This is a genomic window from Bradyrhizobium sp. Ken01 (assembly GCF_055807355.1).
In genome coordinates this window covers 55,143-109,740 of sequence record NZ_JBVVPC010000013.1, presented here as the reverse complement: position 1 = coordinate 109,740, position 54,598 = coordinate 55,143, and the positions used below count along the sequence as shown (strand labels likewise).

The 54,598-nt window shown below is 64.2% G+C and carries 58 protein-coding genes (2 of these 58 only partly in view); 25 read left to right on the top strand and 33 right to left on the bottom strand.

The window, feature by feature from the left end:
- A protein-coding gene (locus tag AC0L3S_RS15475) for a crotonase/enoyl-CoA hydratase family protein (protein WP_473279640.1) crosses the window boundary here: on the top strand, positions 1-71 show its 3' portion. Its footprint begins 820 nt before the window's first position; 71 of the gene's 891 nt are visible here — the last part of the coding sequence; the start codon falls outside the window, past its left edge; its stop codon occupies positions 69-71.
- 12 nt (positions 72-83) lie between these two features.
- Here the strand turns inward: AC0L3S_RS15475 and AC0L3S_RS15470 are convergent, their stop codons facing one another.
- The gene (locus AC0L3S_RS15470; protein ID WP_473279639.1) at positions 84-1,061 is read right to left on the bottom strand and encodes an NADPH:quinone oxidoreductase family protein; all 978 of its coding nucleotides are present in this window, start codon (positions 1,059-1,061) and stop codon (positions 84-86) included.
- Entirely contained in the window at positions 1,061-1,669 is a 609-nt protein-coding gene (locus tag AC0L3S_RS15465) for a DsbA family protein (protein ID WP_473279638.1), read from the bottom strand. The genes AC0L3S_RS15470 and AC0L3S_RS15465 overlap by 1 nt, the downstream gene beginning before the upstream one ends.
- Before the next feature lie 110 nt (positions 1,670-1,779).
- Between AC0L3S_RS15465 and AC0L3S_RS15460 the strand changes: the two genes are divergently transcribed.
- Both AC0L3S_RS15460 and AC0L3S_RS15455 read left to right on the top strand, forming a co-directional pair.
- Positions 1,780-2,802, top strand: coding sequence for a methionine synthase (locus tag AC0L3S_RS15460; RefSeq protein WP_473279637.1), 1,023 nt, complete (start codon positions 1,780-1,782; stop codon positions 2,800-2,802).
- A 4-nt stretch (positions 2,803-2,806) separates the two neighbouring features.
- Positions 2,807-3,034 (top strand): hypothetical protein, encoded by a 228-nt coding sequence (locus AC0L3S_RS15455; RefSeq protein ID WP_473279636.1) that lies wholly within the window; start codon positions 2,807-2,809, stop codon positions 3,032-3,034.
- Here the strand turns inward: AC0L3S_RS15455 and AC0L3S_RS15450 are convergent.
- The 3 genes from AC0L3S_RS15450 to AC0L3S_RS15440 form a co-directional block, all read right to left on the bottom strand.
- Entirely contained in the window at positions 3,031-3,648 is a 618-nt protein-coding gene (locus tag AC0L3S_RS15450; protein WP_473279635.1) for a hypothetical protein, read from the bottom strand. The genes AC0L3S_RS15455 and AC0L3S_RS15450 overlap by 4 nt on opposite strands.
- A gap of 107 nt (positions 3,649-3,755) precedes the next feature.
- Positions 3,756-4,283, bottom strand: a complete 528-nt coding sequence (gene gpt / locus AC0L3S_RS15445; RefSeq protein WP_007602504.1) for a xanthine phosphoribosyltransferase — start codon at positions 4,281-4,283, stop codon at positions 3,756-3,758.
- Positions 4,284-4,319: 36 nt separating this feature from the next.
- Positions 4,320-5,057 (bottom strand): competence/damage-inducible protein A, encoded by a 738-nt coding sequence (locus tag AC0L3S_RS15440; protein ID WP_063995835.1) that lies wholly within the window; start codon positions 5,055-5,057, stop codon positions 4,320-4,322.
- 277 nt (positions 5,058-5,334) lie between these two features.
- On the opposite strand from AC0L3S_RS15440, the gene AC0L3S_RS15435 reads away from it, so the two are divergent.
- The 5 genes from AC0L3S_RS15435 (at position 5,335) to AC0L3S_RS15415 (ending at position 10,387) form a co-directional block, all read left to right on the top strand.
- Positions 5,335-6,753: a circularly permuted type 2 ATP-grasp protein gene (locus AC0L3S_RS15435; protein WP_473258890.1), complete on the top strand. Its 1,419-nt coding sequence runs from the start codon at positions 5,335-5,337 to the stop codon at positions 6,751-6,753.
- Between the two features lie 4 nt (positions 6,754-6,757).
- Complete coding sequence (locus AC0L3S_RS15430; RefSeq protein ID WP_027567757.1) at positions 6,758-7,702, top strand: alpha-E domain-containing protein; 945 nt, start codon at positions 6,758-6,760, stop codon at positions 7,700-7,702.
- A 169-nt stretch (positions 7,703-7,871) separates the two neighbouring features.
- Positions 7,872-8,720 (top strand): transglutaminase family protein, encoded by an 849-nt coding sequence (locus AC0L3S_RS15425; RefSeq protein WP_473258893.1) that lies wholly within the window; start codon positions 7,872-7,874, stop codon positions 8,718-8,720.
- Positions 8,721-8,843: 123 nt separating this feature from the next.
- Positions 8,844-9,602: a proteasome-type protease gene (locus AC0L3S_RS15420; protein WP_473279634.1), complete on the top strand. Its 759-nt coding sequence runs from the start codon at positions 8,844-8,846 to the stop codon at positions 9,600-9,602.
- Between the two features lie 26 nt (positions 9,603-9,628).
- The gene (locus AC0L3S_RS15415; protein WP_007602492.1) at positions 9,629-10,387 is read left to right on the top strand and encodes an SDR family oxidoreductase; all 759 of its coding nucleotides are present in this window, start codon (positions 9,629-9,631) and stop codon (positions 10,385-10,387) included.
- 249 nt (positions 10,388-10,636) lie between these two features.
- On the opposite strand, the gene AC0L3S_RS15410 is transcribed toward AC0L3S_RS15415, so the two are convergent.
- Complete coding sequence (locus tag AC0L3S_RS15410) at positions 10,637-11,875, bottom strand: MFS transporter (RefSeq protein ID WP_473279695.1); 1,239 nt, start codon at positions 11,873-11,875, stop codon at positions 10,637-10,639.
- Between the two features lie 158 nt (positions 11,876-12,033).
- Between AC0L3S_RS15410 and AC0L3S_RS15405 the strand changes: the two genes are divergently transcribed.
- A complete protein-coding gene (locus AC0L3S_RS15405) occupies positions 12,034-13,284 on the top strand; it encodes a NupC/NupG family nucleoside CNT transporter (RefSeq protein ID WP_473279633.1) in 1,251 nt (416 codons plus the stop codon).
- Between the two features lie 111 nt (positions 13,285-13,395).
- Here AC0L3S_RS15405 and AC0L3S_RS15400 read toward each other — a convergent pair whose 3' ends face one another.
- Positions 13,396-14,484 (bottom strand): threonine aldolase family protein, encoded by a 1,089-nt coding sequence (locus AC0L3S_RS15400; protein WP_473279632.1) that lies wholly within the window; start codon positions 14,482-14,484, stop codon positions 13,396-13,398.
- A 27-nt stretch (positions 14,485-14,511) separates the two neighbouring features.
- Positions 14,512-15,432: an amino acid ABC transporter substrate-binding protein gene (locus AC0L3S_RS15395; RefSeq protein WP_473279631.1), complete on the bottom strand. Its 921-nt coding sequence runs from the start codon at positions 15,430-15,432 to the stop codon at positions 14,512-14,514.
- Between the two features lie 155 nt (positions 15,433-15,587).
- On the opposite strand from AC0L3S_RS15395, the gene AC0L3S_RS15390 reads away from it, so the two are divergent.
- Together AC0L3S_RS15390 and AC0L3S_RS15385 are read left to right on the top strand one after the other, a co-directional pair.
- Positions 15,588-16,508 (top strand): LysR substrate-binding domain-containing protein, encoded by a 921-nt coding sequence (locus AC0L3S_RS15390; protein WP_473279630.1) that lies wholly within the window; start codon positions 15,588-15,590, stop codon positions 16,506-16,508.
- Positions 16,509-16,629: 121 nt separating this feature from the next.
- Entirely contained in the window at positions 16,630-18,756 is a 2,127-nt protein-coding gene (locus tag AC0L3S_RS15385) for an O-linked N-acetylglucosamine transferase, SPINDLY family protein (protein ID WP_473279629.1), read from the top strand.
- 12 nt (positions 18,757-18,768) lie between these two features.
- Here the strand turns inward: AC0L3S_RS15385 and AC0L3S_RS15380 are convergent, their stop codons facing one another.
- Both AC0L3S_RS15380 and AC0L3S_RS15375 read right to left on the bottom strand, forming a co-directional pair.
- Positions 18,769-19,308, bottom strand: a complete 540-nt coding sequence (locus AC0L3S_RS15380) for a cupin domain-containing protein (RefSeq protein ID WP_473279628.1) — start codon at positions 19,306-19,308, stop codon at positions 18,769-18,771.
- A 151-nt stretch (positions 19,309-19,459) separates the two neighbouring features.
- A complete protein-coding gene (locus AC0L3S_RS15375; protein WP_007602477.1) occupies positions 19,460-19,747 on the bottom strand; it encodes an usg protein in 288 nt (95 codons plus the stop codon).
- 378 nt (positions 19,748-20,125) lie between these two features.
- On the opposite strand from AC0L3S_RS15375, the gene AC0L3S_RS15370 reads away from it, so the two are divergent.
- Positions 20,126-20,440 (top strand): co-chaperone GroES, encoded by a 315-nt coding sequence (locus AC0L3S_RS15370; RefSeq protein ID WP_007611913.1) that lies wholly within the window; start codon positions 20,126-20,128, stop codon positions 20,438-20,440.
- A 44-nt stretch (positions 20,441-20,484) separates the two neighbouring features.
- The gene (groL, locus tag AC0L3S_RS15365) at positions 20,485-22,125 is read left to right on the top strand and encodes a chaperonin GroEL (RefSeq protein WP_007602475.1); all 1,641 of its coding nucleotides are present in this window, start codon (positions 20,485-20,487) and stop codon (positions 22,123-22,125) included.
- 239 nt (positions 22,126-22,364) lie between these two features.
- Here groL and lepB read toward each other — a convergent pair whose 3' ends face one another.
- Complete coding sequence (lepB, locus tag AC0L3S_RS15360; RefSeq protein WP_473279627.1) at positions 22,365-23,111, bottom strand: signal peptidase I; 747 nt, start codon at positions 23,109-23,111, stop codon at positions 22,365-22,367.
- A gap of 107 nt (positions 23,112-23,218) precedes the next feature.
- Positions 23,219-24,052 carry a LysR family transcriptional regulator gene (locus AC0L3S_RS15355; RefSeq protein WP_473279626.1) on the bottom strand — a complete coding sequence of 278 codons (834 nt, stop codon included), beginning with the start codon at positions 24,050-24,052 and terminating at the stop codon, positions 23,219-23,221.
- Between the two features lie 132 nt (positions 24,053-24,184).
- On the opposite strand from AC0L3S_RS15355, the gene AC0L3S_RS15350 reads away from it, so the two are divergent.
- From AC0L3S_RS15350 to AC0L3S_RS15340, 3 genes are all read left to right on the top strand, one after another.
- A complete protein-coding gene (locus AC0L3S_RS15350; RefSeq protein ID WP_473279625.1) occupies positions 24,185-24,778 on the top strand; it encodes a cysteine hydrolase family protein in 594 nt (197 codons plus the stop codon).
- A gap of 13 nt (positions 24,779-24,791) precedes the next feature.
- The gene (locus tag AC0L3S_RS15345; protein ID WP_473279624.1) at positions 24,792-25,430 is read left to right on the top strand and encodes a glutathione binding-like protein; all 639 of its coding nucleotides are present in this window, start codon (positions 24,792-24,794) and stop codon (positions 25,428-25,430) included.
- A 111-nt stretch (positions 25,431-25,541) separates the two neighbouring features.
- A complete protein-coding gene (locus tag AC0L3S_RS15340) occupies positions 25,542-26,894 on the top strand; it encodes a caspase family protein (protein ID WP_473258921.1) in 1,353 nt (450 codons plus the stop codon).
- Positions 26,895-26,912: 18 nt separating this feature from the next.
- Here AC0L3S_RS15340 and AC0L3S_RS15335 read toward each other — a convergent pair whose 3' ends face one another.
- From AC0L3S_RS15335 to AC0L3S_RS15305, 7 genes are all read right to left on the bottom strand, one after another.
- Positions 26,913-28,349, bottom strand: a complete 1,437-nt coding sequence (locus tag AC0L3S_RS15335) for an NAD-dependent succinate-semialdehyde dehydrogenase (protein ID WP_473279623.1) — start codon at positions 28,347-28,349, stop codon at positions 26,913-26,915.
- Positions 28,350-28,360: 11 nt separating this feature from the next.
- Positions 28,361-29,020, bottom strand: coding sequence for an ATP-binding cassette domain-containing protein (locus AC0L3S_RS15330; protein WP_473279622.1), 660 nt, complete (start codon positions 29,018-29,020; stop codon positions 28,361-28,363).
- Positions 29,021-29,722: an ABC transporter ATP-binding protein gene (locus AC0L3S_RS15325; protein WP_473279621.1), complete on the bottom strand. Its 702-nt coding sequence runs from the start codon at positions 29,720-29,722 to the stop codon at positions 29,021-29,023.
- Entirely contained in the window at positions 29,719-30,462 is a 744-nt protein-coding gene (locus tag AC0L3S_RS15320) for an ABC transporter ATP-binding protein (RefSeq protein WP_473279620.1), read from the bottom strand. The genes AC0L3S_RS15325 and AC0L3S_RS15320 overlap by 4 nt, the downstream gene beginning before the upstream one ends.
- The gene (locus AC0L3S_RS15315) at positions 30,459-31,502 is read right to left on the bottom strand and encodes a branched-chain amino acid ABC transporter permease (RefSeq protein ID WP_473279619.1); all 1,044 of its coding nucleotides are present in this window, start codon (positions 31,500-31,502) and stop codon (positions 30,459-30,461) included. The genes AC0L3S_RS15320 and AC0L3S_RS15315 overlap by 4 nt, the downstream gene beginning before the upstream one ends.
- A 5-nt stretch (positions 31,503-31,507) precedes the next feature.
- Positions 31,508-32,428 carry a branched-chain amino acid ABC transporter permease gene (locus AC0L3S_RS15310; RefSeq protein WP_473279618.1) on the bottom strand — a complete coding sequence of 307 codons (921 nt, stop codon included), beginning with the start codon at positions 32,426-32,428 and terminating at the stop codon, positions 31,508-31,510.
- Positions 32,429-32,533: 105 nt separating this feature from the next.
- Positions 32,534-33,826, bottom strand: coding sequence for an ABC transporter substrate-binding protein (locus AC0L3S_RS15305; RefSeq protein ID WP_473279617.1), 1,293 nt, complete (start codon positions 33,824-33,826; stop codon positions 32,534-32,536).
- 136 nt (positions 33,827-33,962) lie between these two features.
- Here AC0L3S_RS15305 and AC0L3S_RS15300 point away from each other — a divergent pair, with 136 nt between their 5' ends.
- Both AC0L3S_RS15300 and AC0L3S_RS15295 read left to right on the top strand, forming a co-directional pair.
- Positions 33,963-34,796, top strand: coding sequence for a MurR/RpiR family transcriptional regulator (locus AC0L3S_RS15300; RefSeq protein WP_473258938.1), 834 nt, complete (start codon positions 33,963-33,965; stop codon positions 34,794-34,796).
- Between the two features lie 22 nt (positions 34,797-34,818).
- Positions 34,819-35,643, top strand: a complete 825-nt coding sequence (locus tag AC0L3S_RS15295) for an SDR family NAD(P)-dependent oxidoreductase (protein WP_473258941.1) — start codon at positions 34,819-34,821, stop codon at positions 35,641-35,643.
- 73 nt (positions 35,644-35,716) lie between these two features.
- Here AC0L3S_RS15295 and AC0L3S_RS15290 read toward each other — a convergent pair whose 3' ends face one another.
- The gene (locus AC0L3S_RS15290) at positions 35,717-36,790 is read right to left on the bottom strand and encodes a DUF2778 domain-containing protein (protein ID WP_473279616.1); all 1,074 of its coding nucleotides are present in this window, start codon (positions 36,788-36,790) and stop codon (positions 35,717-35,719) included.
- Between the two features lie 633 nt (positions 36,791-37,423).
- Here AC0L3S_RS15290 and AC0L3S_RS15285 point away from each other — a divergent pair.
- Both AC0L3S_RS15285 and AC0L3S_RS15280 read left to right on the top strand, forming a co-directional pair.
- On the top strand, positions 37,424-37,945 hold the full coding sequence (locus tag AC0L3S_RS15285; protein WP_473258946.1) for a FecR domain-containing protein: 522 nt from the start codon (positions 37,424-37,426) through the stop codon (positions 37,943-37,945).
- Positions 37,946-38,024: 79 nt separating this feature from the next.
- On the top strand, positions 38,025-39,911 hold the full coding sequence (locus AC0L3S_RS15280; protein WP_473279615.1) for a CHASE2 domain-containing protein: 1,887 nt from the start codon (positions 38,025-38,027) through the stop codon (positions 39,909-39,911).
- Between the two features lie 26 nt (positions 39,912-39,937).
- Here AC0L3S_RS15280 and AC0L3S_RS15275 read toward each other — a convergent pair whose 3' ends face one another.
- The 4 genes from AC0L3S_RS15275 to AC0L3S_RS15260 form a co-directional block, all read right to left on the bottom strand.
- Positions 39,938-41,437, bottom strand: coding sequence for a glycosyltransferase family 39 protein (locus tag AC0L3S_RS15275; RefSeq protein ID WP_473279614.1), 1,500 nt, complete (start codon positions 41,435-41,437; stop codon positions 39,938-39,940).
- A gap of 6 nt (positions 41,438-41,443) precedes the next feature.
- On the bottom strand, positions 41,444-42,577 hold the full coding sequence (locus tag AC0L3S_RS15270; RefSeq protein WP_473258953.1) for a glycosyltransferase family 2 protein: 1,134 nt from the start codon (positions 42,575-42,577) through the stop codon (positions 41,444-41,446).
- Between the two features lie 258 nt (positions 42,578-42,835).
- Positions 42,836-43,039, bottom strand: coding sequence for a hypothetical protein (locus tag AC0L3S_RS15265; protein ID WP_473258955.1), 204 nt, complete (start codon positions 43,037-43,039; stop codon positions 42,836-42,838).
- Positions 43,040-43,128: 89 nt separating this feature from the next.
- Positions 43,129-43,509, bottom strand: coding sequence for a hypothetical protein (locus AC0L3S_RS15260; protein ID WP_473279693.1), 381 nt, complete (start codon positions 43,507-43,509; stop codon positions 43,129-43,131).
- 116 nt (positions 43,510-43,625) lie between these two features.
- Between AC0L3S_RS15260 and AC0L3S_RS15255 the strand changes: the two genes are divergently transcribed.
- Together AC0L3S_RS15255 and AC0L3S_RS15250 are read left to right on the top strand one after the other, a co-directional pair.
- Positions 43,626-44,447: a DUF72 domain-containing protein gene (locus AC0L3S_RS15255; protein ID WP_473258957.1), complete on the top strand. Its 822-nt coding sequence runs from the start codon at positions 43,626-43,628 to the stop codon at positions 44,445-44,447.
- Between the two features lie 24 nt (positions 44,448-44,471).
- A complete protein-coding gene (locus tag AC0L3S_RS15250; RefSeq protein WP_473279613.1) occupies positions 44,472-44,933 on the top strand; it encodes a DUF488 domain-containing protein in 462 nt (153 codons plus the stop codon).
- Between the two features lie 50 nt (positions 44,934-44,983).
- On the opposite strand, the gene AC0L3S_RS15245 is transcribed toward AC0L3S_RS15250, so the two are convergent.
- From AC0L3S_RS15245 to AC0L3S_RS15220, 6 genes are all read right to left on the bottom strand, one after another.
- Positions 44,984-45,898 (bottom strand): PhzF family phenazine biosynthesis protein, encoded by a 915-nt coding sequence (locus AC0L3S_RS15245; RefSeq protein WP_473279612.1) that lies wholly within the window; start codon positions 45,896-45,898, stop codon positions 44,984-44,986.
- A 199-nt stretch (positions 45,899-46,097) separates the two neighbouring features.
- Complete coding sequence (locus AC0L3S_RS15240; protein WP_473279611.1) at positions 46,098-47,405, bottom strand: adenylate/guanylate cyclase domain-containing protein; 1,308 nt, start codon at positions 47,403-47,405, stop codon at positions 46,098-46,100.
- Between the two features lie 31 nt (positions 47,406-47,436).
- A complete protein-coding gene (locus AC0L3S_RS15235; RefSeq protein ID WP_007611973.1) occupies positions 47,437-48,600 on the bottom strand; it encodes an ABC transporter permease in 1,164 nt (387 codons plus the stop codon).
- Positions 48,597-49,529 carry an ABC transporter ATP-binding protein gene (locus tag AC0L3S_RS15230; protein WP_473279610.1) on the bottom strand — a complete coding sequence of 311 codons (933 nt, stop codon included), beginning with the start codon at positions 49,527-49,529 and terminating at the stop codon, positions 48,597-48,599. Before AC0L3S_RS15230 ends, AC0L3S_RS15235 begins: the two co-directional genes overlap by 4 nt.
- Positions 49,526-50,314 (bottom strand): HlyD family secretion protein, encoded by a 789-nt coding sequence (locus tag AC0L3S_RS15225; RefSeq protein ID WP_063995809.1) that lies wholly within the window; start codon positions 50,312-50,314, stop codon positions 49,526-49,528. The genes AC0L3S_RS15230 and AC0L3S_RS15225 overlap by 4 nt, the downstream gene beginning before the upstream one ends.
- Positions 50,311-51,006: a TetR/AcrR family transcriptional regulator gene (locus AC0L3S_RS15220; protein WP_473279609.1), complete on the bottom strand. Its 696-nt coding sequence runs from the start codon at positions 51,004-51,006 to the stop codon at positions 50,311-50,313. Before AC0L3S_RS15220 ends, AC0L3S_RS15225 begins: the two co-directional genes overlap by 4 nt.
- A 109-nt stretch (positions 51,007-51,115) precedes the next feature.
- Between AC0L3S_RS15220 and AC0L3S_RS15215 the strand changes: the two genes are divergently transcribed.
- From AC0L3S_RS15215 to AC0L3S_RS15205, 3 genes are read left to right on the top strand one after another with little or no spacing between them, the layout of a single operon-like run.
- Positions 51,116-51,451 (top strand): ArsR/SmtB family transcription factor, encoded by a 336-nt coding sequence (locus AC0L3S_RS15215; protein WP_473279691.1) that lies wholly within the window; start codon positions 51,116-51,118, stop codon positions 51,449-51,451.
- Positions 51,448-51,912 (top strand): SRPBCC family protein, encoded by a 465-nt coding sequence (locus AC0L3S_RS15210; RefSeq protein ID WP_007611987.1) that lies wholly within the window; start codon positions 51,448-51,450, stop codon positions 51,910-51,912. The genes AC0L3S_RS15215 and AC0L3S_RS15210 overlap by 4 nt, the downstream gene beginning before the upstream one ends.
- A gap of 12 nt (positions 51,913-51,924) precedes the next feature.
- Positions 51,925-52,338 (top strand): GFA family protein, encoded by a 414-nt coding sequence (locus AC0L3S_RS15205; RefSeq protein WP_473279608.1) that lies wholly within the window; start codon positions 51,925-51,927, stop codon positions 52,336-52,338.
- A 159-nt stretch (positions 52,339-52,497) separates the two neighbouring features.
- On the opposite strand, the gene AC0L3S_RS15200 is transcribed toward AC0L3S_RS15205, so the two are convergent.
- The 3 genes from AC0L3S_RS15200 to AC0L3S_RS15190 form a co-directional block, all read right to left on the bottom strand.
- Positions 52,498-52,908: a DUF2000 family protein gene (locus AC0L3S_RS15200; protein WP_473279607.1), complete on the bottom strand. Its 411-nt coding sequence runs from the start codon at positions 52,906-52,908 to the stop codon at positions 52,498-52,500.
- Positions 52,909-52,971: 63 nt separating this feature from the next.
- Positions 52,972-53,361 carry a DUF4189 domain-containing protein gene (locus AC0L3S_RS15195; protein WP_007611990.1) on the bottom strand — a complete coding sequence of 130 codons (390 nt, stop codon included), beginning with the start codon at positions 53,359-53,361 and terminating at the stop codon, positions 52,972-52,974.
- A gap of 162 nt (positions 53,362-53,523) precedes the next feature.
- On the bottom strand, positions 53,524-54,598 hold the 3' portion of the coding sequence (locus AC0L3S_RS15190; protein ID WP_473258978.1) for an NTP transferase domain-containing protein. It continues 530 nt past the right edge of the window; only the last 1,075 of its 1,605 coding nucleotides appear in the window; its start codon lies beyond the right edge, outside the window; it ends in the stop codon at positions 53,524-53,526.

Sequence of the window (54,598 nt, the reverse complement as noted above, 5' to 3'; positions counted from 1 at the left end):
AGTTCAAGGACAAGGTGTCGAGCGATATGCCCGACTATTTCCCGTGGTGGACGGAGCGGGAGTACAAGTGACCTTGTAGGCACTTAGTCCATCATCAACGCCACACGTCCGATCGCCTTGCGGTCGATCAGCAACCGCATCGCCTTCGCAACCTCCTCCAGCGGCAGGCGGTGCGAGACGTGGGGCCGCAGCTTGCCCTCCTCGGCCCATTGGAGCAGTGCCTTCAGCCTGACCTCGCCGAGCGCGGGATTTTTCCGTACCGCCTCACCGGCGCGCACGCCGAGCACGCTGGCACCCTTGATCAGCAGGAGATTGGTTTTCGCCGAGCCGATGCCGCCCGTGAAGCCGATCACCAGCAGCCGCGCGCCCCAGGCGATGCAACGCATCGAATTCTCGAACACTTCGCCGCCGACGGGATCGAACACGACGTCGGCACCGCGACCGTCGGTGATGCGCTTGACAGCATCACGAAACGGCTCGCGGTCGTAGCGCACGAGATGATCGGCGCCGCGCGCCTTGGCAATCGCGAGCTTTTCGTCGCTGGACGCGGTCGCGATCACGGTCGCGCCCAGCATCTTGCCAATCTCCACGGCGGCAAGGCCCACGCCCCCACCGGCACCATGCACCAGCAGCACCTCCCCCGGCTCGACCCGGCCGCGGTCGATCAGCGCGTGATAGGCGGTGCCGTGCCCGGCGAGATAGGTCGCGGCTTCCGCATAGTCGAACGTCGATGGCATCGGCGTGAGCTGCGACGGCATCACCAGTGCTTCATCGGCGAAGGCGCCGTGCCGCATCTTGACGATGACCTTGTCGCCGGCTGCGACGCCGCTCGCCCCTGCGCTGACCTCGGTCACGTCGCCGGCCGCCTCCATTCCCGGCGTGAACGGCAGCTCCGGCTTGAGCTGGTACTCGCCGGCCGCCATCAGCATGTCTGGAAAATTCAGGCCGGCGGCACGGATCGCGACGCGCACTTCGCCCGGCTTCAGCTCGCGCGACCGATGCTCTTCGAGCTGCAATTTTTCGGGCGCGCCGAGCGCGCGGCAGACGACAGCCCGCACCATCAGGCCGCGCTCGCCTTGTCGCGCAGCAGCGCCTCGCGGATCAACGGCAGGCGGTCATTGCCGAAATACATGTCGGTCTTGCCGACAAAGATCGTCGGCGAGCCAAAGCCGCCGCGAGCGACGACCTCTTCGGTGTTGGCCTTGAGTTGGTCCTTGATCCCCTGCCCGGAAATGCCGGCGAAGAATTTCTGCTCGTCGACGCCGACCTTCCTGCAGATCTCGGCGAGCACTGGATCCTGCGAGATGTCCTTGTCCTCGCCCCAATAGGCCTCGAACACCGCCGTGGCGAAAGGCACCGTTTCCTGTCCGAGCCAGATGCAGCCGCGCATCGCTTTGACGCTGTTCACCGGAAATACCGTCGGCGGCATCTTGATCGCGAGACCGGCCGAGCGCGACCAGTCGGCAAGGTCCTTTTTCATGTAGCGCGCCTTCAGCGGCACCGGTGTCTCACGCTGAGCATAGACACTTGGGTTGGCCGTATTGAAGATGCCGCCCACCAGGATCGGCCGCCAGATGATCTCCGCGCCAACCTCCCGGGCCAGCGGCTGGATGTTGTGGAAGGCGAGATAGGTCCAGGGGCTGGAACAGTCGAAGAAGAATTCGATCATGGCGTTTCCGGTCCGGCGCCGCCGGTTTCAAGGCGACTTTTGTTGTTCTGTACCTCGACGTTAAGACATGGCAGGAAGGGGCGCAATCACAACTCGCCGAGAGGGCCGCCATGCTGTTTCCAACCACGATCGCCGGCTCCTTGCCGAAGCCGGAATGGCTCGCCGAACCCAACATGCTCTGGGCGCCCTGGAAGTCGCAAGGCGACGAGCTCGTCCGCGCCAAGCGCGATGCGACGATGCTTGCCGTCAAAGTCCAGGAGGATGCCGGGATCGACATCGTCACCGAGGGCGAGCAGGCCCGGCAACATTTCGTCCACGGTTTCCTGGAGAAGATCGAGGGCATCGATTTCGCCCACAAGGTCGAGATGGGCATCCGCAAGGACCGCTACAAGGCGATGGTGCCGCAGGTCGTCGCCCCGCTCCGGCTGAAGAGCCGCGTCCACGCCGACGAGGCGCGCGTCGCCCGCGCGCACACCAAGAAGAAGCTGAAATTCACCCTGCCCGGTCCCATGACCATCATCGACACCATTGCGGATCGCTACTATGGCGACCGCGTCAAGATGGCCTTTGCGTTCGCCGAACTCCTGAACGAGGAAGCCAAGGCGCTCCAGGCCGACGGCGTCGATCTCGTGCAATTCGACGAGCCCGCGTTCAACGTCTACATGGACGAGGTCAACGACTGGGGTATCAAGGCGCTGGAGCGCGCCGCGCAAGGCCTGACCTGCGCCACCGCCGTGCATATCTGCTACGGCTACGGCATCAAGGCCAACACCGATTGGAAGGAAACGCTCGGCGCGCAATGGCGGCAGTACGAGCAGATCTTTCCCGCGATCGACGCCAGCCCGATCCAGCAGGTCGCGATCGAGTGCCGCAACTCGAAGGTGCCGCTCGACCTGCTCGCGCTGCTCAAGTCCAAGATCGTGCAGGCCGGCGTGATCGACGTCGCCAGCGACACGGTCGAGACCGCCGAGGATGTCGTGCAGGTGATCGACGCGGTGTCGAAATTCGTACCCAAGAGCAACATCATCGCCACCACCAATTGCGGCATGGCGCCGATGCGGCGCGAGATCGCCGAAGCCAAGCTGATGGCGCTTGGGGCCGGTGCCGCGCTGGCACGCGAGAAGCTGGGTTAAGGCGGTGGTCCGTCTGGCGTTCACCATTGCAGCGCTTGCAGCTTTCGCGCTGCCTGCGTATGCAGAGGATCGTTCCGTGCTTCTCAATTGCAAAGCAATCATGGAGCGTGCGTCGAAGGATGCGAATGCCGCGAGCGGAGCCGAGCTGACACGCTGCCGCCAAGTGATCCGCGAATGGGCGCTGCGCGATGCGCGCACGACAGTGGATGAAGACGGCAAGCCGCTGCGCTAGCTGCGCGCGGTCGGATGCAGCACAAGTTGATATCCAGCGATGATCGCGCGCAGCGTGGAAGGCGGCGTCAGCAACATCGGATGATCGAGAGCGCTCGGATGCGGGGCGTAGCCCGCGGGTGACCACGGCAGCGCCTTGCCCTGCGCGACGAGGAAGCAGTCATCGCCCTGTTGCACCATCGCGCCATCCGGCAATTCCGCGAGTGGCATCGGCAACGCATGCAGCCGTTTCTTGCCACGATCGAGCCGTTCCCGATGCAGTACGGCGTCCATTGCCTTGGCGCTGATGCCGCTGGCACCGTTGCCCGTCTCCCACGCAACGCGGAAGCGCTTGGCATCGTCGCGACGGCAGAAGAAGCAGGGACGGTGGCCTGCGGCAAAGGCCGTGGCCTCGTCGAGGAAGAAGAGCTCGGTCCAGCTCCGCCGCGCCATCACCGGCCGGCGCCAACCGCGGAATTCGCACAGGCAAACGATCCAGGCCGGCGACGACCAGCGCTTTTTCAACAGCGTCTTGGTCGCGGGATCATGGATGATGCCGCGGTTGCCGGTGAACAGGCCGCGGTGCGGCGTGGCAACGATCTCGCCGGTCGGCGTGACGCGGTTTTGCAGGGGCATGGTCGCCTCCGCCCGTCATTGCGCGGAGCGAAGCGACGAAGCAATCCAGACTGTTTCCGCGGACACATTTCTGGATTGCTTCGCTGCGCTCGCAATGACGGCGATGATCACGCCGCGCCGTCGCGGAGCGGCGGGTGGTAGGACAGCGCCGTGTCCCAGGGAAAGAAGATCCAGGTGTCCTGCGAGACTTCCGTGATGAAGGTGTCAACCAGCGGACGTCCCTTCGGCTTGGCGTAGACGGTGGCGAAATGCGCGTCGGGCAGCATCGCGCGCACCAGCTTGCCGGTCTTGCCGGTGTCGACGAGGTCGTCGACGATCAAAAGCCCCTTGCCGGTGCCGCCGCCAAGCTTCATCACGTCTTCGGAAATGCCCTTCAGCACTTTGAGGTCGCCCTGCTTGTCGTGGTCGTAGCTGGCGATGCAGACCGTATCGATCACGCGCACGCCGAGCTCGCGCGCCACGATCGCCGCCGGCACAAGGCCGCCGCGGGTGATCGCGATCACCGCATGAAACGGACCAACCTCATTGAGCCGCCAGGTCAGTGCCCGGCAATCCCGGTGGAACTGGTCCCACGAGACCGGAAAGGGGCGGCCCGCCCGTTCTTCCGCACTTAGTTCCGGTGCTTCACCAGCCATCCTCGTCTCCTGCTTCGCCTGCCGGCAGCTAGGTTGCTAGCGGGTGATGTTCAATCCCGCCAGCATTTCCTTCACCGCCGCCATTGCGGCTGCGAGCTTGTCCGCATCGCGCGAGCGCACCACCAGATTGGTGTTCGGCTTCTGCTCTTCATCCATGAAGGGATAGCTGCCGATGATGGTGTCGGGATGTTGGGCGGCAATCGCCCGCAGCGGGCCGCCGATGTCGCCCTCCCGCGCATTGGCGCGGACCGATTCGGAAAGCATGCGCACGCCCGATTTCAGCTTGGGCGAGACAATGTCCATCATCGCCTGCATGATCGAGGGCACGCCCGCCATGACGATGACATTGCCGATCTTGAAGCCGGGGGCGAGGATGGTCGCGCTCTGGATCAGCTCGGCACCATCGGGGATGCGGGCCATGCGCAGGCGGGCCTCGTTGAGGTCCTGCTCGCTCCAGCGCTCGCGGAAACGGGCGACCACCTCCGGGTGATGGTCGATGCCGACGCCGAACGCCTTGGCGACGCTGTCGGCGGTGATGTCGTCATGGGTCGGCCCGATGCCGCCTGTGGTGAAGACATAGGTGTAGCGATGCCGCAGTGCATCCAGCGCCGCAATGATGTCGGGCTCGTCGTCGGAGACGACCCGGACCTCCTTCAGGTCGATGCCGATATTGGTCAGGTATTCGGCGATGAAGCCGATGTTCTTGTCCTTGGTCCGGCCGGACAGGATTTCGTCCCCAATGACCAGAATGCCCGCCGTGACGATCTCGCTCATACCTCAAGTCCCTCACCTATCGGCCCGACTTTGCCGAGGTAACGCGTTGAAGTCACGCGGTTTTGCTGCCGAAATAAGCAGTCCTCAGCCATTTTTTCAGGCAAGCCGCCGGCCATCCCCGGCAAATGTCCTCTCCCCATGCTTATCGCGCTGGCCCGGCCCTTGCTACCGCATGAAAGTCATGCACTCTTGCCGCATGGCCAGGACGTTGCGGTCTTCACCAAGGCCTGGCGGCCTGTCGAATGGCGCAACGCCTTGCGGAGACAAGTCGGGATCTATGGCAGTCGCGTTTGATGAAATGAACATTCCCGGTGGGGACCTTCGCCCCGCCTATCAGGAGCTGGCGCGCTGGCTCAAGGAGACGCCTCCCGAGGCGCTCGAATATCGCCGCCAGGAGGCCGAGCTCCTGTTCCGCCGGATCGGCATCACCTTCGCCGTCTATGGCGAGGCCGAGTCCACCGAGCGCCTGATTCCCTTCGACGTGATCCCGCGGATCATGTCCGGCAAGGAATGGTCGCTGCTGGAGAAGGGCCTCAAGCAGCGCGTGCGCGCGCTCAACATGTTCCTGCGCGACATCTATCACGGCCGCGACATCCTCCGCGCCGAGATCGTGCCCGACGACCTCATCTTTCAGAACCCGGTCTTCCGTCCCGAGATGAACGGACAGCAGGTGCCGCACGACGTCTACGTGCACATCGCCGGTATCGACATCGTCAGGGTCGATTCCGAGGACTTCATCGTGCTGGAGGACAATGCGCGCACGCCCTCGGGCGTGTCCTACATGCTGGAAAACCGCGAGATCATGATGCGGCTGTTTCCGGACCTGTTCGCCCGTCACAGGGTGGCGCCGGTCGAACGCTATCCGGACGAGCTGCTATCGGCCTTGCGCTCGGTGGCGCCGCAAAGCGCCTCCGGCGAGCCGACCGTCGCGTTGCTCACGCCGGGCGTCTACAACTCGGCCTATTACGAGCACTCCTTCCTCGCCGACAAGCTCGGAATCGAGCTGGTCGAGGGCCGCGATCTCATCGTCAAGAACAACGAAGTGTTCATGCGGACGACCGAGGGCGTGAAACGGGTCGACGTCATCTACCGCCGCGTCGACGACGACTACCTCGATCCCCTCACCTTCCGCCCCGACTCCGCGCTCGGCGTGCCCGGGCTGATGTCGGCCTATGCGGCCGGCAACATCACGCTCGCCAACGCCGTCGGCACCGGCATCGCCGACGACAAGGCGATCTACTCCTACATGCCCGACATCGTAAAATTCTACCTGGGCGAGGAGCCGATCCTGAAGAACGTGCAGACCTGGCGCTGCCGCGAGCCGAAGGACCTCGCCTATGTGCTGGATAATTTGAGCGAACTCGTCGTGAAGGAGGTGCACGGCTCCGGCGGCTACGGCATGCTGATCGGACCTGCCGCGACCAAGGCGACAATCGAGGCCTTCCGCGAAAAGCTCAAGCGCGAGCCCGAAGGCTTCATTGCGCAGCCGACGCTGGCGCTCTCGACCTGCCCGACCTGCACGGCATCCGGCCTTGCGCCGCGCCACGTGGACCTGCGGCCGTTCGTGCTCACCGGCAGTAAGAGCACCACGATCGTGCCCGGCGGGTTGACACGCGTTGCCCTGAAGGAAGGCTCTCTGGTGGTGAATTCGAGCCAGGGCGGCGGCACCAAAGATACCTGGATCCTGGACGAGTAGAGAGATGCTGTCGCGTACCGCCGAAAACCTCTATTGGCTCGCCCGCTACGTCGAACGGGCCGAGTATCTCGCGCGCACCATCGATGCGACGCTACGCGTCACCGCGCTTCCCGCCGCCTATATCGGCAAAACCAACGAATGGGACTCGGCGCTTTTGACCGCCGGCGTCGCCGCGAGCTTCTATCAGCAGTATGAAGAAGCCAACGAGCACAACGTCGTCGATTATCTCTCGTTCTCGGCTGACAACCCGTCGTCGATCAGGAATTGCATCGAGGCCGCGCGGCTGAATTCGCGCTCGGTGCGCACAGCGCTGACGAGCGAGATGTGGGACACCATCAACTCGGCCTGGATCGAACTGCAGGAGGTCTGGAGCAGAGGGACCTCCACGCGCGAGGACCTCGCAAAATTCCTGCGCTTCGTGCAGGAGACCTCGCTGCGCTTCGACGGCTCGGCCTACCGGACCATGTTGCGCAACGACGCCTACTGGTTCTCGCGGATGGGCCTGCATCTCGAACGCGCCGACAACACCGCGCGCATTCTCGACGTGAAATACCATGTGCTGCTGCCCGAGGAGGAGCATGTCGGCGGCCCGCTCGATTTCTACCAGTGGACCTCTATCCTGCGCTCGGTTTCGGCGCTGACGGCCTATCACTGGGTCTATCGCGAGACGCTGAAACCCTGGCTGATCGCGGATTTGCTCATCCTCAACGATTCACTGCCGCGTTCGCTCGCAAGCTGCTACGGCAATCTCGTGCGCAATCTCGATCAGATCGGGGTCGCCTATGGCCGCCAGGGCCCGGCCCAGCGCCATGCCCGCGGCATCCGCAACCGGCTGGAACACAGCAATATGAACGACATTTTCCAGCATGGCGTGCATGAATTCATTCAGGAATTCATCTCGGACAATTCCAGGCTGGGCGAAATCATCACGAAGCAGTATTTGATCTGATGTCCCCCGGCTGATGAAAACGGGATATCGTCGTGGCCGGGCTTGTCCCGGCCATCCACGTTCTTGCTTTCGCGTGCGAAGAAGATCGTGGATGCCCGGGACAAGCCCGGGCATGACGAGCTTCTTCGCAGTAGGCAGTCGGGTCTAACCACTAACTTCACGGTCCACCATGCGCCTGCGAATCCTGCACACCACGACCTATCGCTACGAGCCGCAGGCCACGAGCGTGATCCAAATCCTGCGCATGACGCCCGGCAGCCATGACGGGCAATATGTGGCGGAGTGGCAGATCGACGTGTCCACCGACACCAAGCTCGACACCCACGAGGACGCGTTCGGCAACGTCACCCACGTGCTGTCCTGCGGACCGGTCGGCGATATCAAGATCACCGCCGAGGGGCTGATCGAGACCCACGACACCGGCGGCGTTCTGCGTGGCGCCGATGAACGCTTTCCGGCAGGGATGTTCTTGCGCGCCACCGACCTCACCACGGTCAATCCGGCGATGCATGCGGTCGCGCGCCAGCTGCGCAGCGAGGCCGAGAGCGACACGCTGGGCTTCCTGCATACGCTGATGACGCAAATCAGCGATCACATGACGTTCGACGAGGACCCGACCAACAGCGGCACGTCGGCGGCGGAAGCGTTCACGCTCAAGCGCGGCGTCTGCCAGGACTACGCGCACATCTTCATCGCCTGCGCCCGCAGCGGGGGCGTGCCGGCGCGCTTCGTCTCCGGCCACTTCCTGCGCTCCGACGGTACGGTGCAGCAGGACGCGGGCCATGCCTGGGCGGAGGCCCATGTCGACGGTCTCGGCTGGGTCGGCTTCGATCCCGCCAACAGCATCTGCGCCACCGACGCCCACGTCCGCGTCGCGATCGGGCTCGATTATCTCGGCGCAGCCCCCGTGCGCGGCACGCGCTATGGCGGCGGAGCGGAGACGCTGTCAGTGGCGGTCAAGGTCGAGCAGGCCGGCCGCGGCGGCCAGTCGCAATCGCAGTCCCAGCGGCAGAGCTGAACCGCGCCACGCAAGCCCCTCGCCCGCGCACTAGCTTCACCCTGCCGCCCCGCGGCAATCGGGGGTTGGAGCGGCCCTTGAAATTGGCTAGTAATTCCGCGCAAACGCGTTCGGGGACTGGAAATGACCTATTGTTGCGGAATTCTGGTTCGGGACGGTCTGGTGATGATCGCCGACACCCGCACCAATGCCGGCCTCGACAACGTCTCGACCTTCCGCAAGCTCCACATCTTCTCCAAGCCCGGCGACCGCATCATGGCGATCGCCAGCGCCGGCAACCTCGCCGTCAGCCAGTCGGTGCTCTCGACGCTGACCGAGGGCCTCGAAGACCCCAACACGGGTGAGATCGAGACGCTGATGAACGCGCCGACCATGTTCCAGGCCGCCCAGCGCATTGGCCGGGCGATCAGGGCCGTGCACGCGACCGAGGGCCCGGCGCTGAGGTCCGAGGACGTGTCGTTCGACGTCTCCTTCCTGTTCGGCGGCCAGATCAATGGCGCGCGCATGCGCCTGTTCATGGTCTACACCGCCGGCAATTTCATCGAATGCACCACCGACACACCCTATTTGCAGATCGGCGAGCACAAATACGGCAAGCCGGTGCTCGACCGCGCCATGCACTACGACGTCGAGCTCTACGAGGCGCTGAAGACCGGGCTGATCTCGATGGATTCGACCATGCGCTCGAATCTCGGCGTCGGCCTGCCGATCGACGTGCTGGTGGTGCGCGCCGACGCCTGCGAGGCCGATCTCAACCACCGCATCGAGGCGGGGGAGCCCTATTTCCACGATTTGCGCTCGCGCTGGTCGGCGGCCTTGCGCGCCGCGCATCAGAACATTCCGCGGCCGCCCTACAAGAACGAAAAAGAATCCAAAACCTGACAGCTCAAGAGAAAAGGCAGGAAACGATGAGTGAAGCGAAAAAGATCGCGGTGGTGACGGGCGCCGGCACCGGAGTCGGGCGCGCGGCTTCGCTGGCGCTGATGAACACAGGCTTCACCGTGGTGCTGGTCGGGCGCCGGCCGGACATGCTCGAGGAGACGGCCAAGCTCGGCCCCGCCGGAAAGAGCCTCTGCGTCACCGCCGACATGACCAAGCCGGACTCGATCGCCGCGCTGTTCGACAAGGTGAAGGCCACCTATGGCCGGCTCGACGTGCTCTTCAACAATGCCGGCATGGGCGCACCGCCGGTGAATTTCGAGGATCTCAGCCTCGAGCAGTGGCAGGCGGTGGTGAACACCAACCTCACCGGCCCGTTCCTGTGCACCCAGCACGCCTTCCGCATCATGAAGGACCAGAGCCCCCGCGGCGGCCGCATCATCAACAACGGCTCGATCTCGGCGCATGCGCCGCGGCCGTTCTCGGCGGCCTATACCTCGACCAAGCACGCCATCACCGGCCTCACCAAGGCGTCCAACCTCGACGGGCGCATGTACGACATCGCGGTCGGCCAGGTCGACATCGGCAACGCCGCAACGCCCATGACCGACCGCATGGTCAACGGTCCCGGCGTGCTGCAGCCCGACGGCACGTCGAAGCAGGAGCCGCGCATGGATGCGAAAGCGGTCGGCGATGCCGTCGCCTACATGGCCGGCCTGCCGCTCGATGCCAACGTGCTGACCATGACCGTCATGGCAACCAAGATGCCGTTCGTGGGACGGGGCTGAATCAAAAAACGTGAAAACAACCCCATGCACAGTAGGCGCCCTATTGATTCATCTACGGTATTTCCGCAGTGGTCATTGCGCGCAAAGCTCTCTCCCTCTCCCCGTTCTCCTACGGGGAGAGGGTTGGGGTGAGGGGCTGTTTCAGCAATCACGGTAGCAACTAGACTCGCGGAGAGTCCCCCTCACCCGGAATCCACGCTACGCGCGAATTCCGGCCTCTCCCCGCAAGCGGGGAGAGGCGAAGAGTCCCTACTCCAAGCTCTCCACCCGCCGCAGGCTGGGAAACAGCTTCATCCACAACAGCGCCACTGCAACCGTGCAGACGCCGCCCAGCACGGCAGCCGACATGGCGCCGAACAGTGCGGCGGCAACTCCGCTCTCGAACTGGCCGAGCTGGTTGGAGGCGTTGATGAAGAGGAAGTTCACCGCACCGACCCGGCCGCGCATCTCGTCGGGGGTCGCGAGCTGCACCAGCGAGAAGCGGATCACGACGCTGATCGTGTCGGCCGCGCCAAGAACGGCGAGCGCGAGCACCGACAGCCACATCCAGGACGACAAAGCGAACACGATCGTTGCGATGCCGAACACGATCACCGCCTGGAACATGCGCAGGCCCACATGCCGCGAGACGGCGTGACGGGCCAGCACCATGGTCATCAGCAGCGCGCCGACCGCGGGCGCGGCGCGCAGGATTCCGAGCCCCATCGGACCTGTCTGGAGGATGTCGCGGGCATAGATCGGCAACAGCGCGGTGACGCCGCCGAACAGCACCGCGAACAGATCGAGCGAGATGGTGCCGAGGATCGCCGGATTGCTGCGGATGAAGCGGACGCCGGCGAAAATATTGTCGGCGCCTGCCATATCCTTGGCGATCGCCTGCGGGCGCGGCCGGATGAAGCCGGTCAGGATCATCCCAAAGATCCAGAACAGCACCATCACGGTGTAGGCGAGATGTGGTGCGACTGCGTAGGCGAAGCCGCCGAGCGCCGGGCCGGTAATGGTCGCGACCTGCGCCGCACCGCTGGAGACGGCGGTGGCGCGCTGGAGCGAGCCCTGCGGCGCGATCGCCGGCAGCAGCGCCGCGGTGGTCGGGCTCTCGAACGCGCCGGCAATGCCGAGCACGAAGGTTGCCACGAAAATCTGAACTTCGCTGACCAAGCCGAGATAGGTGATGACGCCGAGATAGAGCGCGGTCGCGGCTTCCACGAGCTGGCAGAGCTGGACCACGCGCTTGCGCTCGTAGCGGTCGGCGGCATGGCCGGCGACGAATACCAGCAGCGCCGTGGGCAGGAATTGCACGAGGCCGACCATGCCGAGGTCGAAGGCCGAGCCGGTGAGATCGTAGATCTGCCAGCCGATCGCGACCGCCGCAATCTGGCTGGAGAAACGCGACAGGCTGCGCGAGAGCAGAAAGAACAGGAAGGCGCGATGGGAGAGGAGCGCGCGGGCACTGACCGGCGGGTTTCCCGATATTGGCTGGTCTGGCATCGCCTGTTCGGTCACGCTCGGACTATCCGGCTCCTGATGTCGACGTGCTCCGCGTGGCTGACGCGGACCTGCTTGTCAACAGCGGGACGCTCCGACAATCTTCCGGCATTGCGTTTGCAACGCAGGGGTGGCCATAATCATCGGGGTTTGGGGACATCATGCTGCGGCTGCAATCGGCACTCGGCGTTTTCGCATTGCTGTTGATCGCCTTGGTCCTGAGCGAGAACCGCCGCGCGGCCTCGCTGCGCCAGGCGGCGATCGGCCTCGTCGCCACCTTCGTCACCGCGATCGTTCTCCTGAAGGTGCCGGTCGTCGCGCGCGCCTTCGGTGCCATCAACGACGCCGTGGGCGCGATTTCGGCGGCCTCGCGCGCCGGCTCCTCCTTCGTGTTCGGCTATGTCGGCGGCGGTCCCCTGCCCTTCGACCTGAAAGCACCGGGTGCCGATTTCGTCCTGGCGTTCCAGGCGCTGCCGATCGTGCTGGTCATGAGCGTGCTGACGACGCTCTTGTTCTATTGGCGCGTGCTGCCGCCGATCGTGCGCGGCATGGCCTGGCTGCTGGAGCGGACGCTCGGCGTCGGCGGCGCGGTCGGGCTCTCGACCGCCGCCAATATCTTTCTCGGCATGGTCGAGGCGCCGCTGTTCGTGCGGCCTTATCTCGTGCAGATGACCCGCAGCGAGTTGTTCCTGGTGATGACCGGCGGCATGGCCGGCATCGCCGGCACGGTGCTGGTGCTGTATGCGACGCTGCTTGCTCCCCTCATTCCTGACGCAGCCGCGCATTTCGTCATCGCCTCGGTGCTGGGCGCGCCGGCAGCGATCCTGGTCAGCCTCATCATGGTGCCCGAAACATCCGACAAGCGCACCGGCGGCGCACTGGAAGAGCCCGAGACGGAAGTCTCCGGCATGATGGACGCGATCGTGAAAGGGACCGGCGCGGGGATCGAGCTGCTGATCAACATCGTCGCAATGCTGCTGGTGCTGGTGGCGCTGGTCTACCTCGTCAATGCGATCTTCGGCCTGCTGCCTGATATCGGCGGCGCCGCGATCTCATTGCAGCGCCTGCTCGGCCTCGTGATGGCGCCGGTGTGCTGGCTGATGGGATTGCCCTGGGATCAGGCCGTCACCGCAGGCAGCTTGATGGGCACCAAGACCGTGCTCAACGAATTGATCGCCTATGTCGACTTCTCAAAGCTGCCGCCGGGCACGCTCGATCCGCGGTCGCGCCTGATCATGCTCTACGCGATGTGCGGCTTCGCCAACTTCGCCAGCCTCGGCATCATGATCGGCGGTCTCGGCGTGATGGCACCGGAACGGCGCGAGGAAATCAACGCGCTCGGGCTGAAGTCGATCGTGTCGGGGACACTGACGACGTGTCTGATGGGAGCGGTGGTGGGGGCGCTGACCTAGTAACGATCTCGTAGCCCGGATGGAGCGCTGCGCAATCCGGGAAGGTGTATCCCCTCGCAAGCAGCGGCCGCGGATTTCGCTTCGCTCCATCCGGGCTACAAGAGACCCGATTCACATCGGCGGATGCTCTAAAACCAAAGCCGCAGCCACGGTGCGAAATGCCCTGACCGCGCGATCAATATCCGCATCATCGATATGGCGATGGGTCACACAACGCAAGCGATGCTTGCCCCAAGGCCTCGCCCTCAGGCCCGCCCTTTCGAGAGCCCCCGACCACACGGCGCTGTCGCGCCCGGAGAGAGAGACATCAACCTGCACGATATTCGTCTGCGGGATTGTCGCGCTGATCTTTGGATGCATCGCGTTCAGCGCATCACTCAGGACTCGCGCGCGCCGGTGATCCTCCGCCAGACGCGGCCCCATGACCTGAACCGCCTCCAGGCCGGCCGCGGCCAGGACGCCGATCTGGCGCTGCGTGCCTCCCAGCATGCGGCGAAACCTGCGGCTGCTGTCGATCACTGCGCGTGGCCCGGCGAGCACGGCACCGGCGGGTGCGCTCAGGCCCTTCGAAAAACACAGAGAAACCGTGTCGCAATGTCTCGCAATTTCGGCCGGCGCCGTTTCAAGGGCGACGGCGGCGTTGAACAGCCGCGCGCCGTCGAGATGCACCGGGACACCGCGGGCCGAGGCCATGGCGTGCACGGCCTGCATATGATCCAGCGGCAATACGGCGCCGCTCGCGTTGTTGTGTGAGGTTTCCATTGCGACAAGAGCGGTCCCGAGCTTGAGCCCTTCGCCCTGCAGGGCATCCTCCAGCAAGTTCAGGTCCATTGCGCCGGCGGTGCCTGAAATTGCGAGGTAGAACTGCCCCGTAAACGTCGCCGCCCCTCGTTCCGAGGTGTACATATGGGCGTTCGATTCCAGCACGATCTGTTCGCTGCGTTGCGACTGCGCCAGCGTCGCCAGCAGATTGGCCATGGTACAGCTCGGCACAAACAGGCCGGCGTCCTTGCCCAACGCCGCAGCTGCGACGGCCTCCAGCTCCTGCACCGTGGGGTCACCGTCCAGCCCGTCATCGCCGAGCGGCGCCGAGGCCATGCGGGCATACATCGCCTCGGTCGGCTTGGTGACGGTATCGCTGCGCAGGTCGATGGGTGGCAACCCGGCGCCCGCCGGACTTGAACCGTGTTGATGTGCCATTGCGAGACCTCTAGAGCGCTTGTCGCGTCATTCGTAGACTGCCGGGTCGCCGGAATCGGTCGGGTTGGCCAGCGCTCGCTTGAGGGCGGCGCTCATCGGGAATTTCAGGTTGAGGCCATGCGGCGGGATCGGTGAATTGAAATATTTGTCGTAGAGCGCCGCAACCTGCCCGCTCTTCATCAGGTCGATCACGGCATCGTCGACCATCTTCTTGAAAGCAGGATCATCCTTGGGTTGGACGATACCATAGGGCGCCGTCTCGAGACTCTTGCTGCCGATCAGGAATTCATCGGGCGTTCTGGACGAGGCGACCGTGGCAAAGGCGAGACCGTCATCGTTGGCAGTACCGGCCACCCGGCCCGTCGACACCAACAAGAAGGTTTCGGCGGTGTCCTTCGCCGGCACCACCGTGATGCCGAGATTGTCCTTGGCGTTGATCAGCGTAATCACCTTGAAAGTCTGGCCGCCGGCCTGGGCGGCGATGGCCTTGCCGCGAAACGAAGCCGGGTCGTTGACATCGACCCCGCCATCCTTGCGCGCGACAAGGACGACCTGCGCAACGAAGGTGGTGGGAGCGAAGGCAACAAGTTTATGCCGCTCGACATTATTGGTCGTGTTGCCGCATTCGAGATCGATCGTGCCGTTGGCGAGCAGCTGAATACGTGTCGCTGAGGTTATGGGGTTGTAGCGAACCTCGAGCTTGGGAAGCTTGAGGGCCGTCTTGATCGCCTGCACCACCTGTTCACAGATTTCCACGGTGTAACCGATCGGCTTCTGGTTGCCGTCGAGATAGGCGAAGGGCACCGAGGTCTCGGGATACCCCAATGTGATCGAGCCGCTCTCACGGATCTTGTCCAGCCTGCCCGCACCCTGGGCCATGGCCTCGCTGGAAAGAAGAACACCAGCGACGGTCGCCGCGGCCAGTGCCTTGATCATCGTCGCTTTCATATGTCCCCTCTTGTCGCGAATGCCTGTGACGCCGTCCACGGGGCGGGTGAGCAACCCCAGGACGGCTCCGTGCGAACAGCTCCGTGCTCTGGACTATCGTCCAAAAGCCCGATCTGATGAAATTCCAGTTTCATACTCTCCTATACGGATTTGATATGGCCACCAGACGCATGGGCCTGAAGCATGTGGAGGCCTTTCGGGCGGTCTTCGTGACGGGATCGATGACGCAGGCGGCTCAGCGCATGCATACCTCGCAACCCCAGATCAGCCGCCTGATCGGACAGCTGGAAGCGATCACACAATTCCCCCTGTTCGATCGCAGTGGCGGCCGCCTCCGCCCGACGGTGGACGGATCGCGCTTTTTCCAGGAGGTCGAGAAGACTTTCATCGGCCTGGCGGGACTGGAGGCCAGCGCAGCCAGCATCCGCTCGTTCGGCATGGGTCGGTTAAGCGTTGCGGCGATGCCGCGCCTGGCCGGCGGGCTGCTGACACGCATCGCGGCTCGCTTCAAGGTGGACTATCCGCATGTGATGATCTCGATCCGATCCGGCACGGCGAGTGCCGTGCACGACTGGGTCAGTTCCGGGCTTTGCGACACCGCATTGGCAATGCTCTACGGCGAGGTTGCGGGGGTGCATGTCGAGCCGGTGCTCAAGACCCGTTGCGTCGCGATCATGCCGAAGGCGCATCGTCTTGCGCAGAAGAAAACGCTACGCCCTGCCGATTTCGCCGACGAGGCCTTCATCTCCTTCGCCACGGGGAGTCCACTCTACGATCGCATCGATACGATCTTCGCGCAGGCCAGCGTCACGCGCCGCATCGTTGCTGAGACCGATCTCGGCGCATCGGTCTGTGCCCTGGTCGCCGCGGGCCTCGGCATCAGCATTATCAACCCGATTGCCGCGCATGACGAAAGCTCTGGCGCGGCTCTGGTCACGCGCCCGTTCAACCCGGCTGTCCCCGTTACGATCGCACTGCTCTATCCACCTTATGCCGCGCGCGCCCGGTTGATCGATGCCTTCAGCGAATATGCTCGCAAGGTCATGAGCGCGGAACTGGGCTATCTCGAGCGGTAGCGGGGCGATCCGCCACCAAGCTTGTGTGAGGCTGGCGCCCCCGGAGCTCCGAGGGAGCGCAGCGCAATCGCGACAATCCTTCCATGTTAATCTCTTCAGGAGATTCGGGTGGACTTGATTCATGAGCAACAGCGCAGGCCAGCGGGCATTTCAAAATGCCCGGCTTCAGAAACGGCAAAAAGCAGAGGTGGGGCCGTTGCTAGCGGGCGCCCTCCAGCTGCATAAGGCAGGACTTCTCCGCGAGGCCAAGACGGCCTATCGCGAACTCCTGGAGCTCGCGCCCAACCAATTCATAGCGCTGCATTTGCTGGGCGCCTTGGAGTCTGAAGCCAAAAACTATCGGCAAGCGCAAGTTCTGCTGAGCCGAGCGGTTGCCGTGGATCCGCGATCTGCCGAAGCTCATACGAGCCTGGGCGTCGCGCTCAACGGGCTAAAACGTCACAACGAGGCCCGCGAGAGCTATCGAAAGGCCCTCGCCTTGCGACCCAACTACGCCTTGGCTTTGTCTAATCTCGGTAACGCGAGCGCGGCCCTGGAGCTTTACCAGGAAGCGCTCGAGAGCTACGACAAGGCGCTCGCAATCGACGGAAAACTTTCCGAAGCCCATAACGGCCGTGGTTGGGCGCTCTGCCGTGTGCGCGCCTATGACGAGGCTATCGCAAGCTTAAACCGCGCGCTATCGATCAAGCCTGACTATGCCTCGGCGCTGTCGACCCGCGCCGTTGCCTTGCGAGAACTTCAGCGATTTGACGAAGCCATGGCGGATTGCAATCGCGCAATCGCGCTTGCACCCGACGACGCGAATGGATGGCTCCGGCGGGCCAGTATCTTGCTCCTGACCCGGCAAGTTGCCGAAGCATTATCCGATTGCGAGAAGGCTCTAGCGACCGATCCCGGCTTCTCTCAGGCCCACAGCCTGCTCGGACAATGTCTCGCGGCACTTGGCCGGGTCGACGAAGCCCTCGCCAGTTTCGACAGAGCTATCGACATCGAGCCTGATCAGAGCACGATCTCGAGCAAGATATTCACCCTCGATTTTATCGCCGACGCCAGCGTTGCGCAGCATCAGCAAGCGCGACATGTATGGTGGGAGCAGATCGGTGCGAAGATCGCCTCGGCAGCGGCGGCAGCGCATGAGAACAGCCGAGATCCGGATCGCCGTCTGGTACTGGGTTATGTCTCGTCGGATTTTCACGCACATTCGGCGGCGTTCATTTTCAAGCCGGTCCTGCAGCACCACGATCGGGCACGATTCGAGATCGTCTGCTACGCGTGTTCAGTGAAAACGGATGCGACGACCCGCGAGTTTCAGGGAATGGCCGATCGCTGGCGCGACGCCTCGCAATGGTCCGACGATCGCCTCGCCGCTCAGATCCGCGCCGATGGCGTCGACATCCTGATCGATCTGTCCGGCCATACCAGCGGAAACCGCCTCGGCGTGTTTGCGCGCAAGCCTGCACCTGTTCAAGCGCATGGCTGGGGCCATGGTACCGGCACCGGGCTGCCAACGATCGATTATCTATTCTCCGACCCCGTCGCGATTCCTGTCGCGGTTCGACATCTGTTTGCGGAGACCATCGTTGACCTGCCGTGCTTTGTGACGCTGGCGCCGCTGCCGGCCGGGATTGCGCGGGCGCCGACGCCGGCGATTGCGAACGGCTTCATCACATTCGGTGTCTTCAACCGCATCAGCAAGATTTCGAACGAGGCGGTGGAAGTCTGGTCCAGGATTCTCGAGCGGGTGCCGGGATCGCGACTGCTGATCAAGGATACTGCGCTGGATGCTCAGCTGGTCCGCGACAATCTGCTGGCGCGGTTTGCCGCTTGCCGTTTACCGGCCGAACGCGTCGATCTGCTCGGAGCCACGTCACGAGACGAACATCTGGCAGCGTTCAATCGCGTCGATATTGGCCTCGACCCATTCCCCCAGAATGGCGGCGTCAGCACGTGGGAAGCATTGCAGATGGGCGTGCCGGTGGTGGCGAAGCTCGGTCACAGCCTGCCGAGCCGTGCTGCCGGCTCCATCCTCACCGCGCTGGGCCTGCCGGACTGGGTCGCGGATAGCGATGAGGCCTATGTCGAAATCGCAGCGAGCCGTGGGTCGCAGATCGGCGAGCTCGATAAGTTGCGCGGCGAACTGCCCGGACAGATCAGGGCTGCCGCCGCCGGCAACCCCGTCTCATACGCGCGAGCGGTGGACGATGCCTATCGCGCGATGTGGAAACGCTATTGCAACGACGGCGGCTGATCTCCGCTTCGCCTACGCCTTCAACTCCACGGTCCTGAACTCCGCCGGCAGGATCACCTCCAGCAGCTCGACGTCGTCCGAATAGTCCAGGATCATGTGCTTGATCTTCGGCGGCTGGGTCCAGGCGCTGCCTTGTTTCATCAGCGTCTCGCCCTCTCCGTCCATATAGGTCTTCACCCAGCCCTTGAGCACGTAGACCATCTGGAATTCGACGTCGTGGAAGTGCAGCTTCGACACCTCGTCCGGATTGCAGGGGCCTTGCAGCCGGATCACGTGCGCCTGCGCGAGCCCGTGGCTCGCGGCGGCGATGCCGAGATCGCGATACTTCGCGTAGGTGCGCAGGCCGTCGGCCTTGAAGTCTTCCTCGCGGTGATGGCTGATGGCGATGCGCTGCTTGGGACGCGCCGGTTTCTTGACGGATGACTTTGCCGTTGTCGTGGGGGCTTTCACCTTCACCGCCTTGCGCGCCGAGGACCGTGCGGCGGGTTTGGCCCCGCTTCGCTTCTTCACCGCCGCCTGCGATGCGCTACGCGATTTTGCTTTCTTGGCCATGGGCGGTCTCCCCTGTCGTTATGGGGAGAGGCTAGCACAGAATGCGAAATCGCAGGGTGGGTTAGCGCTAACGTACCCACTTCTTTCCGCAACCGTTGCAGCATGCAGGGTTACGCTGACGCTAACCCACCCTACAGCACCGCGCTCGCCTTCAATGCAGCCGGAACACGCCGTCCACCGCGCGCAGCTCGGCCGGCTTGATCAGCTTGGAATGCGCGACCGTGACCGAGAATAGCGGACCGTCGAGCTTCTTCTGCCAGAACGCCAGGAAATCCGTCAGCGCGGGAAATTTCGGAAACATGTCGTAGTTCTGCCAGACATAGGTCTGGAGCAGCGAGCGATGATCCGGCATCCGGTAGAGAATTTCGGCCGTCGTCAGCCCGTAACCCAGCACCTGTTTCCGGAAGTCGTCGGAAACAACCCCAACTCGCGAGACCATGCCAACCTCCTTTGCAGGAGCGCATATTCAAGGGATGGCTTTCCGGTACGCGCCCTACGAGCCACCCGGTGGAGATGCGCTCACATGAGTGAAATGTGACGCAAACTGACAATCCATCTCAAGCCCAAAAGTTTAACAAGCTGTTGAAATTCAATGCGTTAGCAGCAGATGCGGCTCCGTGCTAATACGGGCGCTGGCGGCGATTAACGATGGAAAGAGATTTTGGCAGGCGGCGCCTCCGAGTGCTATTTTTCTGCTACAAGCCCTTGCTCCCGCCAAAATCCTGCCTTATCTCAGCTGTGCCTGTGCTAGCACTCGCCGGCACAGACTGCTAACAATCCAAAATTCCCAACTCGTGCAAAAGCTTAGGAGAACTGCATGAATTTCCGTCCGCTTCACGACCGCGTCGTGGTCAAGCGCATCGACGCAGAAGAGAAGACCGCTGGCGGCATCATCATTCCCGACACGGCGAAGGAAAAGCCCTCGCAGGGCGAGATCGTCGCCGTCGGCCCGGGTGGCCGCGACGAAGCTGGCAAGCTGATCCCGATCGACCTGAAGGTCGGCGACCGCGTGCTGTTCGGCAAGTGGTCCGGCACCGAGGTCAAGATCGACAACGTCGACCTGCTGATCATGAAGGAAAGCGACATCATGGGCGTCCTCGACGTCCCCGCTTCCAAGAAGAAGGCGGCCTAAGAGCCCCTCTCTCATCCAGTTAAACACCTAAGGAAAAAATCCAGATGGCAGCTAAAGAAGTCAAATTCTCCGTCGATGCGCGCGACAAGATGCTTCGCGGCGTCGACATCCTCGCCAACGCGGTGAAGGTCACGCTCGGTCCGAAGGGCCGCAACGTCGTGCTCGACAAGTCGTTCGGCGCTCCCCGCATCACCAAGGACGGCGTCACCGTCGCCAAGGAGATCGAGCTCGAGGACAAGTTCGAGAACATGGGCGCGCAGATGGTGCGCGAAGTCGCTTCCAAGTCCGCTGACGCGGCCGGCGACGGCACCACCACCGCCACCGTGCTGGCCCAGGCGATCGTGCGCGAAGGCGCCAAGTCGGTTGCCGCCGGCATGAACCCGATGGATCTGAAGCGCGGTATCGACCTCGCGGTCGAAGCCGTCGTTGCGGACCTCGTCAAGAACTCCAAGAAGGTCACCTCGAATGACGAGATTGCCCAGGTCGGCACCATCTCGGCCAACGGTGACGCGGAGATCGGCAAGTTCCTCGCCGACGCCATGAAGAAGGTCGGCAACGAGGGTGTCATCACCGTCGAGGAAGCCAAGTCGCTCGAGACCGAGCTCGACGTCGTCGAGGGCATGCAGTTCGACCGCGGCTACATCTCGCCCTACTTCGTCACCAACGCCGACAAGATGCGCGTTGAGATGGACGACGCCTACATCCTGATCAACGAGAAGAAGCTCTCCTCGCTGAACGAGCTGCTGCCGCTGCTCGAGGCCGTGGTGCAGACCGGCAAGCCGCTGGTCATCGTCGCCGAGGACGTCGAAGGCGAAGCGCTTGCGACCCTGGTCGTGAACCGTCTCCGTGGCGGCCTGAAGGTCGCGGCCGTCAAGGCTCCGGGCTTCGGCGATCGCCGCAAGGCCATGCTGCAGGACATCGCGATCCTGACCGGCGGCCAGGCGATCTCGGAAGATCTCGGCATCAAGCTCGAGAACGTCACGCTCAACATGCTCGGTCGCGCCAAGAAGGTGATGATCGACAAGGAGAACACCACGATCGTCAACGGCGCCGGCAAGAAGGCCGACATCGAAGCGCGCGTGGCGCAGATCAAGGCGCAGATCGAGGAGACCACCTCGGACTACGACCGTGAGAAGCTCCAGGAGCGTCTTGCCAAGCTCGCTGGCGGCGTCGCGGTGATCCGCGTCGGCGGCGCGACCGAAGTCGAGGTGAAGGAGCGCAAGGATCGCGTTGATGACGCGATGCATGCGACCCGCGCGGCTGTGGAAGAAGGCATCGTCCCGGGCGGCGGCGTCGCCCTGCTCCGTGCCTCCGAGCAGCTCAAGGGCCTGCGCACCAAGAACGACGACCAGAAGACCGGCGTCGAGATCGTGCGCAAGGCGCTCTCCGCGCCCGCTCGCCAGATCGCGATCAACGCCGGTGAAGACGGCTCCGTGATCGTCGGCAAGGTCCTCGAGAACAAGTCGTACGCCTACGGCTTCGATTCGCAGACCGGCGAATATGTCGACCTCGTCAAGAAGGGCATCATCGACCCGACCAAGGTGGTCCGTACCGCGATCCAGAACGCAGCCTCGGTTGCGGCTCTCTTGATCACCACGGAAGCCATGGTCGCCGAGCTGCCCAAGAAGGGCGGCGCCGGTCCGGCGATGCCCCCGGGCGGCGGCATGGGCGGCATGGACTTCTGATCCAGCCATTCCGGCAAACGACAAAATGCGAAACCCCGGCAGCGATGCCGGGGTTTTTGTTTTTGGAGGATCGCTTCGGCCGTCCCACGATCACAGCCCGTAGCCCGGATGGAGCGGAAGCGAAATCCGGGGCACCGTGTCCGGCGCGAGCAGTTCTCCTGGATTGCGCTGCGCTCCATCCAGGCTGCGAACTCAATTCATGCCGGCGCCGCACACCGCCCTAGGAATGACGGTGGGACTCACCACACCTTCCCCAGCCGCTCCATATGCGGCTCGCCCTCCTGGTCGAGCGACCAGAATATCCGCGTCACCTTGCCGACCAGATTGTCCATCGGCACGAATCCGATCGACGACATCACGCGGCTGTCGCTCGAGTTGTCTCGGTTATCACCGAGCACGAAGAAATGGCCCGGCGGCACAGTGTAGACGTCGGTGTTGTCGTAGTAGCCGTTGTCGACGCAGTCTTGCGTGATGTAGGAGGCGCCGTTCGGCAGCGTCTCGCGCCAGCGCTTGGCCTTCGCGCCGTCATCCGCGCCGCAGGTGGAGCCGGCAACCACCGCCTTCAGGGCAACGCGCGTCACCGGGCGGTCGTTGAGGATAAGTTGGCCCTGCCGCATCTGGATGCGATCACCGGGCAGCCCGACCACGCGCTTGACGTAGTCGACCGAGGTGTCCTTTGGCGTCCGGAACACGACGATGTCGCCATGCTCCGGCTCAGTGGCCCGGACACGCCCGGAGATCCATGACGGCGCGAAAGGAAGCGAATAGCGGCCATAGCCATAGGCATATTTTGCGGCGAAGACGTAGTCGCCGACGACCAGCGTCGGTGTCATCGAGCCGGACGGGATGTTGAACGGCTGGAACAGGAAGATGCGAAACAGGAACGGCGGTGACCACAGCACCGGGATCAGAAGGATCAGGATGACGATCGCCTTCCATTCCCGCACCTTGGCCTGCGGGTGGATGGTTTCCTGAAGAGTGGTCATGCGCCTGCCCTGATCAAGCCCGTCGTCGCTGCGAGATTACGCAACCTTCGCGGGCGCGCAATCCCATAACTTGGTCGCGCCGCGCACGGATCGCGTTCACGCCGCAATCAGCCGCGCGCGAGATCGCTGAAGCAGCGGCGGATCCATTCGATGGTGAGCCGCGTCGCCGGATCCCGCTTGAGATGGTTCTGCACCAGCAGCCAGACGTCGCGGCGCCCAGGCAGCAGTGTGGCGCGCAGGCGGCGATCGCCGAGCAAGTCCGCGCAGACCTGCTCCGGCAGCACGCCGGCGGCCTGATGCGCCCGGATCAGGTTATGGATGACGCGAACGTTGTCAGTGACGCAACGCGCGCGGGCCTTCTTCGTGCGCAGGAATTGCATCTCGGGAATGGCACCGAGTTGGTCCGGATAGGCGCACAGCACCGGCTCACCCTCGGTCGTCACAGGCTCGAAATAATACAGGCGGATGTCACCGAGCCTGGAGATCGCGAAGTCGCCCTTGTCGGGCTTGCGCAGCCGGATCGCGAGATCGGCTTCCCAGCGCGAGAACTTGACGTTCTCGCTCGAGGTGAGGAATTGCAGCGTCAGGCCGGGATTGGCGCGCAGGAAGTCGCTCGCGCGCGGCGACAGAACCTCCTCGGCGACCGTGTTGGTGGAGGCGATACGCAGACGTCCCACCGGGCCTGCCAGACTCTCGCCGACGCGACCGATCTCGGCGGCATGTGCGGCCATCGCCTCGACATGCGCCAGCACCGCCTCGCAACTCCGCGTCGGCCGGCGCTGGCCGTCCACCGCATCGAACAGCGGCACGCCGAGATCGCGCTGGATGCGCGCGAGCCTGCGGCCGACCGTGGTCTCGTCGATGCGCAGCCGGGCGCTGGCGCCGGCATAGGTGCCCTCGTCCCTCACCGCGGCGATGATGCGCAGATCGTCCCAGTTCATGGCGATGAGCCTAGCAGGTACGGCGGGCTCCTGCAAATTTGCAGCCATATGCTGCAATAGTCCTGCACATTGGCAGGCCGCCGCCGCGCTAGTGTGGCGCCATCCGATATTCCCCAGGAAGGCCCGACCCGCATGACCGCCCCAAAAACCCTGCTTGAATTGTCCGGCGCCGATCTCACTCCGGCCAGGCTCGCCGATTGCTGCCTCGTCCTGATCGACATCCAGAACGAATATTGCGCCGGCCCGCTCGCCTTGCCGGATGCGGAGCCCGCGATCGCCGCCGCCGCGCGCCTGCTCGCCCGCGCGAGGGCGAGCGGCGCGGCGATCTTCCATATCGCGCACAAGGGACGTGCCGGCAGCCTGTTCGACCGCGAGGCCGCGCGCGGCGCGATCGTCAGGAACGTGGCGCCGCTCGCCGGCGAAGCCGTGATCGAAAAGGCGCTGCCGAACGCTTTTGCCGGCACCGACCTGCAGGTTCGGCTGGCCGCAACCGGACGCACGAACATCGTGCTGGCCGGTTTCATGACCCATATGTGCATCAGCTCGAGCGCCCGCGCCGCGCTCGACCTCGGCCTGCGCACGACGATCGCAGCCGATGCCTGTGCCACACGCGATCTTCCCGACGGCCGCGGCGGAGCGCTCTCGGCAAGGACCATTCACGAGGTCGCCCTGGCCGAATTGTCGGACCGGTTTGCGATCATCGCGCAAACCGAGGCGCTGACCTGAAGGAGCGTGGGCGATGCTGCAACTCTATTTCTCCCCGATGGCCTGCTCGCTTGCGAGCCGCATCGCGCTGATGGAAGCGGGCCTCGACGCGCGCTATCATCCGGTCCATCTCCAGACCAAGCAGGTCGTGGACGACGGCAGCGATTTCTTCGGCGTTTCGCCGAAGGGCGCGGTGCCGGTCCTGGTGCTGGAGAATGGCGAACGGCTGACCGAATGCGCCGCGGTGCTGCAATACATCGCCGATCTGAAGCCTGAGGCAGGCCTTGCACCCGCGTTCGGAGATCCCGACCGGTATCGGCTCCAGGAATGGCTCAGCTTCGTCGGAGCCGAGATCCACAAGGCGTTTTTGTTTCCGACCTTCTGGTACAAGGACGACGCCTCGCTCGCCAAGCCGCGTGCAAGGATCGCGCAGACATTGTCGCTGCCTGCCGCGCATCTGGCGGACCGCGAATTCCTCGTCGGCGACAGCTTCACCGTCGCGGATGCCCACCTCACCTGGGCTTTGCTGCTGCTCCGTCCCGCGGGCGTCGACATCGGCCAATGGCCGTCGTTGTCGGCCTATCTCGCGCGCACGCAGGCGCGACCGGCCGTGCGGGACGCGATTGCGACCGAAATGGCCGTGCGCAAGACGATGGCGGCGAGCCCAGCGTGACAGGATGTCACGGCCGCGAAACCCGAGTGTTTTCTCTGGCAGGGCATTGATGTCGGCGCGGCATGCGCTAATCTGGAGGGATATTTTTCGACATTTCCTTGGAAGGCATTCATGCGTGCTCTTTCCAGATTTTGCCCGGCCGGACTTTGCCTCGCCCTCCTGGCCTGCTGGCTTTCCCTTGCGCCTGCATCGGCGGAAACGCGCGTCGCGCTGGTGATCGGCAACGGCGCCTATGCCAGTACGGCGCAGCTTCCCAATCCGTCTCACGACGCTGAAGACGTCGCCACCTCGCTCAAGCGCAGCGGCTTCGAGGTGCTCCAGGGCATCGACCTGCGCCAGGCCGACATGCAAGACCTGACCATCCGCTTCGCGCGCGCCGCGAGCAAAGCCGACGTCGCCATGTTTTACTACAGCGGCCATGCGATGCAGTACAACGGCGTGAACTATCTGATGCCCGTCGACGCCGTGCTGAGCGACGAAGCCGACCTGAAGCGCTTCGTGCGTGTCGACGACATCGTGAACGATCTGCAGCAGGCCAAGAACCTGCGCATCCTCATTCTCGATTCCTGCCGCGACAATCCGCTGGCCGAAACCTTGAAACGCTCCGCCGGCATGACGCGCGCCGCCTCGATCGGGCGGGGCCTGTCCAAAGTCGAAGCACCGCGCGGCACGATCGTGTCGTTCTCAACCCAGTCCGGGCAGACGGCGGCTGATGGCAACGGCCGCAACAGCCCCTATACGACGGCGTTCCTGAAGCACATCGAGGAGCCGCAGGAGATCGGCGAGGTCTTTCGCGACATCAGCAGCGACGTCTACGACAGTAGCGGCAAGACCCAGTTGCCGGAGCTGTCGCTGTCGATCATCGGCAAGTTCTATCTGAACGGACCGGTGTCGGTCACGGTGACACCAGCGGCGCCGCAAGCCGCCCCCCGGGCTGACCCTTGCGCGGCGGCAGAAGCGCACTGGAAGGCCGCGGACGGCATCGGCACGCTTGGTGCCTACGAGGACCATCTCACGAGATTTCCGAATTGCATCTTCGCCACGCTTGCCAAGGCCCGAATTGAAGGCCTGAAGCAGAAGGTGGCGCTCGCGCCGGCAACCGGCAATCCCCGTAGCACCAAGGACTTCGACGGCAATTGGGACGTGACGTTGAACTGCCCGCCGACCGGCAAGGCGCAGGGCTTCACCCGGGCCCTGTCGGCCACGGTTGCGAACGGCGTCTTTCATGCCGACGCCCAGAGCCAGGGCGCCGTCAACCGCCTGGAGATCGATGGCCAGATCCCCGCGGACGGCAAGACGACTTTGAGCGCGCGCGGCACGACGGGGGCGAGCACCTACACTCTCAACAACCTCGCGCCCGGCTCGCCCTACGCCTTTACGGTGGATGCGCAGTTCGATCGCACCCGCGGCACCGGCAAGCGCAACGAGGCACGCGCCTGCGGGCTGGTCTTCGTCAAACGCTGATCGTGAATCGTCCAGCGTTCACACGCCGGTCTGGCTGATGAACTTTGTGTTGAAGTAACCCTCCATCGCCTCGGTGCCGCCTTCCGAGCCGTAGCCGGAATCCTTGATGCCGCCGAACGGCACTTCGGGCAGCGCGAGACCAAAACTGTTGATCGACATCATGCCGGCTTCGATCGCCGAACCGATCGCGGCCGCCGTCTTGGCCGAGCTGGTGAAGGCGTAGGACGCCAGCCCAAAAGGCAGCCGGTTGGCCTCCTCGACCACCTCGTCGAAGGATGAGAAGCGCGAGATCAGCGCGAGGGGGCCGAACGGCTCCTCGTTCATGGCGCGTGCATCCTTCGGCACGTCGCTCACCACCGTCGGCTCGAAGAAATGGCCCTTGTTGCCGACGCGCTTGCCGCCGGTCTCGAGCTTTGCGCCCTTGCCGACGGCATCCTGCACCATGCCCTCGATGGCGGTGACGCGGCGCGGGTTGGCGAGCGAGCCCATTTTGGAGTCAGGATCGAGGCCGTTGCCGACCTTGAACGCCTTGGCGCTGTCGACAAAGGTGTCGACGAATTCACGGAACACGTCATCCTGCACCAGCATCCGCGTCGGCGAGATGCAAACCTGACCGGCATTGCGATATTTTGCTGCCGCCAGAATCTTGGCCGCCGATGCGACGTCGGCGTCCTTGAAAACGATCGCCGGCGCATGACCGCCGAGCTCCATGGTGGCACGCTTCATGTGCAGGCCCGCGAGCGCATTGAGCTGCTTGCCGACATGGGTCGAGCCGGTGAACGAAATCTTGCGGATCACCGGATGCGGAATGAGATATTCGGAGATCTCGGCAGGTACACCGTAGACCAGGTTGATGACGCCATCGGGCACGCCGGCATCCGCAAACGCGCGGATCAGTTGTGCGGGCGAGGCCGGCGTCTCCTCCGGGGCCTTGACGATGATCGAACAGCCGGCGCCGAGTGCGGCGGAAAGCTTGCGCACGACCTGATTGATCGGAAAATTCCAGGGCGTGAACGCCGCGACCGGGCCGACCGGCTCCTTGATCGCGAGCTGGTAGATGCCCGGACCGCGCGCGGGGATCAACCGGCCATAGGCGCGTTTGGCTTCTTCCGCAAACCACTCGATCACGTCGGCGGCGGCCATCGCCTCCATCTTGGCCTCGCCAAGAGTCTTGCCCTGCTCCATCGTGAGCAGCGGCGCGATCTCGTCATTGCGCTCGCGCATGATCGCGGCGGCCTTGCGCATGATCCGGCAGCGCTCGAAGGGAGCGACGTTTCGCCAGATCTTGAAGCCCGCGCTGGCTGCGGCGAGTGCCTCGTCGAGGTCGGACCGTCCGGCATGGGCGACGGTGCCGATCACTTCTTCGGTCGCGGGATTGCGCACCTCGATCACCTTGCCCGAATGGGCCGGTCGCCATTTGCCGCCAATGAAAAGCTGGGTCTTCGAATAGGCCAACGGATTCTCCTTTAGGTCGAGCTGTGAACGGCACCGTGACAAATCGCGTCCGCCGCCTTTGTCATTTCCGGCCCGAGATAAGCGCGACAGCGCGGATCTGCGACGAGCGCGCCGAAATTCGCCACGGGTGTTACCCCGCCGCCGGCCACGAACAGGAATCGCCCGGCGATCTCGGCGAGGATGTCGAGGTGCCAGGCGGCCGTCGGGTGCATGCAGAGCACGACCAGCCGGCCCTCGTCGCGCAGCTTGCGGAAGAAATCGAGCATGAAGCCGATATAACCATCCTGCAGATTGAACTGCGGTTCGTCGAACAGGTGCACCAGCGGCGTCCGGGTCGGCGACGGCGCCAGGAAGGCGGACGGTATTCGCTTGCCAAAGCGCCTGACCTGATACGATTGGTGATAGTGAATTGCGAGCCGGTCGCGTTCACGATATTTGACGCCATGGATATCGGTGCCCGCGACCAGCACGCGCCCCGAGGTCGGCGCATTCGAGCCCGTCATCATCTCGAACAAAGTCGTCTTGCCTGCCCCATTCGGGCCGACGACACCGACGATGTCAGGCTCGTCCAGCGACAGGTTTGCCTGAAGCGTGAATGTCGGTCGGCGGATCACGCGGCCCCTTGTATAGACCTTCCGAACGTCGTCGAGAACGAGCAGCGGTGCGGCCACTTATTGTACTCCCAGCAAGCGCTGACGAAGCCCGCGATCATCCCGCAAGGCCGCGGCCTCCCCGGTCCAGACGATCCGGCCGCGATCGATCACCGCGGCATGGTCTGCGACCGACAGCGCGATCTCGGCGTTCTGCTCCACGACCAGCGAGGCAATGCCCTCATCCTTCATGCGCAGGATTGTCGCAAGCACGTCGCCGACGATTTTCGGGGCCAGTCCCTGGCTCGGCTCGTCGAACAGCACCAGTCCCGGCGAGCCGACCAGCGCGCGGGCGATCGCCACCATCTGCATTTCGCCGCCCGACAGGTTTTCGCAGTCGCGCTCCATGAGATATTCGAGCGGTGAGAAGATCGCAGCCGCCTCCTTGAGGCTCCAGTGGCGAAAGCGCGTGCGCTTTTGCGCGATCGACAGGTTGCGCGCGACCGTCAACGTCGGGCACAGCCGGCGGTCGTCGGGCACCCACCCGATGCCGGCGCGCGCAATCTCGTGGGTGGGATTGCTCGTGACGTCGTGACCGTCGAAGCAAACGGAGCCGCGGCGCGGACGCGTCAGCCCGAGAATCGAGCGGAGCATGGTCGTCTTGCCGGCGCCGTTGGGGCCGAGCAGCGCAAACACCTTGGCGTGCTCGATGGCGAGCGAAGCGCCGAACAGCGCCTGGGTCTCGCCGTAGAAGGTATCGACCGCGTCCACTTCGAGGATCATGCGAACTTTCCGAGATTGGAGCGCCGCACCCATTCGTTCAGCTGCAGTTCGTGTGGCGTTCCGCGCGCCACCACCTGGCCCCAATGGATGACCGAGATGCGGTCAGCCAACGAGAACAGGAACTTCATATCGTGCTCGATGGCGACGATGGTCAGCCGCCCCTTCAGGCGCGCAATCAGGGTTGCGAGCCGCTGCACCCCGTCGGAGCCGAGGCCGGAGGTCGGTTCGTCCAGGCACAGCACGCGCGGTGCCTGCGCCAGGGCGACCGCGATCTCCAGCGCGCGCCGGTCGCCATAAGACAGGTCCTTGGCGCGGATGTCGCCTTTGTCGACAAGCCCGACTGCCGCCAGCGCTTCGGAGGACTTCGCGGCAAGCCGACTGTCGCCCGCCGCTGCGTGCGCGATATCGTGGCCACGGGCGCGAAACTCGGGCAAGCCCATCATGACGTTGTCACGCGCGGAGAATTCGTCGAACAGTGTCATGATCTGAAACGAGCGGGCGATGCCCTTGGCGGCGACGCGGTGCGGGCTGAGGCCCGTAACATCCTCGCCGGCGAGAAGGACTCGACCACGATTCGGTTTCACGCGGCCGGTGAGGACATTGAAGAATGTGGTCTTGCCGGCACCGTTCGGGCCCATCACACCGTGAAACTCGCCCTCCGCGACCGCGAGGTCGACGCTCTCCAGCACGACGCGATCGCCGAAGCGGACATGAACGGCCGCGGCCTCGATCATGTTCATCGACCGCTCCCGAACAGCAGCCGCATCGCCGACGTACCCCTCTGCCGTAAGGCGCCAAGTGAGTGCTGCTGCACGGCAGCGGAGATCGCCCCGGCAATGCCTTCGGGGCGGAACAGGACGATCGCGATGAACAGCAGACCAAAATAGAGCATCCAGGCATTGGTCAGCGCACCGATCACGTCGCGAGCGGTGAGGAAGAGAAACACGCCGATCACCGGGCCCCAGAAGCTGACGAGGCCACCGCCGACGAGCGTCATCATCACGACGTAGCCGGATTGATGCAGGCTCATGACGTCGGGGAATGCGGCGAGCTGCGCCATGGCGAACAGTCCGCCGGCAAGACCCGAGACGGCGGCCGACAGGGCAAAGACCGCGACCTTGTAAAGCCATACGTTATAGCCGAGATGGCTCGCGCGAACCTCGCTCTGCCTGATCGCAGCGACCACGCGGCCATAGGGCGAATTCACCAGCCGCCACAATGCGGCGGTGCCGACCGCAAAAACCGCGAGCACGAAATAGTAGAACGCGACATTGTCGGTGAGATCGAAAGACATAAGCCCGAAATCGGCCGGCAACCGTTTGATCTTGAGTAGGCCGTCTTCGCCGCCGGTGATCCGGTGCGATTTGATCGCCAGTGTCCAGAAGATCTGGCCGAAGGCAATCGTCATGAAGGCATAATAGATGCCGCGCCTGTGCGAGATGAACAGCGCCACCAGCACGCCGGCGAGGCCCGCCACCGCGGCCGCGGCAATCAGACATATCCAGAGATTTGCAACGATTTCGAGCTGACAGAGACCGAACGCGTAGGCGCCGATGCCGAAATACGCACCATGACCGAACGACGGAAGCCCGGCAATGCCGAGCACCAGGTTGAACGCGAGCGCATAGAGCGACCAGATCAGGATCTCGATCCCCAGATAGGGATAGAGCCCGATCCGCGTGATCCAGAGCGGCACCGTTGCAAGCACGAGCCAGAGCACCAGCATCGTCGGCGTCACGAGGCGCGCGGCGTCGGGTGAAGATTTTGATTCCACAATCATTCCCTTTAGGCCTCGAGCACGCTCTTCTTGCCCCACAAGCCGCGCGCGCGGAACGTCACGACGGCAACGAGCAAGATGTATATCGACAACAGCGACCATTCGGACGCGTAGGCGCCGGCGAGGCCGACACACAGTCCGACCAAGAGACCCGCCACGACCGCACCCCAAAAGCTGCCGACGCCACCGAGCACGATCACCAGGAACGCAGGAATGACCGCATCGACCCCCATATGCGGGCGAATGCCCCAGATCGGCGCGACGATGATGCCCGCGATCGCGGCCAGCATCGTGCCGAACACGAACACCAGCATCCGCAACCGCGACAGGTTGATGCCGAGCGCGCGGACGATCTCGCTGTCATGCGCGCCGGCCTTGACCGTCGCACCGAACGAGGTCTTTTCGATGAACAGCCAGACCAGGCCGATGATCCCGGCCGCGATGCCTGCCGCGTAGAAGCGATAGGTCGACCAGATCAGGTCGCCGAACAGGAAACCGCCATTGATGGCAGACGGCACCTGCAGCACGTAGTCGCGCGTGCCCCAGACCAGGCGGATCATTTCCTCGATCACCATCGCGGCGCCGAAGGTCAGGAGCAGCCCGTACAGCGGATCCTTGCCGTAAGTCCGCCGCATGCAGAGCTCGATCAGCATGCCGACCAGGCTCACGATCACGGGAGCAATGATCAACGTTGCCGCATAGCGCCAGCCGAGCGGCAGCGCGAGCCATGCTTTCGCAAGTTCCATTGGCAATGGAGGGCGCGGGCCCGTGAGCTGCATGGCGACATAAGCCCCGAGCGCAAACAGGGATCCGTGCGCGAGATTGATCTGCTCCATCAGCCCGACGATGAGCATGAAGCCGAGCGCGATCAGCGCGAACAACAGGCCGAGCGTCAGGCCGTTGAGGAGATGCGGAAGAAGGTCGAACAAGATTTTTGGCTCTCGCAACTGGCGTGTGTCACCCGGGACCCTGATGGTCCCGGTGCGCGGCGCGCGAGATGCGCGCCGCTCGTTCTGCGACGTGACGCGCCGTCTCTAGGAGTCGACGGTCGGCACCTGCTCGTAGGGCGTGAGCTTGCACTTGCCGGGTGCCGCATCGTCAGCGGCGGATTTCGGCTCCGTCCAGCTGATGATCTCGAACAGATCGGTATTGTCGGCCGGCTTGGCGTTGCGTCGCGCCAGGTAGATCGTCTGCTGCATCTGGTGCGTCATCGGATCCATGTAGGCGTCGAAATGCTGCATGCGGTCGGTCGCCGAGACCTTCAGGTTCTCGAGCTCCTTGATGATCTTGACATTGTTGGTCGACCCTGCCCGCTCGATCGCGCGGAGCAGCTCGCGCGTGGACATGTAGCCGTTGTAGGAGACATTGCCCGGCACCGGGATCGGGCCGTCCTTGTTGGCGGCCTGCCACTTCTTGACGAATTCGGCGACGCCGGGCAGCGGCAGCTTGTGATACCAGGTGGTGCCGAACACGCCGAACAGGCTGTCGGGCGCGCCCCACACGTCCGGCCAATCCTGCTGGTTGTTGATCCAGGCCGGCTTGCCGTCGAGCTTGAGCTGCGCCACCTGCTCGCGCAATGCTTTGATATCGTCGCCGCCAACCGCGGTCGCCACAACATCGGGCTTGGCCTGCTGGATCTTGAGCAGATAGGCGGTGAAGTCGCGGGTGTTCTGCGGCACCAGCAGATTGTCGATGATCTTGCCGCCGGCAGCCTCGACTTGCGTCCTTGTCGCGGCGGATGTCGTGTGACCCCAGACATAGTCGTTGGTGAGCAGCATCCAGTTCTTGCCGATGGAGTCCACCGCGTTCTTGACCGACGCCTTGGAAAAATTGGTGCCGTTGCCGTCCCAGACGAATTTCACGCGTGAGCAGTTCTCCCCGGCTTCGCTCGGCGCGGAGGAATTGGTGTTCATGTAGATCACACCGTTTTTGCTGGCGACCTGCGTGATGGCGTTGGCGACGCCCGAATGCAGCGCGCCGATCAGGATGGTGCAGTCCTCGCGGGTGATGAAGCGTTCGGCGACGCGGCTGCCGGTGGCTGGCGTCGTCTCGGTGTCCGCCGTGATGAACGTGACCTGGCGCCCGAGCACGCCACCTTTGGCGTTGATCTCGTCGATCGCCATCTTGATGCCGCGGAAATCATCCTGGCCGCTGTTGCCGTATTGACCGCTGGCATCGCAGGTCAAGCCAAGCTTGATCGGTTTCGCGCCCTGCGCCCAGGCATGATTCTGCCGCCACGGCCCAAAGAAGCTACCGGTGCCGCCGATGACACTCGCCATCAAGCTGCCCTTCAGAACGCTTCGCCGTGAGATCTGACGCCCTCTCATCGTGTCCTCCCGTTTTCGAAGTCTTTTGCTTCTTTATGAGATTAGAATATTCATTCCATATGGTATGTAAAGTAGAATATTTGATCCAAACGGTGAAATGCCGTTAGATAGGTGACCGATCCGGAGATCCGACTCGATGAACAAGGCGGCTGGCGCCATGAGTTATGACGAGCTGCGCGGCGCGATTGCGCAGCGGCACCGGGCGCTGTCCGGCCGGTTGCAGCAGATCGCGGAGTTCGTGCTCGATCACCCGACCGATGTCGCACTCGGCACCGTGGCGGAGGTGGCGCAGCGCTCAGGGGTGCCGCCGTCGGCAATCGTTCGCTTCGCGCATGCGCTCGGGTTCGGCGGCTTCACCGAGATGCAGCAGGTGTTCCGCTCCCGTCTCGTTGCCGGCGTCGCGCCAAGCTACAAGGCGCGCCTCGCCCGCATGAAGAGCCAGGAGAAGTCAGTGCTCGGCCGCCAACCGGCCGCGGTATTGTCGCGTTTCGTGTCCGAAGCGCAATCGTCGCTGGTCACGCTCAGCCAATCCGTCCATGCGCGCGAACTCGACACCGCAACCGCGATACTCGCCAAGGCACGTGACATCTATCTGCTCGGCCTGGGCGGCTCGTTTCCGGTTGCGATCCACCTCGCCTACGTGCTGCGCAAGCTCGGGCGGCGCGTCGTCCTGCTCGACGGTCTTGGCGGCAGCATTCACGAGCAGTCGCACGCGGCGACATCAGACGACGCGCTGGTCGCGATCAGCTTCCGAAATTACTATCCGGATACGGCGCGGCTGTTTCCCGAACTCGTCGCGCGGGGCGTACCCACGATTTCCATCACTGACAGTCTTTTGAGCCCGATCGTCGAGGGCGCGAGCGTCGTGTTCGAGATCCAGGACATGCCTGAGCCCGCGCTGCGCACGCTTGTCGCACCGATGTGCCTCGTGCAGGCGTTGGCGATCGGCCTCGACCTCGCAGCAGACTGACGTTCACAACAGGAACAAGATCATGACATCGCATGACACCAACAAGCTTCTGGCGGGCAAAGTTGCGCTGGTGACCGGCGCGGGGCGCGGGCTCGGCCGCGCTTTTGCTGAGAAGCTTGCCGCGCTTGGCGCTGACGTCGCCATCCACGGCATGCGCGAGAACGGGCCGGCCGAATATGGCGAGGGCACCACCCTCACCGCGGTCGCCGCCGAGATCGGACGGGAATTCGGCGTTCGCAGCCAGCGCGTGCTCGGCGATCTCACCAAGGGCGAGGACATCGCGCGCGTCATCGCGGAGAGCGAAGCGGCACTCGGCCCGATCGACATTCTCGTGCACAATGCCGGGGGCGACATCGCGGCCGGCGGCGGCAAGCCCGATCCGAACGATGCGGTGAACATCAAAGAGGCGGATGTTCGCGCGGTGCTGGAGCGCAACCTGCTCTCCACTATCCTCACATGCCAGGCAGTCGCGCGCGGCATGATGGAGCGCCGACGCGGCCGCATCGTCACGCTTGGCTCCGTCGCCGCGTTCAAGGGGCGTACCCAGGGCTCGATCTATGCGGTGTCGAAGGCCGGCGTGACCCACTACACGCGATGCCTGGCCGACCAGCTCCGTCCCTACGACATCGCCGTCAATTGCATCGCGCCCGGAGATACCCGCACCGGCCGCTTTCTCGGAACGCGCGCAGTCGATCCCGACAGAATGGTCGAGATCGGCACGCTCGACCGCATCGCGACCGTTGACGAGGTCGCGCGCGTCGTCGAGTTCTTCGCCGGTCCCATGGGCGCGTTCGTTTCCGGCCAGGTGCTGCGGATCGACGGCGGCGGGCAGTGCTGGCCGGCCTAAAACGCACCCGCGAAGCGAAACAGAAAAGGGCCGCTGCAAGCGGCCCTTTTGCGTGATCTCGAATTGACTGAGCCTAGTCCACGCGCGCCAGCACCGCGAGTTTGCGGATGCCCTTGTTGCGGTAGGCGTCGAGGAACGCGTAATAATCCTTGAACGACACGCAGCCGTTGGAATCGCCATTCGGCCCGAGCATGAAGGTGTGCGCGAGCAGGCCGTCGCGGCCGTAGATCGCGCTCTCACCGCCAATCGGGGTCAGGCGCAGCGCAGGCACCCCGTGAAACAGCGCCTCGCGCGGCTTCAGCGTGTAGATGTGCGGCGGCGTCACGCCGCGCATGCGGACGCGCGAGGAGCGCGGGTCGTCGAGGTTGGAGCCGAGGCCGGAATGCGCCTCGAGCTTGGTGCCGTCGGGCAAGTAAACCGCCTTGGCGGAGATGTCGTAGACCGCGGTGTCGCGCTCATAGGGCGCCGAACCGCCGAGCATGGGGTTCTGCTCCCTCGGCGCGATGGACGCGGTCACGCTGGCGTCGGCCGACGCATAGGCGAGCAGTCCGCCGGACGGCTCGCGCTTGCCCCAGAGCTTTTCCACCATCGACTGACGCGGTCCAGTGATCGACATCACCGCAGCCTTGGCGCGATCGGCAATCGATTTTGGCTTCGCCTCAGGCGCCGGCACGATCTCGGCCGGATCTGCCGAGGCCAGCTGCACCGGCGCGTCAGCGCCGCGCTTGGACTTCGCAGCGTCAGCGATCCTGGCGGCACCTGGCTTCAGGACTTCCGCGACCCTCGCGATCACGCTCGGTTTCGGCGCGTCCTTGGCTTCGGCGACCTTGGTTGCGGTCGCGGCGCTGGCCGCATTCGATGTCACGCCTTGGGTCGCAGCCGCGGCAAAGCGATCGTTGAACATTTCGCGTGAGATCGGAGCAGCCACCTGCAACCGGTCCGGCAAGAGCGCAAAGGCTTCCTTGACGGCCTCACCGGCCTCGCGCAGCGCGACCCTGGGCGCGCGCTTGATCACGGGCTCGTCGTAGCCGCTGCTGCCGACGGTCGGATAGACGCTGGCGGCAAAGATGTTGCTATAGATGGTCCAGCCGGCGCCAAGCACGAGGCAGCCAATCACGGCGGCGCCAAGCACGTTTTGGCTGGTCATTTTCCGGGAAGGCTTCCGATAAGAAGTGCTCGAGAATCCTTTGGACTTTCGTGCCGCGATGCCTTGCGCAGCGATACTCGTACTCATTCGCCTTGCGTCCAGAACAGTGTCACTCAGTCCCCCTTCGAAGCGCCGCTGGTCACGATCCGGGAACAGCATCTCGCAGAGGGTCGGAGCGTCATTAAGGCCACTTTTAGTTAAATGCGGATTAAGTTCTGGCGGATGTGAGGCAACCCGTTCAGGTCGTCCCATTTTGGGAAAAAGCCCGCAGGATTACGGACTTAGGCGCGCCTGTTAACTATAATTCTCGGCTGGATCGCTGAGGTCGGCGAACGTCTTTGGCCGCCTCTCTAAACGCACCAACCAAGTCGTTTTCGTGGTCTTCAATACCCGGACGTTAACGGGGAATCATTGCGCCAGGCTGGTGTGCAATAGCCCGCGTCCATCTCTCGTGGCTCGCCGCTTACGCGCATCGCACGGGGCGCCCTGACCGAAACTTGATCGCACCGGTCTGGAAAAGCCCGTGCTGAGAAAATAGCTCCGATCTCGGCACTTTTCGGCAGCCTCTGCGTGTGATACGGTACCGTATCAACATCGCCTTGAACTGTGCCTGGCACGCAAACGGAGGCTGGCATGAGAGGGATCGCACACGCGGGGTTTTTTGTCCTGCTGTGGTCGTCTTTGGGGATGGGGTACGCGGCCGCGCAGCCTGCCAATGCGGGGTGCACGGCATCGCTATCCGCTGCCGGCACGCAGACCTGGCGCTGCGACAACGGCATCACCATCGTTGCGGAAAACGGCGCCAGATTTGAACTTAAGGACGCCAACCGCGACGGACATATAGACTCCGTGGAGTTGAGCAGCAAAGCGCTGCTGGTCGAGGTGCCCAAGAAGCCCGGCGGCAATCCCTTCAAGGTGCTGACGCCGCAAGCGATCGCCGCGGTGCGCGGCACGAAATGGGCAGTCGATGTCGCAGAGGCCAAGACCTCCGTCTTCGTCGCCGACGGCCGTGTCGGCGTGAACCGCAGGAGCGGCGGGCGCGGCGTGGTATTAGGCCGCGGCGAAGGCGTCGACGTGGAAGCGACAGGCCCGTTGACGGTCAAGACATGGGGCCAGCCGCGCGTCGACGCGTTGATGGCGAGACTTGGTCGATAAGACTTGGCCAGTAAGGGGCTGGGTCAATAGGGCTCGGACAAAAGCATTTGGATGATAGAAAAGATTGCAAAACGACCACATGAGTAGCCGACGCATTCAGATCCTGGTGGCGCTTGCCCTCACCGCGCTGTGGGGCGCGGGCATCTATGCCGGGCACGCAAACGGCCATCTGCGCTTTCTCGATCGCCTCGAGGCGACGCTGACGGATTGGCGGACGCAGGTCCGCGGCGTACGGGTTCCGCCCGATCTCGTCACCATCGTCGCGATCGACGATACCGTCGTGAAGCGCGGCGGCAGCTATCCGCTGCCGCGCGCCGATCTCGCCCGAATCGTCGACACCATCGTGCAGTTCAAGCCGAAGGTCGTCGCGATCGACCTGCTGCTGGTCGACCGCAGCGCTGCGATCGGCGACGCCACGCTGGCAAATACGCTGGCTACCGGTCCCATGGTTCTTGCCGCCGCAGCGATCTTCCCCGCCAGCGAGACCGTGGAGACCAGCGGCCAAGGTCCCCTCGCCGCCCTGCCGCAGGCCGAGCGCTTTCTGCTGCCCTTGCCGGCGTTCGCCGATCATGCCGAAGTCGGCGTCGTCAACGTTGCGACCGGACAATCGGGCTCGCCGCTCTCGGTGCCGATGCTGTTCCGGACCAGCGACAAGGTCGAGCTGTCCTTCCCGTTGCGGGTCGCGGCGCGCGCGCTCGACAGGTCGCTGACAATCGCGCCGGACCATCTGATGCTCGGCGACCGCGCGGTGCCGACCGATACCGACTTCGCGCTGCCGATCACCTATTACGGCCCGCGCCGGACCATCCGCACCGTCAGCGCACAGAGCATCTTCGACGGCACGCTCAATCGCGCGGCGATCGAGAACCGGATCGTCGTGATCGGCGCCTCGGTCGCCGGCGGCGGTGATTTCTACCCGACGCCGTTCGATTCCCTGATGCCGGGCGTCGAAGTGGTCTCCACCGCGATCACCCATCTCGTCGCCGGCGACAGCATCGTGCGCGACCGCAAGGTCCACATCGCCGACGCACTCATCGCCATCCTGTTGCCGATGCTGCTGGTGGGCCTGCTCGCCTGGCGGCGCAGCACGCTCGGCATCGTCGCCGCGGCCGCGGTGATGATCGCCTGGGCCGGCTTCAATCTGTTCGCGTTCACGCACGGCATCTGGCTGAACGCCGCGACCACGCTCGCCGCAGCAGTGCCGCCGGTTGCGGTCTTTGCCGGCGTGCAATTGTGGGCGGGAGGCCGCCGCACGCAATATTTCGCGGCAAAGAGCCGGTCGCTCGCGCAATTCCAGGCGCCGGCCGTGCAGGAGTGGCTAGCGCGCGATCCGAATTTCCTGTCGACGCCCGTACGGCAGGACGCAGCGGTGGTCTTCATCGATCTCTCGGGCTTCACGGCGCTGAGCGAGCGGATCGATCCAAGCGAGCTCCAGGACATTCTAAAGGCGTTTCACGCACTGATCGAGAAGACCGCGGTCGATTGCGGCGGCATGATCAGCGGCTTTCTCGGAGACGGCGCCATGATCCTGTTCGGCCTGCCCGGCGCAATGCCCGACGACGCCGCACGCGCGCTAAAATGCGCGATCGACCTGCACCGCGGCGTCGAACGCTGGATCGCGTCGTTGCCGCCTGCGATCAGGGATCAGCTCGGCTTCAAGATCGGCGCGCATTTCGGCCCGATCGTGGCCTCCCGCCTCGGCGAAAGCCATCAGCACATCACGGCGACGGGCGACACCGTCAACGTCGCGAGCCGGTTGATGGAGGTCGCCGTCCAGAACGGCGCGCGAGTCGCGCTCAGCGATACGCTGCTGGACGCCGCCGATTTCCAGGGCGCTCCCGACGGCGTTCTGTCGGGTCCCCTGCTCACGCAGGTCCGCGGCCGCTCCGGCGTCGTTACCGTCTGGTTCTGGCGCGACCAAGACAGGCCAAATCAGGCCACGACCAAGGCCGAGATGATCGACTGAACCTTCGTCGCCGTTCCGAGGAAGAGCTACCGCGCTTCCCGCGGCGGCGAGCGGTCCAGCACGTCGCCCTTGGCGCCTTCGAGCAGATCGATGCTGTAAGTTTCGATCACGAGTGGGCCGCGCTTGCGCTGCAATTGTGCGACCTGCGTCACCTTCGCAAAGAGATCGTGGACGGCGGGATGGCCGTCAGAGCGCAGTTCGTCGACATAGATCAGCTTGCCTGCAAGCAGCTTTGGATCGGGCTCGGGCATGTTGGCCCAGCGGATGCGCTGATTCTGCTGCGCCACGCAGCTGCCGCGCGGCAGATAGAAGGCGAGCCAGCCCGTCGTGCCGTAGTCCGGCGCAAGCACGCAGGTCGCACCATTGCGGGCGCGCACCGCTTCGATTTCGGCAGCGAGCTCGCGCCAGCCGACGCCGACGCTGCGCACGGTCGCATCGCGACGATAGCCGGACAGCCAGCCAGTATTGGCCTGCACGATCAGCGCGGCAAACATCACGATGCCGGTGGGTGCGGCCCAGCGCAGGCAGAAATCCACCAAGCGGCGCTGGCGCGGCTTCCACTGCACGAGATTGGCGGCGGCGGCGGCGACGACGAAAGGCGGATAGACCGGCGCGAACCAGTTGGCCTCGACGCGGGCATGCAGGGAATGCCAGACGAAATAGGCGACGATGGTCCAGAACATCGTCTCGATCAGCACGCGCGAGGCGAGCGCGCCGGCCCGGCGCCAGGTCAGCGCGTGCAGCCCCATCGCGCCGAGGATGAACACCAGCGGGGTTGCGAACGCGATCTGGGTCGGGATCAGCTCGGCAATGAAGACCGGACGGAAATCCTCGATCCTGGCGCGCCCGAGCTGCTTTGCGAACGAGACCCATTGATGATCGGCATTCCAGAGGATCACCGGCGAGAACAGCGCAAGCGCAACGAAACCGCCGAGATACGGCCAGGGCGAGAGAAACCAGTGCCGCAGTTTCGGCACGGCAGCGAGCCAGATCAGGATCGCCAGCCCGAAGAACATCGCGGTGTATTTCGACAGCAGCGCCGCGCCGACGGCTGCGCCGACCGCGAGCCACCAGACGCCGCGGCCGCTCTCCAGCACCTTGGCAAGAAAGAACAGCACGAAGCTCGAGGCAACCAGAAGCGGCGCATCGGGCGTGACGATCAGCGTGCCGACCGAGGCCAGCAGCGTCACGTTGAGCAGGATGGCGCTGGTCGCCGCCACCCGCGCGCCGCCGATCAGGATCGCGGCGGAGCGATAGATCGCGTAGCTCATCGGCAGCGCGAGCAGGATCGAGACCAGGCGGACGCCGAGTTCGGTGTCGCCGGCGATCAGGGTGCCGGCGCGGATGACGTAGGCAACCATCGGCGGGTGGTCGTAATATCCCCCGGCGAGGTTCTGCGACCACATCCAGTAATAGGCTTCATCGAAAGTGATCGGCGTGAAGGCAGCTGCGACGAGCCGCAAGCCGACCAGCGCAAGGATTGCCAGCGCCGTATTGCGGACGATCCGCGCGTCAGCCCCGCCCATCGAGAGTTACTTCTTGCGCCAGACGAACAGTCCGGACATCGCGTAGTTCCACACCACGCCCATCAGCGCCCCGGCCGCACCCGCAAGCCACCAGATCGGCTCCTGGTCGTAGACCGAGAAGGCAACGCCGACATTGGCGAGCAGGCCGACGCTGCACACGATGTAGAACGCGATCAGGCCGCGTAGCAGCGCAAAGCCCTTCAGCCGCTGGTCGCGATAGGTGAGGAAGTTGTTGAGGACGAAATTGCTGGTCATCGCGACGATGGCGCCGGAGGCCTGCGCTTCCGCGAACGGTTCCTTGAACAGCTCGAGTGATATGAACAGCGTCGTGAGATGCACCACGAGGCCGATCCCGCCGACCATCGCGAACAGCAAGAAGCGTAACGAGACCGCATCGTTGGTGAACTTCGCCAGCACCAGGCCGAGAAAATCCAGCGCGACCATGGAATCGAGCTTGCTTTCGCCGTGCTGGCGCTCGCCGAACGTGTAGGGAATTTCGATGGCGCGCAAGGTGCCGTTGGCGCTGGCGACGAGGTCGAGCAGGATCTTGAAGCCGTGCACGGAAAGTTTCGGCGCCAGCTGCTCGAAGCGGTCGCGGCGAACCATGAAGAAGCCGCTCATGGGGTCGGCGATCTCGACCCGCAGCATCTTCCTCGCGACCTCGGTCGCCAGTGCACTGGCGCCGGCGCGCTGCTTGTTGAAGCCTTCGCTCTTGTAGCCCTCGATGTAGCGGCTGCCGACCACGAGCTCGGCCTGCCCGCTCGCGAGCAGCGACAGCATCTTCGGCAGTTGCGTCTCGTCGTGCTGGAGGTCGGCGTCGATCACGGCCGCATAGGGCGCACTGGAGGCCAGGATGCCCTCGATGCAGGCCCCCGACAGGCCGCGGCGGCCGATGCGGCGGACACAGCGCACCCGGCTGTCGCGCTGGGCCAACGCGCGCACGACGTCCCAGGTGCCATCAGGCGAATTATCGTCGACGAACACGACTTCCCAGGCGATGCCGGCCAGCGCTGCCTCCAGCCGCCGGTACAGCACCGTGACATTGTCGCGCTCGTTGAAGGTCGGTACGACGACCGACAATTCCGGCGCCGGCGAAGCCGCCTGTTGGATCTCGGAGCCCGGTCTGATCGCTTCATTCATGACGGCAGCGTATATCCGCCGCGTCCTGTGCTGCCAAGAACTTGCGCTGGCGAGCCGGGGGTTTCTCTGGGGAGCGGCCCAAAAGGGGCCCTAAAATGCCAACGACCCCGGAACGGCGGACCGCGCGTACATCCGGCGCAGCCTGTGCTATTCCAAGGTCGTTCCAGCGCCGGAGTTTCCGCTCAACGTCGCCGTCAGAACCTAAATGGGAACGGCAACGCGGCTTTACAAGGGGCGAAAGAGGCCTTTTTCACGCCCTTACTGGTTCGGGACTTCCTTGATCACCGGCCCTCGCGGCACGGGTGCGGCAGGGGCCACCGGCGCCGCAGCCCCGGCCGGCTCGGCCTTCGCGGGCTTGGGCGGCTTGCCGTACTGGCCGATCGGCCCGAAGACGACGGCGACCGCAAGCACGATCGCCGCGACGATCGCGCCCAAAATGCCCCCCACCGACTCAGACGACATGGACACCCATCCCTGTTCCAGATGCGCCCAGTGATACCATGGATGAGCGCGCTGCCGGAAGGGCTTGCCGGACGCACCGGTTCAATGGGCTATTTCTGCGGCGGCTTGTGCTTGACGAAGGCCGTCACGATGTCCTTTTGCGCGGCCTCCACCGCCCTGTTCGCGGTCGCGAGATGGGCGCCGGCATCGATAGCCGGATATTGCGTGGTGAGATAATCGAGCAGTGCCACCCGGTAGTATTGTCGCTCTGACGGACAGGCTCCGGCGACGGAGCGGCCAAAGTCCTGTTCCGACAGGCCCTGATTGCCGTCGCGCGAATATTCCCGCGCCAGGCAATGCCAATAATCGTCGCGACCCTGCATGGCGAGCTTCTGCGCACCCTTGGCATCGTCATCGTCGGCCATGACTGAAGATATCATGGCAGCAGATGTCATCACGACGAGCGCCGCTCCCACCATCAGCATCCGCATCTTGTTCTCCATTTTTCGCAGATCCCGTCGCGAGCTTAGACGGGACGTCGCAACTGGCCAATCACAACTGGTTTGATTAGGATGGAGGCCCTCCTCCCGTCATCCGAGATCCTCCCGTGGCCAAAGCAAAAACCGCGTCCAAAAAATCCGGCAACATCTTCATCGGCATCGGCGGCTGGACCTTCGAGCCCTGGCGCGGGGTGTTCTATCCGGAGAAGCTCACGCAAGCCAAGGAGCTGTCCTACGCCGCCTCGAAGCTGACCTCGATCGAGATCAACGGCACCTATTACGGCTCGCAGAAACCGGAGAGCTTTCGCAAATGGGCGAGCGAGGTGCCTGATGGCTTCGTGTTCTCGGTCAAGGGGCCGCGCTTCGCCACCAACCGGCGCGTGCTGGCCGAGGCCGGGGATTCCATCAAGCGTTTCTATGATTCCGGCGTGCTGGAACTCGGCGATCGTCTTGGGCCGGTGCTGTGGCAGTTCGCGCCGACCAAAAAATTCGACGGCGCCGATTTCGGCAAATTCCTCGAGCTGTTGCCGCGCAGGCTCGACGGACGCGCGTTGCGCCATGTCGTCGAGGTCCGTCACGACAGTTTCTGCACGCCGGATTTCGTCACGCTGATCCGCGAATTCGAGACGCCGGTCGTGTTCGCCGAGCACGGCAAATATCCAGCGATCGCCGACGTCGCCGGCGATTTCGTCTATGCCAGGCTGCAGAAGGGCAATGACGAGATCAAGACATGCTATCCGCCGAAGCAGCTCGATGCCTGGGCCAAGCGCTTTCAGAACTGGGCCGAGGGAAATGAACCCGACGACCTCCCGAAGGTTGACAAGGCCAAGCCGAAGAAGGAGCCGCGCGACGTGTTCGCCTATGTCATCCATGAGGGCAAGGTGCGCGCACCAGCCGGCGCAATGGAACTGATCGCGCGGGTGAGCTGAGGTGTTTCGCTAAAGGTGTGTCTCATGGCAAAGGCCAAAAAGCTCTTCACCATCGGCTACGAGCAGACGCCGCCCAAGGCAGTGCTCGACGAGTTGGAGAAATCCGGCGTCAAGCTCGTCGTCGACGTGCGCGCGGTGACGTCCTCGCGGCGGCCCGGCTTTTCCAAGAAGCAGTTGTCCGCGGGCCTCGATGAACGCGGCATCGCCTATGTCCACCTCGCTGCGCTTGGAACGCCCAAGGAAGGCCGCCTCGCCGCCCGCAGCGGGCAATACGATGTGCTGGAGAAGATTTTCTCAAAGCACCTGAAGACGCCGGAGGCCCGGGAGCAGATGGACGAGCTCTCGGCGCTGGTGAAGAAAGCCGGTCCCGTGTGCCTGCTGTGCTACGAGCGCGATCACACCCATTGCCACCGCCAGATGATCGCGGAGATCATCGAGGATCGCGATGGCGTAACGGTGAAGAATTTGGCGGGGCGGCAGGTGTAACTGCTCGTCACTCCGGGGCTCGCGCTACGCGCGCCACGGAAGGACGAAAATCATCCCTCCCCCGCCAGCTTAAACGTCCCTTCCATCATCTGCACGCATTGCCCGCCGACATGGGCGGAGACGATCTTGCCGTCCTGCTTGCGCACGCGCGTCTGGAGGATGCTCGGGCGCCCCATGTCAAAGCCCTGGCCGACCGTGAGCTTCAACTCGCCCTCGCGGACAGGATCGAGCTCGGCGAACAGCGCGGCGGCCGCGACCGTCGCGCTGCCGGTGGCGGGATCCTCGGTGAGGCCGCTGGCACCGCGCATGAACATGCGCGCCTGCCGCTCGCAAGGCGCCTCCGCCGCGGGCACGTCACGGGTATAGAACCACGCCGCGAACGCGCCGTCGCACGGAAATACCTTGGAGAAGGCCGCCGCGTCAGACCTCGCCCGCTTCAGCGCATCGCGCGAGTGCACCTCAATCACCAGAAACGGCGTTCCGACGCTGACGACCTGCGGCGCATGACGGTCGACCTTGATGTCGTCGGCACCGAGCGAGATCCAGCTCGCGGCATCCGCGGCAGACAATTGCGACAGGCGCGCCAGAGGCTGCGGCGCGGTGAGCTCGGTGCTGATCACGTGGCCCTGCTCTCGCACAATATCGACCGGCACCAGGCCCGCCTTCTCCTCGAACCGCAGGCGCGCCTTCGGCTCCTTCGCAATCGAGGCAAGCACGAAAGCGGTGCCGACATTGGGATGGCCAGCGAAAGGGAGCTCCCTGACAGGCGTGAAGATGCGCACCTCGGCATCGTTCGCCTTGTCGCGCGGCGGCAGCACGAAGGTCGTCTCGGAATAGTTGAACTCGGTCGCGATCGACTGCATTTGCGAGGTCGACAACCCGCCGGCATCGAGCACCACGGCGAGCTGGTTGCCGCCGAAGGCGCGGTCGGTGAACACGTCCACGGTGATGTAGCGGCGCTGCATCTTTCATTCCCTCATGCAAGGTGCGGCCGTAACCTGCCGCGTCGCGCGCCAGTCTACAAGCCGACGACATCGCGCGTCATGCCCCAAAATTCGGTGCAATCGGAGCAATCGCGATGACGCGTTGGAAGCCGAGAAGCGGCTTCCACAAATGCAAGACCTGAAAGCTAGCAGAGATAGTTCTTCACGCGCCTTCGCCGCGTTATCCCAGTTGAAACACCGCCACCTTCTGCTCATAGCCGCGCACCTCGACCTCGCCGAGCGCGACGGCATCGCTGCCATCCTCGCCCAGCGCCTCGCGGACGGTCGCCGAGATCAACAGCTGCGAACCGAACTCCTTGTTCAGCGCCTCCAGCCGGGAGGCGAAGTTCACGGTGTCTCCGATGACGGTATATTCCTTGCGCCGGGGCGAGCCGATATTGCCGGCGACGACCTCGCCGAAATGGATGCCGATTCCGATTCTGAGCGGCCAGCTCGTCTGCGCGTTGATGCGCTCCATGGCGGTCAGCATCTCGCGGCCCGCGGCAACCGCGCGATGCGCGGCGTCAGTGGCCTCGAGCGGCGCGCCGAACAAGGCGAGAAAGCCGTCGCCCAAAAACTTGTTCACGATGCCGCCCTCGCGGTCGAGGATATCGACCAGCACGGCGAAGGCGCCGTCGAGCCGGTCGACCACCTCCTGCGGAGTGCGCGACTGCGCGCCGGCGGTGAAGCCGCGAAAATCGACGAACATCACCGCAACGCGGCGGAGGTCGCCGGCGGCGCTTGTCCCTGCCGCCATCAGCTGCTCCACCACCTGCGGCGAAACATGCTGGCCGAACAGGTTGGTCACCCGGTCGCGCGCGGTCGCTGCGGCAATGCTCGCGGCGAACTGGCGGCGGAGCTGCGCACCGACCGCGCCTGCAAGCACGCCGCCGATCAGGATGATGGTGCTTCGTACCGCGTGGAAATAGATCTGCGGCTCGCCGCTCCCGCTGGCGGGATCGAAGATTAGCGCCACAGTGAGCAATTCACCCGCAGCGACGAAGCCGGTGAAGGTGGACAGCCAGAAGTCGAGCCGCAAGGTCGAGAGGATGACGAAAATGAAATAGATCAGCGGCACGACGAAGCCGAGCGCCTGGCTCGCGCCCATACTGCGAATCTGCAGGATCAGGATGACGGTCGGCAGCGAGGTCTCGATCAGCGCACCGATATAGCGCCGGATCACCGGCAGATCGCGGTCGAGCTTGAGGTTTCGCCTGATCTGGCTGTGCACCCAGACTTCGAACAGGATGAAGCCGGTGAGGAGACCATAGACCTCGGCAAGCCCCTCCGTGCCCCGCCAGACCCGCTGCACCACGGAGGAATCGGCGAGATAGATCGCGGTGAGGAAGATGACGATGACGCAGCCCGTCGTGATCAGCGTCCTCACCCGGACGAGCTCGGTGCGCAGCACCTCGCGCGTCAGCTCGCGCTCGAAGTCTTCGGACATCACGGCATGCTGCCGGGCCTTCCTGCTCGCAAAACTGACCATTCCGCCCCCTTGATTCCAGGGACATCTTGCCTCAATCCAGCGTGCGGCGGAAGCGCGTCACGGCGATGGTCATGGCGAGCAGCATCAGGACCGCCAGGGCCAACGCATCGAAACGCAAATTTTGCATGCTCGCGCCCTTCAGCATGATGGCGCGGACGATGCGCAGATAATGCGTCAGTGGCAGGCACTCACCGACATATTGCGCCCAGGCCGGCATCCCGGCAAACGGGAACATGAAGCCGGACAGCAAGATGCTTGGCAGGAAGAACATCATCGACATCTGCATCGCCTGGAGCTGGTTCTGCACCAGCGTCGAGATCGTATACCCGATCGCCAGGTTGGTCGTGATGAACAGCGTCGAGAGCAGGGCCAACAGGAACAGATTGCCGAGCACCGGCACGCCGAACAGGCCGACCCCGATGCCGATGATGAGGAACGCCTGCACGAACCCGACCAGCACGTAGGGAATGATCTTGCCGAACATCACCTCGACCGGCTTGATCGGCATCGACAGCAGGGCCTCCATCGTGCCGCGCTCGACCTCGCGCGTGACCGAGAGCGCGGTGAAGATCAGCATGGTCATGGTGAGGATGGTACCGACCAGGCCCGGCACGATGTTGAGACTCGACGCGGCGGCGGGGTTGTAGCGGGCATGCGCGCGGATCTCGAACGGCATCTCCGGAGGATCGCCGATGTAGAGATCGTGTTTGAGCGCGGTCTGCACGACCATGCCGAGCGAGCCGATCGCCGCGCTCGCCGCCACTGGATCGGTGGCGTCAGCCGCGACCAGCAGCGCCGGCTTGTCGCCGCGCCGTACCGCCCGCTCGAAGCCGCGCGGGATCTCGACGCCGAACAGCACCTTGCCGGATTTCAGGAGATTGTCGAAATCCTCGACGTCGTGGACTTCGTAGAGAAAGCGGAAATAGGCGGTGTTCTCCAGCGCCTTCAGGATGGAGCGTGCGAGATCGGAGTCCTCCTGGAGCAGCACCGCGCTCGGCAGATTGTGCGGCGTGGTGTTGATGGCGTAGCCGAACAAGAGCAGCTGCATCACCGGCAGCATCACGATCATCGCAAACGACACCCGGTCCCGCCTGAGCTGGATGAACTCCTTGATCAGCATCGCATAGGAGCGCCTCCAGAAGCCGAAGCGCTCCCGGATCGCGTGCCGTGGTTCGGGACGATCGACGGCGGTCATTGGAAATTGTCCTTGGAACGGCCCATCAACTCGATGAACACATCTTCCAGTGACGGCGACGATTTGTGCCAGTGCAGCCCGCTTTTCTCGCACCATGGTGCGATGCTGGCTTCGAGCGCGGCGACCTCGCGGCCGGAGACGTGCAGCGACGTGCCGAACGGCGCCACCATGTCGATTCCCGGCTTGCCGGTGAGCGCAGCCGCGAGCTCGTTCAGGTCCTTGCCCGTCACGGTGTAGGTCGTCAGCGCGGATTTCGCGATCACCTCCTCCACGGTGCCGTGCACGAGCAGATGGCCATAGGCGATATAAGCGATCTCGTGACAGCGCTCTGCCTCGTCCATGTAGTGGGTCGAGACCAGCACGGTGAGACCGTCCGCCGCCAGTGCATGAATCTCGTTCCAGAAATCGCGCCGCGCTTTGGGATCGACGCCGGCGGTCGGCTCGTCGAGCAGCAGCAGTTTTGGACTGGGCAATGTGCAGGCACCTAGCGCCAACCGCTGCTTCCAGCCGCCGGAGAGTTCGCCCGCGAGCTGTTCCTCGCGCCCCGAGAGCCCGATCCGCTTGATCATGTCGCGCGCGGCGCCGCGCGCATCGGCAAGACCATAGAGCCGCGCGACGAATTCGAGATTCTCGCGCACCGACAGGTCCTGATAGAGGCTGAAGCGCTGGGTCATGTAACCGACCTGGCGCTTGATCTTTTCGGCGTCCTTCAGGATGTCGTAGCCGAGACAGGTGCCCTCGCCACTATCGGGCGTGAGCAGGCCGCAGAGGATGCGGATGGTGGTGGTCTTGCCGGAGCCGTTCGGGCCCAGGAAGCCGTAGATCGAGCCTCGCTTCACCTGCATCGAAAAATCGTGCACGACCTCGCGGCCGCCGAACGACTTGGTCAGGCCCTTGACGTCGATCGCGATGCCATTGCCGCCCTTCATCGCTTGTCCGCCACGGGGGTTTTTGGATTGAAATGGACGTCGATGGGTTGTCCGACACGCAGCGCATCGGGGCGCGAAGGCCGCGCCTGGATCAGATAGACGAGTTTGTTGCGCTCCTCGAGGCTATAGATGACAGGCGGCGTGTATTCGGCCGAAGTCGCGATGAAATAGATCTTTGCGGTGAGATCGGCGGCGCAATTGTCGCACGCGATCCGCACCGTGTCGCCGATCGCAAGCTTCGGCAGCTCGGTCTCCGGTACAAAGAAACGCAGCTTCATGTTGCCGGGCGGCATGATCGAGAGCACCGGCCGCTGCGCCGCCACCATCTCGCCCTCGCGAAAATAGATCTGCTGGATGGTGCCGGCGACTGGCGCAAACCCTTTGCGCCGCGCCATCCGCGTCTCCGAGGTCGCCACCCGCGCCTCGGCGACGCGCAAGGCGGAGACGGCCGAATCGAGATTGGCCTGCGTACCCGAGCCGGTCTTGCTCAGCGAGGCCGCGCGGTCATAGGTCTGCTGCGCGTTGGCAAGCGTCGCCTTGTTCTGGTTGAGATCGGCAAGCTGGAGATCGTCGTCAACGGAATAGAGGTGATCGCCGACCTTGACTTCGTCGCCCTCGCGGATGTTCAGCTTCGTCACGCGGCCGGCCTCGTCGGGGCTGACGAAGATCATGTCGGCCTCGACCCAGCCCTGGAAGCCGGGCTCACGCTTGTCCTTGCAGGCCGCCAGTGCAATCGCGAGCAGGATAGCCAATGCAAGTCTGAAAATTGCCTGCGACGACCTCATGTCGTGCTCCGTTCGCCAAAAATCAAATCGAGATGGACGCGCAGCATGTCCTGCGCGTCGAGCGGCGCGTGGCGCGCAAACAGGCTCTGCCAGATCACCGCGATCATCGCGGGTGCGACCAGGATCTGCGGATAACGCGCCAGGTTCTTCTGGCGGATCTCGCCGCGGGCAATGCCGAGCTCGATCAGCGCGCGCATGGCGGCGATGCCGCGCGAGACAACCTCGCGGTAGTAGAAATCGGCCACGGAGGGAAACCGTGGCCCCTCGGCCACGATCAGGCGCACGAGATCGCCGCGCCTGGTGCCGATGATCTCCTTCAGGAAGTTGCTGGCAAACGCCTCGACGAGATCGCGCACCGAGCCCGCCGGTGGCGGCAATGCCGTCAACCGGCTCACGACAGGCACGATCACCGTCCGCACCAGCTCCTCGAACATCGATTCCTTGTCCTTGAAGTGCAGGTAGATGGTGCCCTTGGCGACACCCGCGCGCTTCGCGATGTCGTCGAGCCGCGTGGCGGCAAAACCGCGCGCGATGAATTCCTCCATCGCGGCCTCCACGATCGCCGCACGTCGTTCCGCCGCGCGCGTGGCGCGGCTCGACGCGGGCATGGCGTCGTTGCCAGCGCGTGAATTGGCCTTCGCGTTGGCGCGAGCTGCGGGTGGCGTGGCGGCTTTGGTGGGCTTTCTGGTCATTCGCAATATTTGACTGACTAGTCAGTCATCGTCAAGACAGCACGGCGGACCCAATCTGACAAACAAATTAGCCTTGACTAATTCATTAGCACATACTAATATGAATCCTATGATCGAAGCCGCTCCAGATCCCGTGACCACCGTGATGCGCGCCCTCGCCGATCCGACACGGCGCGCCGTGTTCGAGCGCGTCTTCGAGAGCAAGGAGATCAGCGTCGCCGAGCTCACGCGCGGAAGTGGCGTGACGCAAGGTGCGATCTCGCAACATTTGAAGTCCCTCAAGCAGGCCGGCCTCGTCGCCGAGCGTGCCGAGGGCCGCAACGTCTATTACCGTGCCGCGCCGCAAGGCCTCGAACCGCTGGTCTCCTGGATGGACCATTACGGCGTGTTCTGGCGCGAGCGCTTCCAGAACCTGCGTGACCTCTTGAAGGAGATCGATCCGTGAGTGCTGTCGAATTGAAAGCCGAGACAAAAGACATCGTCCTCGACGAGGTGCTCCCTCACGCACCGGAGACGATCTGGAAGGCGCTGACCAGCGCCCAGCTGATCGCGCGCTGGCTGATGCCGCCGACCGGTTTCGAGGCCGTCGAAGGCAACACTTTCACCTACCAGACCACGCCGGGCGGCGCATGGGATGGCGTCATCCATTGCCGCGTCTTGGAGGTCATGCCGAACCGCCGCCTCGTCTACGCTTGGAAGGGCGGGGATGAGCGCAACACCGGGTACGGCGCGCCGCTCGACACTGTCGTGACGTGGTCCCTCACCCCGGTCGAGGCCGGCACGCGGATCCGTCTGGTTCATGCGGGCTTCGTCATACCCAGGAACGAGTCGGCCTACACGGGGATGAGCGGCGGCTGGAAGAAGGTCGTCCGCCAGCTCGATGAGATCAGCGGCGAAGACAAGTAAGGAGTTATCGCAATGACCAAGCCGTTTACCGGCGGCTGCGCCTGCGGCGCGATCCGCTATTCGATCGCCAGTGAGCCCCTGTTCAGCAATCACTGCCAGTGCCGGGACTGCCAGCGCGAAAGCGGTAGCGGCCACGGCTCGTACATGACCTTCGCGCGCGCCGGCGTCACCGTGACGGGCGAAGCGAAGCACTGGGAGATGGTCGGCGACAGCGGCAACGTGAAAACACGCGGTTTCTGCGCCCACTGCGGCTTGCCTGTTTATCTGACCTTCGCGGCCATGCCCGACATCTTCACCATCCGCGCCGCAAGCCTCGACGAACCCGCCCGGTACGAGCCGCAAGTAGTGACTTACGCCGCACGCGGACATGCCTGGGATCGCCTCGACCCGGACCTTCCGAAGTTCGCGGGCATGCCGCCGGGGTGATAGCTGCCGCGCAAACGGTGCGCTCCCTCCCCCGCTTGCGGAGGGTTGGGGAGAGGGTGTCGTCGCAGCGGGACAATCCCCAAGCGGAGAGAGCCCTCACCCGCGCCTTCGGCGCGACCTCTCCCGCAAGCGGGAGAGGTGAAACAAAAAGCACCTGCCTCAACTATGAAACTTCAACCCGTCAACGATCTTATCGATCACCTTGCGCTCGGCGCGCACAGCGAGACCGACGAGGTTGAGATCGGCCCGCGCCACCGCCCTCACCGCTTCGCGATTGGCGGCATCATGTGTGGTCTTGAACATGTCCTCGGTATAGGCCGCCGGCTTGACGTTGCGCGTCAGAGCCCGATCGAGCGCGCGCGTCAATGCGGAACCGTCGGCACCATAGATCAGGATGGGCTGGCCGATGAGCGCGTGATAGTTCGTGCCCGACGCGTCTTCATAGGGTTCGCCAATGCAATCGGGAAACGCAGCCGCGATGCCGCTGGTGAGGAAGGCCGCGACGTTGAGCTTCTGCCAGGTTTGAAGATCGGTGCGGATCACGATGGCGATCTTGGTATCGAACTGCATGCAACTCCTCGACTGTCATTCCGGATTCGATGCTACGCACCATCCGGATGACTGCAACAGGAATCAACCCTTCGCGTCGCAGGCCCAGGCGCGGATCACGCATTCCTTGCCGCCGTATTTGTAGCATTCGCGCGTGGCGGCATTGAGCGTGGCCGAGATCTTCGGCTTGACGGCATAGCCGTAGGCGCCGCAGGGATTGGAAAGATCGACCGACATCGCGGCGCAGGCGCGCTTCATCGTCACGGTCGTGCAGTCGCCCTTGCATTGCTTCTGCGCCGCCGCGCGCGCTTCGTGCTCGGCGCCATAATCGAAGGCCTGACCATAGGCACCGCACTTGCCGACCGCAAATGCACCGGCGGCATGTGCGTCCGTGATGTGGCGAGCGCCCGCGACGCAGACGGACAGCGCAAAGAAAAACATCGCGCAACGGCGCGCGACGACGTTCGAAGCCATGGAAAAGCCCCTTCCCCCAAGGCAGGTGAAGTGGACTGTAAGCGCCGGTCGTTTCCAGATGGTGAACGGGGCGTTGAAATTGAGGCGTGCCACCAATTTCGGATCGCAGTCTGGGCAATGGTGGGCATGGCGCTACGCGCCTTAGTCCACCCTAGGTCAGCGTCATCCCCGCCGTGCCGCTTCTAGCGCCTGCGGTGTGTCGATGTCGAGGAAGGCGCTCTCGCCGTCGACCGGCACTTCGGCGACCGCCTCGGTGTGCTTCGCGATCAAGTGACGCGCGCCGACATCGCCGTCGAGCGTCATCAACTCCTTGAAGAAGCGGCGCGACCACAGCACGGGATTGCCGCGGCGGCCCTCGCTGACCGGCACGACGATGAGATTGCCGCGGTCCGGTGCGAACGCGTCGATGAGACGGTCGATCAGACCGGCATCGATCAGCGGCATGTCGCCGAGGCACACCACAGCGCCGTCGGACGTCTCGGGCACGGCCGCAATGCCGGCCTTGACCGAGCTTGCGATGCCGCCGGCGAAATCCGGATTCCGAGCGAAACGCACCTTCAGGCCTTGCAAGGCTTGCTCGATCAGCTCGGTCTGGTGGCCGGTGACGACGATCACCTCGGACGCCTTGGAGGCCAGCGCCTGCTCGGTCGCAATCCGCACCAGCTTCTTGCCGTCGAGCTCGGCGAGAAGCTTGTTCGGTCCGCCCATCCGGGTCGAGCGGCCTGCTGCGAGCACGATGACCACGACCTGTCTGTTGTCCTCGATCTCCGGTTTTGCGCGCGGCTGCGGGCGCGTGACGATCTCCATCAGGAGGCCGCCGACCCCCATGCCCATCAGCTCGGACCGCGTCACCTTGATGCCGGCCAGGAGCCGCATCAGCACCCAGTCAAAGCCGTTCTCGACCGGCGAGCGCGCGCAGCCGGGCGCGCCCAGCACCGGCACGGTGCCGGCCCGGGCGATCAGCAGCAGATTGCCCGGATCGACCGGCATGCCGAAATGCTCGATCTCGCCGCCGATGCCGGTCACGGCCGCCGGGATCACGTCGCGGCGGTCGGCGATCGCGGATGCCCCGAACACGATCACGAGCTCGGCGCCAAGTCCCAGCAATTCCTTGATCGCAGCCGACAGCGCCTGCTCCTCATGCGGGACCCGCCGCTCGGCGATGATGGCGGCGCCGGCTGGCGCAAGCCGCTCGGCGGTGACGCGCAGGGTCTTGTCGATCACTTTGGAGGACAGG

Coding starts and splice junctions, on each gene's coding strand:
- AC0L3S_RS15470 (WP_473279639.1), bottom strand. CDS start 1,061: ATGGTGCGGGCTGTCGTCTGCCGCGCGCTCGGCGCGCCCGAAAAATTG.
- AC0L3S_RS15465 (WP_473279638.1), bottom strand. CDS start 1,669: ATGATCGAATTCTTCTTCGACTGTTCCAGCCCCTGGACCTATCTCGCC.
- AC0L3S_RS15460 (WP_473279637.1), top strand. CDS start 1,780: ATGCTGTTTCCAACCACGATCGCCGGCTCCTTGCCGAAGCCGGAATGG.
- AC0L3S_RS15450 (WP_473279635.1), bottom strand. CDS start 3,648: ATGCCCCTGCAAAACCGCGTCACGCCGACCGGCGAGATCGTTGCCACG.
- gpt (WP_007602504.1), bottom strand. CDS start 4,283: ATGGCTGGTGAAGCACCGGAACTAAGTGCGGAAGAACGGGCGGGCCGC.
- AC0L3S_RS15440 (WP_063995835.1), bottom strand. CDS start 5,057: ATGAGCGAGATCGTCACGGCGGGCATTCTGGTCATTGGGGACGAAATC.
- AC0L3S_RS15435 (WP_473258890.1), top strand. CDS start 5,335: ATGGCAGTCGCGTTTGATGAAATGAACATTCCCGGTGGGGACCTTCGC.
- AC0L3S_RS15430 (WP_027567757.1), top strand. CDS start 6,758: ATGCTGTCGCGTACCGCCGAAAACCTCTATTGGCTCGCCCGCTACGTC.
- AC0L3S_RS15425 (WP_473258893.1), top strand. CDS start 7,872: ATGCGCCTGCGAATCCTGCACACCACGACCTATCGCTACGAGCCGCAG.
- AC0L3S_RS15420 (WP_473279634.1), top strand. CDS start 8,844: ATGACCTATTGTTGCGGAATTCTGGTTCGGGACGGTCTGGTGATGATC.
- AC0L3S_RS15415 (WP_007602492.1), top strand. CDS start 9,629: ATGAGTGAAGCGAAAAAGATCGCGGTGGTGACGGGCGCCGGCACCGGA.
- AC0L3S_RS15410 (WP_473279695.1), bottom strand. CDS start 11,875: ATGCCAGACCAGCCAATATCGGGAAACCCGCCGGTCAGTGCCCGCGCG.
- AC0L3S_RS15405 (WP_473279633.1), top strand. CDS start 12,034: ATGCTGCGGCTGCAATCGGCACTCGGCGTTTTCGCATTGCTGTTGATC.
- AC0L3S_RS15400 (WP_473279632.1), bottom strand. CDS start 14,484: ATGGCACATCAACACGGTTCAAGTCCGGCGGGCGCCGGGTTGCCACCC.
- AC0L3S_RS15395 (WP_473279631.1), bottom strand. CDS start 15,432: ATGAAAGCGACGATGATCAAGGCACTGGCCGCGGCGACCGTCGCTGGT.
- AC0L3S_RS15390 (WP_473279630.1), top strand. CDS start 15,588: ATGGCCACCAGACGCATGGGCCTGAAGCATGTGGAGGCCTTTCGGGCG.
- AC0L3S_RS15385 (WP_473279629.1), top strand. CDS start 16,630: ATGAGCAACAGCGCAGGCCAGCGGGCATTTCAAAATGCCCGGCTTCAG.
- AC0L3S_RS15380 (WP_473279628.1), bottom strand. CDS start 19,308: ATGGCCAAGAAAGCAAAATCGCGTAGCGCATCGCAGGCGGCGGTGAAG.
- AC0L3S_RS15375 (WP_007602477.1), bottom strand. CDS start 19,747: ATGGTCTCGCGAGTTGGGGTTGTTTCCGACGACTTCCGGAAACAGGTG.
- AC0L3S_RS15370 (WP_007611913.1), top strand. CDS start 20,126: ATGAATTTCCGTCCGCTTCACGACCGCGTCGTGGTCAAGCGCATCGAC.
- groL (WP_007602475.1), top strand. CDS start 20,485: ATGGCAGCTAAAGAAGTCAAATTCTCCGTCGATGCGCGCGACAAGATG.
- lepB (WP_473279627.1), bottom strand. CDS start 23,111: ATGACCACTCTTCAGGAAACCATCCACCCGCAGGCCAAGGTGCGGGAA.
- AC0L3S_RS15355 (WP_473279626.1), bottom strand. CDS start 24,052: ATGAACTGGGACGATCTGCGCATCATCGCCGCGGTGAGGGACGAGGGC.
- AC0L3S_RS15350 (WP_473279625.1), top strand. CDS start 24,185: ATGACCGCCCCAAAAACCCTGCTTGAATTGTCCGGCGCCGATCTCACT.
- AC0L3S_RS15345 (WP_473279624.1), top strand. CDS start 24,792: ATGCTGCAACTCTATTTCTCCCCGATGGCCTGCTCGCTTGCGAGCCGC.
- AC0L3S_RS15340 (WP_473258921.1), top strand. CDS start 25,542: ATGCGTGCTCTTTCCAGATTTTGCCCGGCCGGACTTTGCCTCGCCCTC.
- AC0L3S_RS15325 (WP_473279621.1), bottom strand. CDS start 29,722: ATGATCCTCGAAGTGGACGCGGTCGATACCTTCTACGGCGAGACCCAG.
- AC0L3S_RS15320 (WP_473279620.1), bottom strand. CDS start 30,462: ATGAACATGATCGAGGCCGCGGCCGTTCATGTCCGCTTCGGCGATCGC.
- AC0L3S_RS15315 (WP_473279619.1), bottom strand. CDS start 31,502: ATGATTGTGGAATCAAAATCTTCACCCGACGCCGCGCGCCTCGTGACG.
- AC0L3S_RS15305 (WP_473279617.1), bottom strand. CDS start 33,826: ATGAGAGGGCGTCAGATCTCACGGCGAAGCGTTCTGAAGGGCAGCTTG.
- AC0L3S_RS15300 (WP_473258938.1), top strand. CDS start 33,963: ATGAACAAGGCGGCTGGCGCCATGAGTTATGACGAGCTGCGCGGCGCG.
- AC0L3S_RS15295 (WP_473258941.1), top strand. CDS start 34,819: ATGACATCGCATGACACCAACAAGCTTCTGGCGGGCAAAGTTGCGCTG.
- AC0L3S_RS15290 (WP_473279616.1), bottom strand. CDS start 36,790: ATGACCAGCCAAAACGTGCTTGGCGCCGCCGTGATTGGCTGCCTCGTG.
- AC0L3S_RS15285 (WP_473258946.1), top strand. CDS start 37,424: ATGAGAGGGATCGCACACGCGGGGTTTTTTGTCCTGCTGTGGTCGTCT.
- AC0L3S_RS15280 (WP_473279615.1), top strand. CDS start 38,025: ATGAGTAGCCGACGCATTCAGATCCTGGTGGCGCTTGCCCTCACCGCG.
- AC0L3S_RS15275 (WP_473279614.1), bottom strand. CDS start 41,437: ATGGGCGGGGCTGACGCGCGGATCGTCCGCAATACGGCGCTGGCAATC.
- AC0L3S_RS15270 (WP_473258953.1), bottom strand. CDS start 42,577: ATGAATGAAGCGATCAGACCGGGCTCCGAGATCCAACAGGCGGCTTCG.
- AC0L3S_RS15265 (WP_473258955.1), bottom strand. CDS start 43,039: ATGTCGTCTGAGTCGGTGGGGGGCATTTTGGGCGCGATCGTCGCGGCG.
- AC0L3S_RS15260 (WP_473279693.1), bottom strand. CDS start 43,509: ATGCGGATGCTGATGGTGGGAGCGGCGCTCGTCGTGATGACATCTGCT.
- AC0L3S_RS15250 (WP_473279613.1), top strand. CDS start 44,472: ATGGCAAAGGCCAAAAAGCTCTTCACCATCGGCTACGAGCAGACGCCG.
- AC0L3S_RS15245 (WP_473279612.1), bottom strand. CDS start 45,898: ATGCAGCGCCGCTACATCACCGTGGACGTGTTCACCGACCGCGCCTTC.
- AC0L3S_RS15240 (WP_473279611.1), bottom strand. CDS start 47,405: ATGGTCAGTTTTGCGAGCAGGAAGGCCCGGCAGCATGCCGTGATGTCC.
- AC0L3S_RS15235 (WP_007611973.1), bottom strand. CDS start 48,600: ATGACCGCCGTCGATCGTCCCGAACCACGGCACGCGATCCGGGAGCGC.
- AC0L3S_RS15230 (WP_473279610.1), bottom strand. CDS start 49,529: ATGAAGGGCGGCAATGGCATCGCGATCGACGTCAAGGGCCTGACCAAG.
- AC0L3S_RS15225 (WP_063995809.1), bottom strand. CDS start 50,314: ATGAGGTCGTCGCAGGCAATTTTCAGACTTGCATTGGCTATCCTGCTC.
- AC0L3S_RS15220 (WP_473279609.1), bottom strand. CDS start 51,006: ATGACCAGAAAGCCCACCAAAGCCGCCACGCCACCCGCAGCTCGCGCC.
- AC0L3S_RS15215 (WP_473279691.1), top strand. CDS start 51,116: ATGATCGAAGCCGCTCCAGATCCCGTGACCACCGTGATGCGCGCCCTC.
- AC0L3S_RS15205 (WP_473279608.1), top strand. CDS start 51,925: ATGACCAAGCCGTTTACCGGCGGCTGCGCCTGCGGCGCGATCCGCTAT.
- AC0L3S_RS15200 (WP_473279607.1), bottom strand. CDS start 52,908: ATGCAGTTCGATACCAAGATCGCCATCGTGATCCGCACCGATCTTCAA.
- AC0L3S_RS15195 (WP_007611990.1), bottom strand. CDS start 53,361: ATGGCTTCGAACGTCGTCGCGCGCCGTTGCGCGATGTTTTTCTTTGCG.